General features: G+C 69.6%; 48 protein-coding genes (1 of these 48 running past the window's edge). 27 read left to right on the forward strand and 21 right to left on the reverse strand.

Translation table 11 applies throughout. The features are described from left to right. On the forward strand, positions 1–1,588 hold a 1,588-nt coding region (locus ACSEEN_RS02010), incomplete at its 5' end, for a hypothetical protein (RefSeq protein ID WP_440712157.1). Between the two features lie 163 nt (positions 1,589–1,751). Further along, entirely contained in the window at positions 1,752–2,870 is a 1,119-nt protein-coding gene (locus ACSEEN_RS02015) for an adenosine deaminase (RefSeq protein WP_298441280.1), read from the forward strand. A gap of 26 nt (positions 2,871–2,896) precedes the next feature. Here the strand turns inward: ACSEEN_RS02015 and ACSEEN_RS02020 are convergent, their stop codons facing one another. The 3 genes from ACSEEN_RS02020 to ACSEEN_RS02030 are packed head-to-tail and all read right to left on the reverse strand — an operon-like array spanning position 2,897 to position 5,377. Beyond that, complete coding sequence (locus ACSEEN_RS02020) at positions 2,897–4,162, reverse strand: SatS C-terminal domain-containing protein (protein WP_298441278.1); 1,266 nt, start codon at positions 4,160–4,162, stop codon at positions 2,897–2,899. A 10-nt stretch (positions 4,163–4,172) separates the two neighbouring features. After that, complete coding sequence (locus ACSEEN_RS02025) at positions 4,173–5,081, reverse strand: C40 family peptidase (RefSeq protein WP_440712158.1); 909 nt, start codon at positions 5,079–5,081, stop codon at positions 4,173–4,175. 2 nt (positions 5,082–5,083) lie between these two features. Then, positions 5,084–5,377 (reverse strand): type VII secretion target, encoded by a 294-nt coding sequence (locus tag ACSEEN_RS02030; RefSeq protein ID WP_440712159.1) that lies wholly within the window; start codon positions 5,375–5,377, stop codon positions 5,084–5,086. An 87-nt stretch (positions 5,378–5,464) separates the two neighbouring features. Here ACSEEN_RS02030 and upp point away from each other — a divergent pair, with 87 nt between their 5' ends. After that, positions 5,465–6,109, forward strand: a complete 645-nt coding sequence (gene upp / locus ACSEEN_RS02035) for a uracil phosphoribosyltransferase (RefSeq protein WP_440712268.1) — start codon at positions 5,465–5,467, stop codon at positions 6,107–6,109. A 5-nt stretch (positions 6,110–6,114) separates the two neighbouring features. Here upp and ACSEEN_RS02040 read toward each other — a convergent pair whose 3' ends face one another. Genes ACSEEN_RS02040 through ACSEEN_RS02050 form a run of 3 tightly spaced genes read right to left on the reverse strand, consistent with a single transcriptional unit; the run spans position 6,115 to position 9,208 of the window. Next, on the reverse strand, positions 6,115–6,858 hold the full coding sequence (locus ACSEEN_RS02040; protein ID WP_440712160.1) for a hypothetical protein: 744 nt from the start codon (positions 6,856–6,858) through the stop codon (positions 6,115–6,117). After that, a complete protein-coding gene (locus ACSEEN_RS02045) occupies positions 6,855–8,399 on the reverse strand; it encodes a phospho-sugar mutase (protein WP_440712161.1) in 1,545 nt (514 codons plus the stop codon). Before ACSEEN_RS02045 ends, ACSEEN_RS02040 begins: the two co-directional genes overlap by 4 nt. Beyond that, positions 8,396–9,208, reverse strand: a complete 813-nt coding sequence (locus ACSEEN_RS02050) for a purine-nucleoside phosphorylase (protein WP_298442648.1) — start codon at positions 9,206–9,208, stop codon at positions 8,396–8,398. Before ACSEEN_RS02050 ends, ACSEEN_RS02045 begins: the two co-directional genes overlap by 4 nt. 53 nt (positions 9,209–9,261) lie before the next feature. On the opposite strand from ACSEEN_RS02050, the gene ACSEEN_RS02055 reads away from it, so the two are divergent. Both ACSEEN_RS02055 and ACSEEN_RS02060 read left to right on the forward strand, forming a co-directional pair. Beyond that, on the forward strand, positions 9,262–9,957 hold the full coding sequence (locus ACSEEN_RS02055) for an enoyl-CoA hydratase/isomerase family protein (protein WP_298442645.1): 696 nt from the start codon (positions 9,262–9,264) through the stop codon (positions 9,955–9,957). After that, complete coding sequence (locus ACSEEN_RS02060) at positions 9,957–11,138, forward strand: amidohydrolase (protein ID WP_440712162.1); 1,182 nt, start codon at positions 9,957–9,959, stop codon at positions 11,136–11,138. Before ACSEEN_RS02055 ends, ACSEEN_RS02060 begins: the two co-directional genes overlap by 1 nt. 31 nt (positions 11,139–11,169) lie before the next feature. Here the strand turns inward: ACSEEN_RS02060 and ACSEEN_RS02065 are convergent, their stop codons facing one another. Continuing rightward, positions 11,170–11,661, reverse strand: coding sequence for a gamma-glutamylcyclotransferase family protein (locus tag ACSEEN_RS02065; protein ID WP_247867042.1), 492 nt, complete (start codon positions 11,659–11,661; stop codon positions 11,170–11,172). 106 nt (positions 11,662–11,767) lie between these two features. Between ACSEEN_RS02065 and ACSEEN_RS02070 the strand changes: the two genes are divergently transcribed. Both ACSEEN_RS02070 and ACSEEN_RS02075 read left to right on the forward strand, forming a co-directional pair. After that, a complete protein-coding gene (locus ACSEEN_RS02070; protein WP_440712163.1) occupies positions 11,768–13,171 on the forward strand; it encodes an NAD(P)H-quinone dehydrogenase in 1,404 nt (467 codons plus the stop codon). A 4-nt stretch (positions 13,172–13,175) separates the two neighbouring features. Then, positions 13,176–14,615, forward strand: coding sequence for an MFS transporter (locus ACSEEN_RS02075; RefSeq protein WP_440712164.1), 1,440 nt, complete (start codon positions 13,176–13,178; stop codon positions 14,613–14,615). Positions 14,616–14,626: 11 nt separating this feature from the next. Here ACSEEN_RS02075 and ACSEEN_RS02080 read toward each other — a convergent pair whose 3' ends face one another. Both ACSEEN_RS02080 and ACSEEN_RS02085 read right to left on the reverse strand, forming a co-directional pair. Next, complete coding sequence (locus ACSEEN_RS02080; protein WP_371308386.1) at positions 14,627–15,118, reverse strand: SRPBCC family protein; 492 nt, start codon at positions 15,116–15,118, stop codon at positions 14,627–14,629. 13 nt (positions 15,119–15,131) lie between these two features. Beyond that, complete coding sequence (locus tag ACSEEN_RS02085; RefSeq protein ID WP_440712165.1) at positions 15,132–15,509, reverse strand: ArsR/SmtB family transcription factor; 378 nt, start codon at positions 15,507–15,509, stop codon at positions 15,132–15,134. Between the two features lie 195 nt (positions 15,510–15,704). On the opposite strand from ACSEEN_RS02085, the gene ACSEEN_RS02090 reads away from it, so the two are divergent. Then, positions 15,705–16,355, forward strand: coding sequence for a DUF2306 domain-containing protein (locus ACSEEN_RS02090; protein ID WP_440712166.1), 651 nt, complete (start codon positions 15,705–15,707; stop codon positions 16,353–16,355). Positions 16,356–16,368: 13 nt separating this feature from the next. On the opposite strand, the gene ACSEEN_RS02095 is transcribed toward ACSEEN_RS02090, so the two are convergent. The 3 genes from ACSEEN_RS02095 to glpK all read right to left on the reverse strand — a co-directional run bounded on the left by ACSEEN_RS02095 (position 16,369) and on the right by glpK (position 20,719). Beyond that, entirely contained in the window at positions 16,369–17,577 is a 1,209-nt protein-coding gene (locus ACSEEN_RS02095) for an amidohydrolase (RefSeq protein ID WP_440712167.1), read from the reverse strand. Between the two features lie 29 nt (positions 17,578–17,606). Then, positions 17,607–18,965, reverse strand: a complete 1,359-nt coding sequence (locus ACSEEN_RS02100; RefSeq protein ID WP_247867049.1) for an SLC13 family permease — start codon at positions 18,963–18,965, stop codon at positions 17,607–17,609. Between the two features lie 233 nt (positions 18,966–19,198). Continuing rightward, a complete protein-coding gene (gene glpK, locus ACSEEN_RS02105; RefSeq protein WP_440712269.1) occupies positions 19,199–20,719 on the reverse strand; it encodes a glycerol kinase GlpK in 1,521 nt (506 codons plus the stop codon). A gap of 51 nt (positions 20,720–20,770) precedes the next feature. On the opposite strand from glpK, the gene glpD reads away from it, so the two are divergent. Together glpD and ACSEEN_RS02115 are read left to right on the forward strand one after the other, a co-directional pair. Beyond that, the gene (gene glpD / locus ACSEEN_RS02110; protein WP_247867050.1) at positions 20,771–22,513 is read left to right on the forward strand and encodes a glycerol-3-phosphate dehydrogenase; all 1,743 of its coding nucleotides are present in this window, start codon (positions 20,771–20,773) and stop codon (positions 22,511–22,513) included. 85 nt (positions 22,514–22,598) lie between these two features. Then, on the forward strand, positions 22,599–23,015 hold the full coding sequence (locus ACSEEN_RS02115) for a pyridoxamine 5'-phosphate oxidase family protein (RefSeq protein ID WP_298442626.1): 417 nt from the start codon (positions 22,599–22,601) through the stop codon (positions 23,013–23,015). Positions 23,016–23,030: 15 nt separating this feature from the next. On the opposite strand, the gene ACSEEN_RS02120 is transcribed toward ACSEEN_RS02115, so the two are convergent. Further along, complete coding sequence (locus ACSEEN_RS02120; protein WP_440712168.1) at positions 23,031–23,594, reverse strand: hypothetical protein; 564 nt, start codon at positions 23,592–23,594, stop codon at positions 23,031–23,033. Positions 23,595–23,838: 244 nt separating this feature from the next. Further along, the gene (locus tag ACSEEN_RS02125; RefSeq protein ID WP_298446183.1) at positions 23,839–25,686 is read right to left on the reverse strand and encodes a sigma-54-dependent Fis family transcriptional regulator; all 1,848 of its coding nucleotides are present in this window, start codon (positions 25,684–25,686) and stop codon (positions 23,839–23,841) included. A 218-nt stretch (positions 25,687–25,904) separates the two neighbouring features. On the opposite strand from ACSEEN_RS02125, the gene ACSEEN_RS02130 reads away from it, so the two are divergent. The 8 genes from ACSEEN_RS02130 (at position 25,905) to ACSEEN_RS02165 (ending at position 35,585) form a co-directional block, all read left to right on the forward strand. Further along, entirely contained in the window at positions 25,905–27,812 is a 1,908-nt protein-coding gene (locus ACSEEN_RS02130) for a hydantoinase/oxoprolinase family protein (protein ID WP_440712169.1), read from the forward strand. Between the two features lie 46 nt (positions 27,813–27,858). Next, positions 27,859–28,287, forward strand: a complete 429-nt coding sequence (locus tag ACSEEN_RS02135) for an acetone carboxylase subunit gamma (RefSeq protein WP_247867055.1) — start codon at positions 27,859–27,861, stop codon at positions 28,285–28,287. A gap of 46 nt (positions 28,288–28,333) precedes the next feature. Then, entirely contained in the window at positions 28,334–30,463 is a 2,130-nt protein-coding gene (locus tag ACSEEN_RS02140; protein WP_440712170.1) for a hydantoinase/oxoprolinase family protein, read from the forward strand. Between the two features lie 29 nt (positions 30,464–30,492). Then, a complete protein-coding gene (locus ACSEEN_RS02145; RefSeq protein ID WP_440712171.1) occupies positions 30,493–32,796 on the forward strand; it encodes a hydantoinase B/oxoprolinase family protein in 2,304 nt (767 codons plus the stop codon). 82 nt (positions 32,797–32,878) lie between these two features. Next, a complete protein-coding gene (locus tag ACSEEN_RS02150; RefSeq protein WP_440712172.1) occupies positions 32,879–33,664 on the forward strand; it encodes a hypothetical protein in 786 nt (261 codons plus the stop codon). An 11-nt stretch (positions 33,665–33,675) separates the two neighbouring features. Then, positions 33,676–34,464, forward strand: a complete 789-nt coding sequence (locus tag ACSEEN_RS02155; RefSeq protein ID WP_440712173.1) for a CoA transferase subunit A — start codon at positions 33,676–33,678, stop codon at positions 34,462–34,464. Next, positions 34,464–35,117, forward strand: coding sequence for a 3-oxoacid CoA-transferase subunit B (locus ACSEEN_RS02160; protein ID WP_440712174.1), 654 nt, complete (start codon positions 34,464–34,466; stop codon positions 35,115–35,117). The genes ACSEEN_RS02155 and ACSEEN_RS02160 overlap by 1 nt, the downstream gene beginning before the upstream one ends. Positions 35,118–35,210: 93 nt before the next feature. Next, positions 35,211–35,585 (forward strand): carboxymuconolactone decarboxylase family protein, encoded by a 375-nt coding sequence (locus tag ACSEEN_RS02165; RefSeq protein WP_440712175.1) that lies wholly within the window; start codon positions 35,211–35,213, stop codon positions 35,583–35,585. A 135-nt stretch (positions 35,586–35,720) separates the two neighbouring features. Here ACSEEN_RS02165 and ACSEEN_RS02170 read toward each other — a convergent pair whose 3' ends face one another. Continuing rightward, the gene (locus ACSEEN_RS02170) at positions 35,721–36,497 is read right to left on the reverse strand and encodes a DNA-formamidopyrimidine glycosylase family protein (protein WP_440712176.1); all 777 of its coding nucleotides are present in this window, start codon (positions 36,495–36,497) and stop codon (positions 35,721–35,723) included. Continuing rightward, positions 36,490–41,169 (reverse strand): ATP-dependent helicase, encoded by a 4,680-nt coding sequence (locus ACSEEN_RS02175; protein ID WP_440712177.1) that lies wholly within the window; start codon positions 41,167–41,169, stop codon positions 36,490–36,492. The genes ACSEEN_RS02170 and ACSEEN_RS02175 overlap by 8 nt, the downstream gene beginning before the upstream one ends. 230 nt (positions 41,170–41,399) lie before the next feature. Between ACSEEN_RS02175 and ACSEEN_RS02180 the strand changes: the two genes are divergently transcribed. The 3 genes from ACSEEN_RS02180 to ACSEEN_RS02190 are packed head-to-tail and all read left to right on the forward strand — an operon-like array spanning position 41,400 to position 42,995. Beyond that, positions 41,400–41,636 (forward strand): CbtB domain-containing protein, encoded by a 237-nt coding sequence (locus ACSEEN_RS02180; RefSeq protein ID WP_440712178.1) that lies wholly within the window; start codon positions 41,400–41,402, stop codon positions 41,634–41,636. Positions 41,637–41,662: 26 nt separating this feature from the next. Continuing rightward, positions 41,663–42,490 carry a CbtA family protein gene (locus tag ACSEEN_RS02185; protein WP_440712179.1) on the forward strand — a complete coding sequence of 276 codons (828 nt, stop codon included), beginning with the start codon at positions 41,663–41,665 and terminating at the stop codon, positions 42,488–42,490. A 1-nt stretch (position 42,491) separates the two neighbouring features. Continuing rightward, positions 42,492–42,995 (forward strand): histidine phosphatase family protein, encoded by a 504-nt coding sequence (locus tag ACSEEN_RS02190; protein ID WP_440712180.1) that lies wholly within the window; start codon positions 42,492–42,494, stop codon positions 42,993–42,995. Between the two features lie 14 nt (positions 42,996–43,009). Here ACSEEN_RS02190 and ACSEEN_RS02195 read toward each other — a convergent pair whose 3' ends face one another. Both ACSEEN_RS02195 and ACSEEN_RS02200 read right to left on the reverse strand, forming a co-directional pair. Then, the gene (locus ACSEEN_RS02195) at positions 43,010–43,477 is read right to left on the reverse strand and encodes an SRPBCC domain-containing protein (RefSeq protein WP_440712181.1); all 468 of its coding nucleotides are present in this window, start codon (positions 43,475–43,477) and stop codon (positions 43,010–43,012) included. Between the two features lie 9 nt (positions 43,478–43,486). Then, positions 43,487–44,770: a serine hydrolase gene (locus tag ACSEEN_RS02200; RefSeq protein ID WP_440712182.1), complete on the reverse strand. Its 1,284-nt coding sequence runs from the start codon at positions 44,768–44,770 to the stop codon at positions 43,487–43,489. 59 nt (positions 44,771–44,829) lie between these two features. Here ACSEEN_RS02200 and ACSEEN_RS02205 point away from each other — a divergent pair, with 59 nt between their 5' ends. Further along, positions 44,830–46,053 carry an acyl-CoA dehydrogenase family protein gene (locus ACSEEN_RS02205; RefSeq protein WP_298441702.1) on the forward strand — a complete coding sequence of 408 codons (1,224 nt, stop codon included), beginning with the start codon at positions 44,830–44,832 and terminating at the stop codon, positions 46,051–46,053. On the opposite strand, the gene ACSEEN_RS02210 is transcribed toward ACSEEN_RS02205, so the two are convergent. Beyond that, positions 46,043–47,569, reverse strand: coding sequence for an acyl-CoA synthetase (locus ACSEEN_RS02210; protein ID WP_440712183.1), 1,527 nt, complete (start codon positions 47,567–47,569; stop codon positions 46,043–46,045). The two genes, ACSEEN_RS02205 and ACSEEN_RS02210, sit on opposite strands and share 11 nt — an antisense overlap. Positions 47,570–47,679: 110 nt before the next feature. Further along, a complete protein-coding gene (locus ACSEEN_RS02215; RefSeq protein ID WP_298441698.1) occupies positions 47,680–49,194 on the reverse strand; it encodes a flavin-containing monooxygenase in 1,515 nt (504 codons plus the stop codon). A gap of 139 nt (positions 49,195–49,333) precedes the next feature. Between ACSEEN_RS02215 and ACSEEN_RS02220 the strand changes: the two genes are divergently transcribed. Next, positions 49,334–50,545 (forward strand): PucR family transcriptional regulator, encoded by a 1,212-nt coding sequence (locus ACSEEN_RS02220; RefSeq protein WP_298441696.1) that lies wholly within the window; start codon positions 49,334–49,336, stop codon positions 50,543–50,545. A 339-nt stretch (positions 50,546–50,884) separates the two neighbouring features. Here the strand turns inward: ACSEEN_RS02220 and ACSEEN_RS02225 are convergent, their stop codons facing one another. Further along, the gene (locus tag ACSEEN_RS02225; RefSeq protein ID WP_440712184.1) at positions 50,885–52,336 is read right to left on the reverse strand and encodes a short-chain fatty acyl-CoA regulator family protein; all 1,452 of its coding nucleotides are present in this window, start codon (positions 52,334–52,336) and stop codon (positions 50,885–50,887) included. 119 nt (positions 52,337–52,455) lie between these two features. Between ACSEEN_RS02225 and prpD the strand changes: the two genes are divergently transcribed. The 4 genes from prpD to ACSEEN_RS02245 all read left to right on the forward strand — a co-directional run. Further along, positions 52,456–53,958, forward strand: coding sequence for a 2-methylcitrate dehydratase PrpD (gene prpD, locus ACSEEN_RS02230; protein WP_440712185.1), 1,503 nt, complete (start codon positions 52,456–52,458; stop codon positions 53,956–53,958). A 1-nt stretch (position 53,959) separates the two neighbouring features. Then, on the forward strand, positions 53,960–54,880 hold the full coding sequence (gene prpB, locus ACSEEN_RS02235) for a methylisocitrate lyase (protein ID WP_298441692.1): 921 nt from the start codon (positions 53,960–53,962) through the stop codon (positions 54,878–54,880). Continuing rightward, positions 54,877–56,010 (forward strand): bifunctional 2-methylcitrate synthase/citrate synthase, encoded by a 1,134-nt coding sequence (locus ACSEEN_RS02240; RefSeq protein ID WP_440712186.1) that lies wholly within the window; start codon positions 54,877–54,879, stop codon positions 56,008–56,010. The genes prpB and ACSEEN_RS02240 overlap by 4 nt, the downstream gene beginning before the upstream one ends. Before the next feature lie 145 nt (positions 56,011–56,155). Next, on the forward strand, positions 56,156–57,671 hold the 5' portion of the coding sequence (locus tag ACSEEN_RS02245; protein ID WP_371308401.1) for a pyruvate carboxylase. 1,874 nt of this gene lie beyond the right edge of the window; only the first 1,516 of its 3,390 coding nucleotides appear in the window; the start codon lies at positions 56,156–56,158; its stop codon lies beyond the right edge, outside the window.

Here is a 57,671-nt window from a genome sequence, read left to right on the forward strand (position 1 = left end):
TGACGACCTCGCCACGGCCCTGGCTCGGGCGGGGCATGTCTCGGTGAAGGCGGCCGGGCAGATCGCCGACCGGATCGTCACCACCCATGACGCCGAGGCGAGCCGGAAACGACACGAGAAGGCGCAGTGCCGGAAGAATGTCACCCGGCGCGACTACGCGGAAGGGCTGGGCGGGATTCATGTCACCGCTGACGCCGAGGAGACTCGCCTGGCCTATGAGGCGGTGGAGGCGATGGTCGCCGGGGTCTGCCCGAATGACCCCCGCACCATAGGGGCGCGGCGGTCGGCGGCGGCGATCGCGTGTCTACGGGGATTACCGTTCACCTGTGCCTGCCCGGACAAGACCACCTGCACCGCCACCCTGACCGACGCGCAGATTTCTGAGCGGCAGGCACGGATCATCGTGCACGCGGTGTGCCAGAAGTCCACCCTGACCGGGCAGGACGATCAGCCCGGGTTCCTCGATGGTCACGGCCCGATCAGCGCCGACCATGCCCGCGACCTCACCCACCGCCCCGACGCACTGGTGCGGGACCTCGACCTGGACAAACTCCTGACCCCACACTCGGCGGCAACAGCAACAGCAACAGCAACAGCAACGGCAGCGGGGCCTGACGCGTCTTCCCGCCGATCGAGTGGACTCCATGCTGGTCGAGGTCTCGATACGAAGGCCGGGTCCGTGGCGACCGGCGACAACCCGGCCGGCACCGCGGCCCAGCACGGCGCGGACACCGAGGCCACTGGCAGCCCCGGTCCCGCGGCCGAGATCCGGCCACCCGACGAGCACAACCACGACGACGAGCAGGTTGACGGTCACGACCACGCTGATGGCGCGGGCCGTGCAGGTTCCGGCCGCGCCACCGATTCCGGCGCGGCGGAGTCGAGCAGCACCGCCACCGACGAACAACACCGAGACACCACCAACAGCACCGATAGCACCGATAGCACCGATAGCACCGATAGCACCGGAGACGACAGCGGTGTCCACGGCGCGGCTCCGGCCGCGTTCCTGACCGGCGGCGCCCAGCCCGGCGACCCCTACCGGCCGACCGCGGCCTTGGACGTCTTGGTCCGCGCCCTGTTCGGCACGTGCACGATCCCGGGCTGTCACCAGCCGGCGTGGCGCTGCGAGTTGGATCACTGCGAGGAATACGACCAGGTGTGCCCGGCCTCGGGCGGCCCGACCTGTTTGTGCAATGTCAACCCCAAATGTCAGCGTCATCACCTCCTGAAAACCCACCTCGGCGCGTCGAACCCCGCAGACGGGTGGGTCGATGAGCAGTGGATCGACGACGACGGCACCGTCTGGACCGCGATCACCGTCCACGGCATGACGTTCGAGACCCGCGCACCGAACCAGTGGCTGTTCCCCCAGCTCACCGGGGTGAGGTGTGCCCACCGGTCCCAAGCACCACCCGAACCCGGCTCGCACGTACCGGCAGGCCCCGGGAACGAGGGCGGATACGCACCCAGGGGCGGTCTGCGGGCGGCCACCGCCTACAAACACGCCTGGCGCCGCTCTGAACGCGCCCGCCTGCGCCGAGAACGCGCACGCGCCGCCGAGGCCGCAGGACCACCACCGTTCTGACCGGCCCCGGCCAGAACGAGTGGCCTCGACTCCGCTCGACCGTCACCGTTCGGCGTGGCGGGGAGCGTCGGGCCGGGGAACGGGCGGTGGCGGCCGGGTGGACATCGCCGGACCTGCCGATGCGCGGCGGCCGGGGCCGGTGCGGCGCGGCTACCGTGGGGCCATGGCCATCCCCGAAGCGATCACCCTGGACTCCTGCCGACTCGCACCCAAGGTGCTTCTGCACGACCACCTCGACGGCGGACTGCGGCCCTCGACCGTGCTGGACCTGGCCCGCGAGAACGGCTACGACGCCCTGCCCGCCGACGACTCCGACGCGCTCGCCACCTGGTTCGCCACGGCCGCCGACTCCGGCTCGCTGGAGACCTATCTGGAGACCTTCACGCACACCGTCGCCGTCATGCAGACCCCGCACGCGCTGACCCGGGTGGCCCGCGAATGCGCGGAGGACCTGTCGGCCGACGGGGTGGTGTACGCGGAGATCCGGTTCGCCCCGGAACTGCACACCGAGCGGGGGATGAGCCTCGACGAGGTGGTCGAGGCGGTGCTGCTCGGATTCGCCGAGGGCGAGGAACTGTCCCGCGACGCGGGGCGGCCGATCGTCGTGCGGTGCCTGCTGACCGCGATGCGGCATGCCGCGCGGTCGCGGGAGATCGCCGAGCTGGCGATCCGGTTCCGGGATCGCGGCGTGGTCGGATTCGACATCGCGGGGGCCGAAGCGGGCAACCCGCCGTCGCGGCACCTCGACGCGTTCGAATACCTGCGGGGCGAGAACTCCCACTTCACCATCCACGCGGGTGAGGCGTTCGGGCTGCCGTCGATCCACGAGGCGATCGCCTTCTGCGGTGCCGACCGGCTCGGCCACGGCGTCCGCGTCATCGACGACATCACGCTGCCGCCGGGGTCGTCACCCGACCAGCACGACTACTCCGGTGCGGTGCTCGGACCGATCGCCGACTACGTGCGGGACAAGCGGATCCCGCTCGAACTGTGCCCGAGCAGCAACGTGCAGACCGGCGCGGTGGCGTCGATCGCCGAGCATCCCTTCAACGTGCTGGCCCGACTGCGCTTCCGGGTCACGGTGAACACCGACAACCGGCTGATGAGCAACACCACCATGAGCCGCGAGTTCACGGTGCTGCACGACGCCTTCGGCTACGGCTGGGCCGACTTCGAGCGGTTCACCGTCAACGCGATGAAGTCGGCGTTCCTGCACTTCGACCAGCGGCTCGCGCTGATCGACGACGTGATCAAGCCCGGGTACGCGGTGCTCCTCGGCTAAGCCGGCGTCACTCCGCTCGATCGGGGTCAGCCGCGGCGGACCAGGCGCTCCTCGAAGTCGCCGACCAGGGCGCGCCACGACTCGGACTCGTTGTCGAACGGACCGGACGGAGCGAGCCGGTTCGGGTCCGGCTTGATGGCGTAGTCGACGAACCAGCCGAGCGGCGTGGTGGTGCGCAGCGCCTCGTCGACGGTGTCGATCCCGGCGAAGTCGGCGGCGTCGGTGAGCAGTTCGACGGCCAGATCGAGCTGGCGGCTGTCGACGCGGCGGGGACCTTCGAGCATGTCCTCGTCGATGCCGGGCAGCGCGTACTCGTTCTCCGGCAGCACGTCGTAGGTCAGTTCGCCGGCGTTCGCCATCGACTGGACCTCGTCGTACGTGGACACGCGCGCGAGCTCATGGCTGTTGGATTCGGCCAGGTAGCGGGTGAGGGCGCGCTCGGAGCTGAATCCGTAGATGGTGCCCTTGCTGCCCAGGAAGACCGGCTTGTCGCCCACGTAGCAGCGCAGCGTGAGGAACTCGCCCTCGTCGGTGAAGATCCGGATCGGGTCGATGCCGACCTCGGCCCAGAAGCCCTCGTCCTCGTCTTCCTCGTCGAGGTCGTCCGCGTCGTCCTGCTCGTCGTCGGTGTCCTCGTCGTCGCTGAGCGGATCCACCGGCTCGAACTCCGGCTCGTCCTCGTCCTCGGCGGAGGCGGCGGCATCCAGCTCGTCCTCGGCGACGACGAGGGCCTCGGCATCGACCTCGGGGGTGGTGACGACGTCGTCGAGCGCGTCGATCACGTCGTCCCAGTGCTTGGCGATCAGACGCCCGATGCGCACCCACAAGTCCACGCCCTCGCGGCCGTGGAAGTTGTCGGTGCCGACGGTGACGGCGCCCAGAATCGGGTTGGCGGTGAAGAACTTGGTGACCGGGGTCAGCTCGCAGACCTCACCGATGATGCGGGTGATCTCCAGGGCGTTCTCGAGCTCGGCGATCACCTCGCCGCGCGGATCCTCGGCGGCCAGTTCCGGCACGCCGATCAGGTCGTAGCTGTGCTTGTCGTCCGGGATCAGCTCCTCGGCCTTCAGCTTCCGGACCGTGTCCCACTGGGGATGATCGGCCAGGTCGTTGTCGTCGTCGGTGCGGACGAATGCGGCCAGCGCGGCGACCGAATCGAACCCGTAGAGGTCCTCCTCGAGCCCGAGGAAGGCCTCCCACTCGTCGTCGCCTTCGCGCCAGCGCGGGGCCCACAGGGTGAACAGGTTGCCATCGGTGAGTCCGAGCTCGATGGGGACGATGTCTCCGGCCATGCGCATGAGACTACCGGGGCCGGTAGAAGCCTTCGAACTGCTGGTCCAGATTCGTGGTGCGGATGGCGCTGACCTGCACCGGATCTCCGGCCTCGACCATCTGGCCGTTGCCGACGATCATCGCGACGTGACCGCTCCAGACCGCGAGATCACCCGGCCGCAAGTCCGACTGCGAGACCCGGAAACCGGCGGCGTCCTGGTCCTGCGCGAGCCGGGGGAGCTCGAGCCCGGCCTGCCGGTAGGCCCATTGCGTGAGCCCGCTGCAATCGAAGCCGGCCGGCGTGGTGCCGCCCCACACGTACGGGACGCCACGCTGGCTCAGCGCGGCACGGACCGCCGTCGCCGCCCGCTGATTGGGCGCGTACGCCACCGACCCGTCCGGGAGCCGGATCGGCACCGCGCCCGGGGTGGTCGAGGTGATCGTCGCCGGGGCCTGGTGCCGGGCGAGCCCGGCGGTGTCGCCGGCCAGCTCGGACTGGGTGCGATGGACGACGGCGAGCCCGCGAGCGAGGTAGCTCGCGGCGAGCGGCACCAGGGTGATCAGGGCGGCCGGAGTGAGCGACGGAACCGCGGCGCCGGCGGCCGCGACGAATCCGTCGGCGAGCGCGTTGAGTTCGGTGTTGGCCGCCTTCACCCGCCGCGCCGCGGAGCCGACGAGGGCGGCGATGTCCGCGCCGTCGTCGCCGACGGCCGCATCGGTCTTACCCGTGGCGGTGCTCAAGGTGCCCGCGGCGGTCCCGCCCGTGCCGGTCCAGCCGGCCGCGGTGTCGGCGGCCGCGCGGCCGGCCAGAGCGGCGGCGCGGCCGAGGGCGGGACCCGAGGCGGTCAGGGCGCCGACCGGACCGCCGGCAGGCAGATCACCGGTGCCGAGTGTTGCGATCAGCGTCCGCAGTGGCGCGATGAGGAATTCGAAACTCATGCTCACATCTCCCGTCCACCGGCGGTGTCGGCGGCGGCGTAGGCCGCCGCCCCGGTCAGCGTGTTCGCGGCCTGGCCGGCATGCGCCCGGGCCAGGTCGTCGAGCCGCCCGGTGCGGGCGTGCAGGGCGGCCGACAGCGCGGCCAGGAAGGGCGCGCCGATCAGGCCGAAGGTCGGCGCGAGCGTGGCGGCGTCGAACCGTTCGGCGACGGCGCGATCGGCGATCAGGCCGGCGGCGCTGGAGTGCCGGCCGGCGACGGTGGACAGGACGGGCGGTGAGACTGCGAGATTCTTCATGGTGTTTTGACGCGCCAGCGTCCCGTTCGGTTCCACTTTCTCCCGCGGCGCGTCGCGTTACGCTTGCTCGCCATGGACGACGGAACCCTGGAACTGACCGTGGTGGACCACCCGTTGGTCCGGACACGACTCACCGCGCTGCGCGATGAGCGCACCCCGAATGCGCAGTTCCGGACACTTCTGACGCAGCTGTCGTCGCACCTGATCTACGCGGCGACGGCCGAGCACGACACCGCGCCGGTCATGGTGAACACGCCGATCGGGCCGTTCGAGGGCGCTGAACTCGCCCGGCCGCCGCTGCTGGTGCCCGTCCTGCGCGCCGGTCTGGGCATGCTGGACGCGGCGATGAACCTGCTCCCGGAGGCGCAGGTCGGGTTCGTCGGCGTCGCCCGCGACGAGCAGACCGCCCGGCCGCACGAATACCTGGTGTCCCTCCCGGACAACCTGTCCGGACGTCCCGTCCTGGTGCTCGACCCGATGCTGGCGACCGCCGGATCGATGCGGCACACCCTGAAGGTCCTGGACCGGCGCGGCGCCGACGACGTGACCGCGATCTGCGTGATCGGCGCGCGGGAGGGCGTGGCGGCGCTGCGGGAAGCCGCCGCCACCCGCTCGCCTCGCCGGTTGCGGCTGGTGATCGGCGCGATCGATGACGGCCTCAACGAGCAGTCGTACATCGTGCCGGGCCTCGGCGATGCCGGCGACCGGCTGTTCGGCCCGCGGAACTTCTGACGGGCTCAGTTCACCCAGGAGTCCAGCATCGGCTCGTTCGCCACGGTGCTGCCGCCGTCGGTGATGACCAGCGCGGACGGCGACACGAGGTACTGGGTGGCCCCGTTGGTCGCGGTGAACGACGACCCCGAGCGCGTCGGATACCCGACCTCGATGGTGTTCCCGTCGGCGTAGCCCTTGTAGTAGTAGCGCCCGGTCTGGTCGCCGACCTGGCAGATCACGACGAGGGAGCGGTTGGTGCGGCCGATGAAGACCGCCGGGTCCTCGCCGGCGTTGCAGCGCGGGCCGGAGTAGAAGCCGTGGATGTCCGCGCCGGTCACCGAGACCGGGGAGCCGGTGACCACCGTCGGGGGCGTGGTGGTCACGGTGGTCGTCGCGGGCGGCACGGTGGTCTCCGCGGCGGTGCCGCCCGGCCGGTGCTCGGTCACCGTGGTGACCGCGCCGGGCTGCGCGGCGTCGTCGTTCTTCTGGTGGCCGCCGAATCCGCCGCGCAGGGCGACGACGATCAGCACGATCACCGCGACGGCCGCGACCCCCGCGGCGAGGCCGGCGAGGATCTGCGGCGTCCGGTTCGGGCGCTGCGGGGGATAGCCGCCCGGGTACGCGCCGGGATACCCGGCCGGGTAGGCGTGCGGCTGGGTGTAGTCGCCGCTGTACGGCGGCGGCGCGCTCTGCGGCTGCGTGTACGCGTCGGATGTCGGCCCGATCTGGGTCGGTTCGTACGGATGCGGATGATTCGGGTCGGTCACGGCGTTCCCCTCTCTGACAGCGTCCCGCCCGGAAGCCCGGCCAGGACCGCCGACAGCAGTCCGGCGAGCGCCTCCGCGGGCCGCTGGTCCCCAGGCGGTACGGCCGCCTCCCCGTAGTACTTGAGTTTCGGTTCGGTCCCGCTCGGGCGGGCGACGATCCGCACGGTGATCCCCGACCGATCACGACCGGCCAATTCTACGGCGTCGGTGTGTGGACCGGGGCCGCCGGCGGCCAGATCAGCCACGACGACCGGCACACCCGCGAGTGCGGCAGGCGGGTCGCGGCGCAGCCCGGCCATCAGGGCCGCGAGGTCCGCCTGCCGTTCGACGCGCAGACTCCGCTGCGCGGTGACCCGCCGGCCGTAGGCGGTCATCAGTTCCTCCAGCGCGGCCACCAGATCGCTGCCGGTCCGCGTGCGGGCCGCGGCGAGTCGTGCCAGGGCCACCGCGGCGCTGATGCCGTCCTTGTCGCGGACGGCATCCGGGTCGACGCAGTGCCCGAGCGCCTCCTCGTAGGCGTAGACCAGCGGTTCCCCGGCCCGCACCAGCCATTTGAAACCGGTCAGCGTGCGCACCGAGCGCGCGCCGCGCGCCTCGGCGATCGCACCGGCGAGAGTGCCGGACACGATCGACGACGCCACCACCGGTGCCGGACCGTGCCGGCCGGCGGCCTGCCGCTCGTCGAGGATCGCGGCGGTGAGCAGGGCGCCGGTCTCGTCGCCGGTCAGCATCCGCCATTCGCCGTCGCGGCCGGGTACGCCGACGGCGCACCGGTCGGCGTCCGGGTCGAGGGCGATAGCCAGGTCGGCGCGGCGGTCGGCGGCCAGCGACAGCAGCAGGTCCGTGGCGCCGGGCTCCTCGGGGTTGGGAAAGGCGACGGTGGGGAAGTCGGGATCCGGTTCGGCCTGTGCGGCGACGACGTGGACGTCGCCGAATCCGCTGCGCCGCAGGGCCTCGACGGCGAGCGCGCCGCCCACACCGTGCAGCGGGGTCAGCGCGATCCGCAGCGGGGTGGTCTCCGGCGCGCCGAAGCGCGCGTCGAGCCGGGCCAGGTAGTCGTCGCGGACGGCGCGGGCCCGGGCGTCGGGCTCGACGGGTACGCGTGGAATGTCCGCGGCGGGCGGGGCCGCCGCGATGCACGCCTCGATCTCGCGGTCGGCCGGCTCGATCAGCTGCGCGCCGCCGTCCAGGTACACCTTGTAGCCGTTGTCGCGCGGCGGGTTGTGCGAGGCGGTGATCATCACCCCGGCCACCGCCCCGAGCCGGCGGGTGGCGAAGGCCACGAGCGGGGTGGGGCCGGGTACGGGCAGGGCGACGACGTCGAAGCCGGCGGCGGCGAAGGTCTGCGTCGTCGCCGCGAAGAAGTCCTCGGAACCGTGGCGCGCATCGCGTCCGACGACGACGGCGCCGCCCGCCGCGTGGCGCCGGCGCAGCCAGTCCGCGAGGCCCGCGGTGGCCCGGGTGACGGTCTCGACGTTCATGGCGTCCGGGCCGTCGCCGACCGGTCCGCGCAGGCCGGCGGTGCCGAAGTGGAGCGTCACCGCGAGTCCATCGCGGCCACGACGTCGGCCAGCAGCTCACCCATCCGGCTCGCCGACGCCGCGCCGACCGCCAGCACCTCGGCGTGATTCAGCGGCTCGCCGGTGATGCCCGCGGCGAGGTTGGTCACCAGTGAGATTCCCATGACGTCGATACCGGCGGCCCGTGCCGCGATCGTCTCGTGCACCGTGGACATGCCCACCAGGTCGGCGCCGACGGCGCCGAGCATCCGGATCTCCGCCGGGGTCTCGTACTGCGGGCCGGGCAGTCCCGCGTACACGCCCTCCCGCAGGTCCGGGTCGACGGAGCGGGCCAGTGCGCGCAGGGCGGGCGCGTAGGCGTCGACCATGTTCACGAACTGTGCGCCGGACAGCGGGGAGCGGCCGGTCAGGTTGAGTTGGTCGCTGATGAGGACGGGTTCGCCGACCCGCAGTCCCGGGGCGATCCCGCCGGCGGCGTTGGTCAGCACCACGGTGTGGCAGCCGGCGGCGGCCGCGGTCCGGACCGGGTGGACCACCCGGGCCAGGTGGTGACCCTCGTAGGCGTGGACCCGGCCGAGCAGGACCAGGACCCGCTTGGTGCCGATCCGGACCGAGCGCACGGTGCCGCGGTGACCCTGCGCGGCCGGCGGCGTGAAGCCGGGCAGCCGGGACATCGGGACCTCGGCGACCGGCGGCCCGAGGGCGTCCGCGGCCGGCGCCCATCCGGATCCGAGGACGATCGCGACATCGTGTCTGCCGCAGTCGGTTTCGGCGGAGATGGTGGCCGCCGCCGCGGCGGCCGCGGCGTCTGGATCGACGGTGGGGTCCATGGTGATCACCCTAAAGGGCAAGGGGTGGATCGAGCAGCGATAGAGTCTCTGCCATGCCGTATCTGAACGTGACCGACGACGCCGCCGAGGTCTTCCTGGGCACCGCGGGCGTCGAACTCGATGAGAACAATCCGGAGAATCGCTTCTCGCCGGCGTGGCTCGACGCCGTGGGCGCCACCCTCGACGAGGCCGTCGCCGCGAACAAGCCGATCATCCTCAGCGCGACCGGAAAGTTCTTCAGCAACGGTCTCGATACCGACTACGTCGCCGCGGCACCGGGCGAGCTTCCGGCGTACCTCGATCGCGTCCATGCGCTGTACACCCGGGTGCTGACCCTTCCGGCCCCGACGATCGCCGCCGTCAACGGCCACGCCTTCGGGGCCGGCGCCATGCTGGTCCTCTGCGCCGACCACCGGGTGATGCGGACCGAGCGGGGCTTCTGGTCGTTGCCCGAGGCCGCCCTGACCATGCCGTTCACCCGCGGTATGGCCGCCCTCGTGCGCACCCGGACCCCGGACGCCACGGCCACCGAGGCGATGCTGACCTCGCGCCGCTACGGCGCCGCCGATGCGGTCGCCGCCGGAGCCGTGGACGAGTCCGTCGCGGTGGAGTCGCTGCTGGACCGCGCCCGCGAGGTGGCCCGCGAGCGCGCCGGGCTGGTCGGCCCGAACCAGGCGACCATCAAGCGCGGCCTGCGCGGCCCGCTGCTGGAGGCCCTCGCCGTGCCGACGCCGCCGTCTCTGCTCTGATGACCGCCGGAGGAGTCGACGCCGGAATCAGTGCCTGGCTCGAGGCGAACTTCGGCCGGGTGATCGCCTGGCGCCGCGAGATCCACGCGAACCCGGAGCTCTCGATGGCCGAGTTCGCCACGACGGCGAAGGTCGTCGACGTGCTCACCGGCGCGGGGCTCTCGCCCGTCGTGCTGCCCAAGGGCACCGGCGTGGTGTGCGACTTCGGACCGGCCGACCGGCCGCGCATCGGCCTGCGCGCCGACCTCGACGGGCTGCCGATCCCGGAGCAGACCGGTCTGCCGTTCACCTCGCGCGTCGACGGCGTCTCGCACTCGTGCGGGCACGACGCGCACAGCGCGATCCTGATGGGCGTCGGCTGCCTGCTGGCCGGCCGCACCGACCTGCCGTTCGGGGTGCGCCTGATCTTCCAGGCCGCCGAGGAGGTGATGCCGGGCGGTGCGCTCGACGCGATCGACGCCGGCGTCACCGACGGCCTGGCGCGCATCTTCGCGCTGCACTGCGATCCGCACCTGCAGGTCGGCACCGTCGGGCTGCGGTCCGGGCCGCTCACCTCGGCCGCCGACCGGCTCGAGGTGCACCTGCGCGGTCCGGGCGGCCACACCTCGCGTCCGCACCTGACCAGCGACCTCATCTACGCGATGGGCACGCTCATCACCGGTCTGCCCGGCGTCCTGGCCCGCCGCATCGATCCGCGTTCGGGCACCGTGATGAGCTGGGGCGCGGTGCATTCCGGCGACGCCCCCAACGCGATCCCGCAGGAGGGGCGGCTGCGCGGCACCGTCCGCACCGGCGACCACGCGATCTGGGACGACATGGAGCCGCTGGTGCGCAGCGTCGTCGGCGAACTGGTCGCACCGCTCGGCGTCAGCTACGACCTGACCTACGTGCGGGGCGTCCCGCCGGTGGTGAACGACGAGGGCAGCGTCGGCATGCTGCGGCGATCGGTGGCCGCGATGGACCCCGCGGCCGAGGTCGACACCCCGCAGTCCCCGGGCGGCGAGGACTTCGCCTGGTACCTGGAGCACGTCCCCGGCGCGATGGCGCGGCTGGGTGTCTGGTCGGGGACCGGCCCGCAGTGCGACCTGCATCAGCCGAACTTCGACATCGACGAGCGTGCCCTCGCCGTCGGCATCGCCACGCTCGCGGGCACGGTCCTGCACGGCGGCCCGCTGCCCTGAGCATTCCCGCCGCGCATCCCGCGGCGGTGGGTCAGGACTGGTTGTCGAGCGGGTCGTCGGGACCGGGCCCCACGTTGCGCGCCTCGTGCAGGCGCAGCCGCTCCACGTAGTCGCCCGGGGCTCCGGCGATCTCGGCGGCGTCGGCCATCACGCCGAGATAGCGGGCCGACGGCAGCCCGCCCTCGTAGCCGTCGATCACGTACAGCCAGGCGAGCACCGGGCCGTTCGGGGTGTCGACGCGGGCCCGGATCTTCCGGTGCACACCGAGTTCGGTGCCCTCCCAGCGGTCGAGGTTGGCCTCGTCCTCGGGCGGGACGTCGTAGAGCACCACGAAGACCCGCGCGTCGGGGTCGTCCCGGTCCTCGGTGACGGTGGCCAGCGAGCCCTCCCAGCCGATGTCGTCGCCGGCGAACGTCAGTCGCCAGCCGTGCAGCCAGCCGGTGGACGACATCGGCGAGTGCGGAGCCCGCTGCAACATCTGTGCGGGGTCCATGTTCGACGCATACGCGGCATAGATGGGCACGCGAAAAGCCTAGGTGATCCCCGCGGCGGACGGAACTGCGCGTCCATCCGCGCCACCGGATAAGTTGGACGCGGACATATTGGTGTGGAAGTCGAGGAGTGGTGTCGTGGCGCGGATCGTGATCATCGGAGGCGGGCCCGCCGGCTATGAGGCGGCGCTCGCCGGAGCGGCCTACGGCGCCGACATCACGCTGATCGACTCGGACGGGATCGGCGGCGCCTGCGTGCTGTTCGACTGCGTGCCGAGCAAGACCTTCATCGCGTCGACCGGAGTGCGCACCGAGGTCCGCAAGGCGCATGATCTCGGCATCGACATCGACGCCGGATCCGCGCTGGTCACCCTCCCGCAGATCCACCAGCGGGTGAAGGATCTCGCCTTCGCGCAGTCCGCGGACATCCGGGCGCGCCTGGTCAGCGAGGGCGTGCGCATCATCAACGCGTACGGCGCGCTCTCCGCGACGCAGCCGGGCAACGGCGCTCACGAGGTGATCGCGACGCATGCGGACGGATCCACGGAAACCCTGGAGGGCGACGTGGTGCTCATCGCGACCGGCGCCTCCCCGCGCGAGCTGCCCGATGCGAAGCCGGACGGCGAGCGCATCCTCAGCTGGCGGCAGCTGTACGACCTGGACGAGCTGCCCGAGCACCTGATCGTCGTCGGTTCCGGTGTGACCGGCGCGGAATTCGTCCACGCCTACACCGAGCTCGGCGTGAAGGTGACCCTGGTGTCCAGCCGCGACCGCGTGCTCCCGCACGAGGACGAGGATGCGGCACTGGTCCTGGAAGAGGCGTTCGCCGAGCGCGGCGTCACCCTGATCAAGCACGCCCGCGCCGACCGGGTGACGCGCCGGGGCGACGAGGTGACCGTGGAACTGGCCGACGGCCGGACGGTGACCGGCTCGCACGTGCTGATGACGGTGGGCTCGATCCCGAACACCGCGCCCCTCGGTCTGGCCGGTGCCGGGGTGGCCACCGACCGCGGCGGCTACATCACCGTCGACCGCGTCTCGCGCACCTCGGTGCCGGGGATCTACGCGGCCGGCGACTGCACCGGACTGCTGCCGCTGGCCTCGGTGGCCGCCATGCAGGGCCGCATCGCGATGTACCACTCGCTGGGCGAGGGCGTGAGCCCGCTCCGGCTGAAGACCGTGGCCTCGGCCATCTTCACCCGGCCGGAGATCGCCACCGTCGGCGTCTCGCAGAAGGCGATCGACGCCGGGGAGTACCCCGCGCGCACGGTCATGCTGCCGCTGGCGACCAATCCGCGGGGCAAGATGAGCGGCCTGCGACGCGGCTTCGTCAAGATCTTCTGCCGCCCCGCGACGGGTGTGGTGATCGGCGGCGTCATCGTGTCGCCGAACGCGTCCGAGCTGATCCTGCCGATCGCGCTCGCCGTGGAGAACAAGCTGCAGGTCTCCGACCTGGCACACACCTTCTCGGTGTATCCGTCGCTGACCGGGTCGATCACCGAGGCCGCGCGCCAGCTGGTGCGGCACGACGACCTCGACTGACCCGGTGACTCCGGGCCAGGCGCCCGGGAACGGGCAGGCCGGCACGTGGCGCCGGCTCTTCCACCGCGATCACCGTGCGCCGGTGATCGTGCTGGCCGGCGGCGTCGGCCTGTTCGCGACCAACACCTATGTGACGACGAGTCTGCTGCCGAGTGCCGTCGCCGAGATCGGCGGCGAGAAGCTGTACGCGTGGACGATGACCGTCTTCGTGGTCTCCGCGGTGATCAGCTCGATGCTGGTGAGCCGCTCGCTCGAACGACTGGGCGGCAGGTCGTCGTATCTGCTGGGCTTCGGGGTCTTCGCGGTCGGCACCGTGATCACCGCGGCCGCGCCCACCATGCCCGTCATGCTGGTGGGCCGCTGCGTGCAGGGGCTCGCGGCCGGGTTGCTGGCCGGCCTGGGCTTCGCGGTGCTCCGTCTGGTGCTGCCGGAGCAGTTGTGGCAGCGGGCGGTGGCGCTGATGTCGGCGATGTGGGGCGTCGGCAATCTCCTCGGCCCGGTGATCGGCGGATTCTTCGCGCAGATCGGCTGGTGGCGCGGTGCGTTCGTCTTCCTGGCCGTGGGATCGGTGGCGCTCGCGGTGCTCACTCTCACCTCGCTGCCGGCGGCGGCGTCGTCGCGGGGCGAGTCGCCCGGCGAGGGCGTGCCCTGGCTGGCGCTGGTGCTGCTGGCGAGCGCTGCGCTGCTGGTGAGCGTCGCCTCGATCGAGTCGTCGCCGCTGCTGGTCGCGGTCCTGGTGGTCGCCGCCTCGGGGGTGGCCGCGGCATTCGTGATCCGGGAACGGACGACGTCGGGGCCGCGTGTGCTGCCCGAGTCGACGTATCGCGGGCGTTCGCCGTTGCGCTGGATCTACGCCTCGATCGCCGTGCTCACCCTCGCCTCGACCATCGAGACCTTCATTCCGCTGTTCGGTCAGCGGCTGGGCGGGATGTCGCCGCTGGTCGCCGGCTTCCTCGGGGCGGCGATCTCGTGGGGCTGGACCGTCGGTTCCATCGCCAGCTCGAACGTCGACGGCGATCGCGGGAAGAAGCTGGTGCGGGTGGCCGGGCCGCTGACGGTGTCGGCGGGCTTCCTCGGCTACGGCGCCCTGCAGATCGCGGCGCCGTCGGGCGCGATTCAGGCGAGCTGGTACCTGGCGCTGTTCGTCTCCGGCTGCGGGATCGGCATGGCGATGGCGCACTGGCTCACCGCCGGACTCAAGGTGGCGGCCCAGCCGCGCGAGGCCGCGCGGGTGTCGGCCGGGATGAACACCGCGCAGCTGATCGCGACGGCTTTCGGGTCGGCGCTGGCCGGTCTGCTGGTCGCCCTCGGCGGGCCGTCGCTGCTCGGCTCGGCGCGGGTGCTCAGCTTCGGCTACGCCGTGATCGGTGTGGTGGCCGTCGGCATCGCGGTGCGCGAGTTCACCGTGGCGCGTCGTTTCCGGGCCGCCCCAGACACGGCCTAGCGACGTGCCGCCTACCGTTCGGCGGCGAGAAGCTCGTCGATCTGGTTGATGGCCGACGTCGCGCCCTCGACCATGCCCATGTCGAGCACCTTCTGCAGGCTCTCGGCGTCGGTGTACGTCCCGGTGTAGACCGCGCGCGTGACGCCGTCGTGCTCGGTGAACGTGTAGACGTTCTTCGAGACCGGCATCGAGGCGACCGGGTTCAGGTCGGCGTCGGCGAACCCGTCGTCGAAGGCGAACGAGTTCGGGGCGTCGACCGCGGTGATCCGCCACCAGCCGCCGAACCGCTCGCCGTCCGGGCCGGTCATGTAGTACGTGCAGAGGGTGCCGGGCGTCAGGTCGTGCTCGACGAAGGTCGCGGGGTGACTGGGCGGGCCCCAGATGCGTTCCAGCTGCCGGGCGTCGGCGTAGATCTGCCAGACCCGGTCGCGCGGGGCGGCGAACTCGGCGGTGATGGTCAGGGTGAAGGTGTCGGGGTCGTGGGTGACATCGATGACGGGCATGACGGGCTCCTGGTCAGGGTGATGGGGAAGGGGTGGATTCGGGATGCGGGGGATCGGAGTGTGGGGGATCGGCGGCGAGCAGTTCGTCGACCCGGGTGATCCGGCCGCGCCAGATCTGTTCCAGGTCGCCGAGCATGCGGCGCACCGACCGCACAGCGGCGACGTCGCCCGAGGCCATCTGCTGCCGGCCGCTGCGCCGTTTGGTCAGCAGTCCGGCACGTTCGAGGACGGCGACGTGCTTCTGTACCGCGGCGAAGCTCATGTCGTAGTGCTCCGCCAGCGCGGTGACCGAGTGTTCCCCGGCCAGCACGCGCCGCAGGATGTCGCGGCGGGTCCGGTCGGCCAGGGCGTGGAACAGGGCATCGGCCCGGTCCTCGTCCTCGTCGGTCACCACTTCAATATACAACCATCTGGTTGTATGTCAATGGGTGGCAGCGCCGAGGTTTCGTTTCGCGGCGTGCGTGGCATCCCCGATCTTCGGTGCGGACCACCCTGAACTTCCGCGCGGGCTCTCGACGCCGCACGGGCCGGCCGATTGGCTGAGACCCGAAGCCGAGTCCGGCCGCCCTCGACCGTCAGGAACGTGATGACCACCTCAGCCACTGCCGCCGCGTCCGGCCGGATCGCGTGGACCTGGGTCCTGCTCTCCTCTCTCGCGGTCGCCGCGTTCGCCGTCGCCCCGTACCTGACGGCGAATCTGCGGGAACTCGCCGACTCGTCGTCGGGCAGCGTGGCCGGCAACTACGTGAACGCCGCACCGGCGATCCGGATCGCGTTCTACACGCACATCGGCGGCGGTGGGTGCGCGCTGATCCTGGGTCCGCTGCAGTTCTGGCGCGGGCTTCGCACCCGGTGGCCCGCGGTGCACCGTTGGACAGGCAAGGCCTATCTGACCGCGGTCGGTGCCGGTGGGCTGGCGGGTCTGGTGATCGCGCCGTGTACGGGTGCCGGATTGATCGGAACACTCGGTTTCGGCGTACTGGCACTGCTCTGGCTGACGACCGGCGCGCTGGGCTATCGGGCGATCCGGCGGGGCGACGTCGCGGCGCACCGCGCGGCGATGACGCGGAACTTCGCGCTCACCTACGCGGGCGTGACCCTGCGGCTCTGGCTGCTGCTGTTGACGGCGTCACAGGTGCCGTTCGGCACCGCCTACCTGATCGTGCCGTTCCTCTGCTGGGTGCCCAATCTGGTGGTCGCCGAGTGGCTGATCGTGCGCCGGGGTCTGCCGCGGTGAGCGGGCGCGGCGGTCAGCCGAGCCAGGCCTTCGCGGCCGCGACGAGAGCCTTGGCGCCGACGGTGATCGTCGGCTCGATCACCGGCGCGTACTCGGCCGAGTGATTCGACGGCAACTCGGCCAGTACCTTCATCAGCTCGGCCGGGGGAGCGAACAGCTTCGGATCGGCGCCGCCGAGGAACCAGTACACCGACGGCACGCCGGCCGCGCGGCCGAAGACCCCGAAGTCCTCCGAACCGGTGCCCGGCGGCACCGGCAGGGCGATCGGGCCGAGGCGTTCGGTCCACGAGGCGACCACCTTGGCGGTGGCGTCGTCGTCGTTGACGGTGGCCGGCGCCCCGTAGAGGGTGGTGATCTCCGGCATCCGCTCGGCACCGGCGGCCTGTGCCTCGGCGTTCACGATCCGGGTGATGGAGGCGAGCACGCTGTCCCGGACATCCGGGTCGTAGGTGCGCACCGACATCTTCAGCGTCGCCGTCTCCGGGATGATGTTGTTCTTGGTCCCGGCCTCGACCACACCGATGGTGACCACGGCCTGATCGCCGGCGGCCACCTCGCGCGAGACGATGGTCTGCAGCCGCATGATGGTCGACGCGGCCATCACGACCGGATCGACGGTGGTCTCCGGGCGGGAGCCGTGCCCGCCCTTGCCGAACAGGGTGATCTCCAGGGCATCGCTGGCCGCCAGGATCGGACCCGGCTTGTAGAACACCATCCCGGCGGGGCCGGGGGCCACGTGCTGGCCGAGCACGACGTCCGGCCGCGGTACCCGGTCGAGGAGGTCATCGGCGATCATCGCCCGTGCACCGGAGAGATTCTCCTCGGCCGGCTGGAAGACGGTGACGACGGTGCCCGACCAATCGTCGCGGTTCGCGGCGAGGTCGCGGGCGGCACCGATCAGCGCGGTCACATGCATGTCGTGCCCGCACGCGTGCATGACGGGCACCGTCTCGCCGTCGGCGTCGACCGCGCGCGCGGTGCTGGCATAGTCCAGCCCGGTGTTCTCGGCGACCGGCAGGGCATCCATGTCGGCCCTGAGCCAGACGACCGGGCCATCGTTGTTGCGGAGGATCCCCACCACGCCGTGGCCGCCGATGTGCTCGATCACCTCGTAGCCCGCCTCGGTGAGATCGGCCGCCACGATGCCCGCCGTTCGTTCTTCCTGACCGGCCAGCTCCGGATGCCGGTGCAGGTCGATGTATATGTCTTTCAGGTCAGTCATGTCTCAGGCTTTCGGTTGGTGAGAAGTCGTCAGAAGACGAGGAACTGCATGCCGAGACCGATGGCGACGGCGAACGCGGACGACAGCAGCATGGGGACCAGGAACGAGCCGTTGATCAGGATCGAGCCCTGCTTGGTGGAGCCCGTCTTGTCCGTCATGATGCACGCCTGACCGAGGCCGCCCATCGATGCCAGCAGATTGTTGCCGCCGGCCGCGCCGAGCATGCCGGCCGCGGGACCGACGCCGAGACCGGCGGTCAGGGCGATCGGCAGCAGGACGGACACCGACGCGACCTGGCTCTGGATGAGGGCCGCGAGCACGAACAGAATCACCGCGAACAGTGCCACCGAGACGCCGATCGAACTCTCCACGAAGGAGGTGATCTCCTTCATGTGGTCGTTGATGATGGTGCCGGCGAGCACCGGCACCGCGAGCAACAGCAGCGCGGCGATCACGCCGGTGCCGATCATCGACTCGCTCAGCACCTCCGGTGTCTTGACCTTGCACATGACCATGATCAGACCCGCCGCGGCGAACATGACGATCGGAATCATGAAGCTCATCGAGACGTGCGTCTCGACCACCGAGCCGTCCTCCAGGGACTTCGAATAGGTGGGACGCAACTTCTCGAAGAAGCCGAGGACCACACCCAGGACGACGGCGATCAGGAAGATGTAGGCGCTCCACGAGGCGCGCTCCCGCAGCGGCGGCAGATCGTCGTCGACGAGCGGTGCGGGCGGCTCCACCTCGCCGGCCGCCAGTCGGCGCTGGTACTCCGGATCGTCGTCCAGCTCCTTGCCGTAGCGGGACATGATGAGCGAGGTGAGGACGGTGGCGATCAACGACGCCGGGACCGTCACCGCGAGCAGTTTGCCGAGCCCGACGTGCTCGCCCTGCTTCTCGGCGATGTTGATGAAGACGTAGGTGATCGCGGCGACGGGGCTCGACATCAGCGCCAGCTGGCACACCGCGTTGGCGGTCGCGAGAATGCGTTCGGGCCGGATCTTGGCCGAGTACGACACCCGATACATGATCGGGATCAGGGCGAAGGTGATGTTGCCGGTGCCGGACATCACGGTGAACAGCCAGACGATCAACGGGCCGACCACCGGAATCGCCTTGGGGTGCTTGCCCATCGCCTTCCCCGCGATCCGGACGAGGAAGTCCATCCCGCCGGCGGCACTCATCGCCGCCGAGGCCACGATCACGGCGAGGATGATGAAGATGGCGGTGATGGGCGGCGAGCCGGGCTGCAACCGCAGGGCCTCGACCAGGATGAATACCGAGACACCCGACATGCCGATGAGGGCGAGCGGCCCGTAGCGGGCGCCCACGGCCAGCGGTGCGAGGAACAGCAGGATCTCGATGATGAGCTTGAAGATTTCCACGACGAAGCGCTCCCCGGGGGATGAGGTCAGGGACGGCGAGAGAAGCCGTCGCCGTATTGTGTCCCGCCGGCGCGGTGCGCGGGGTGCGCTTCGGGGGACGCTAGGGACGTACGACCCCTGTCCCGGCCGCACGCGGCACAGAAACCACGTTTCCCTGGCACAGAATGAACGATTCGTGTCCCGCGAGGAGCACGGGGCGCTCCCGGTGAGGGAGAGCTGTGTCGGCCCGTGGACTACGCCAGATCGTACGAGTGGGTGACGGCGCGGTTCCAGCCGTCGTACAGGCGGGCGCGCTCGCCGTCGTCCATGGCCGGAGTCCAGCGTTTGCCCTCGGCCCAGTTGGTGCGGATGTCGTCCGGGCTCTCCCAGAAGCCGACCGCCAGGCCGGCGGCGTACGCCGCGCCCAGCGCGGTGGTCTCGGTGACCTGCGGCCGAACCACCGGAACGCCGAGCAGGTCGGACTGGAACTGCATCAGCAGGTCGTTCCCGACCATGCCGCCGTCCACCTTCAGCGTGGTCAGGGCGACGCCGGAGTCGGCCTCCATCGCCTCGATCACCTCGCGGGTCTGGTAGGCGCTGGCCTCCAGGACCGCACGGGCGATGTGCCGCTTGTCGGCGAACCGGGTGAGTCCGACGATCACGCCGCGCGCATCCGGCCGCCAGCGCGGGGCGAACAGGCCGGAGAAGGCCGGGACGAAGTAGACGCCGCCGTTGTCCGGGACCGCGGCCGCCAGGGATTCGACGTCGGCGGCGGTGGGGATCAGGCCCAGATTGTCGCGCAGCCACTGGACCAGCGAGCCGGTGACCGCGATCGAGCCCTCCAGGGCGTAGCGCGCGGGTTCGTCGCCCAGCCGGTAGCAGACCGTGGTCAGCAGGCCGTGCTCGCTGAAGACCGGCTCGGTACCGGTGTTCAGCAGCAGGAAGTTGCCGGTGCCGTAAGTGTTCTTCGCCTCGCCCGGGGTCAGGCAGGCCTGCCCGAAGGTGGCCGCCTGCTGATCGCCCAGGATGCCGCCGAGCGGAACCTCCGGGAACGACCCGCGGGTGCGCAGCGAGGCCAGGACCGCGGAACTGGAGGTGATCTCCGGGAGCATCGACATCGGGATGGCGAGGTCGGCGCAGATCTGCGGGTCCCAGTCCAGCGCGCGCAGGTCCATCAGCAGGGTGCGGGAGGCATTGGTGACGTCGGTGAGGTGTCGACCGCCGTCGACGCCGCCGGTCATGTTCCACGCCAGCCAGCTGTCGATGGTGCCGAAGCACAGCTCGCCGCGCTCGGCGCGGGCGCGGGCGCCGTCGACGTTGTCCAGGATCCAGCGCACCTTGGGGCCGGCGAAGTAGGTCGACAGCGGGAGGCCGGTCCGGGCGCGGTAGCGGTCGACGCCCTCGTCGCCGGCCAGTTCCTCGCAGAGGGCGGCGGTCCGGGTGTCCTGCCACACGATGGCGTTGTGGACGGGCTCGCCGGTGGTGCGATCCCAGACGACGGTGGTCTCGCGCTGGTTGGTGATGCCGCACGCGGCGATGTCGGAGGTGTTCACCTGGGAGGCCGCCAGGACCGCCGCCGCGACGCGCCGGGTGTTGCGCCAGATCTCCATCGGATCGTGCTCCACCCACCCGGCGCGCGGGAATATCTGCCGGTGTTCCACCTGCTCGGTGGCGATCACCTGACCGCGGCGGTCGAAGATGATCGCGCGCGTGGACGTGGTTCCCTGGTCGATCGCGGCGACGTAGCGGGGAGCGGCGGAGCCGGTGGGCGTCATCACGGGAGTCAGTGTGCCACGCGGGCTATTACTCTCCGGTAGAATTTCGGCGTGTCCAACGAGCATCGCGAGGAACGACCGGCAGACCTGGGACCCGCACAGCGGGCGCAGGCGTGGCAGCGGCTGACCGACGAGGAGTTCGATCTCGTCGTGATCGGCGGCGGCGTGGTCGGCGTCGGCACCGCGCTCGACGCGGCGACGCGCGGACTGCGCGTGGCCCTCGTCGAGGCCCGCGACATCGCCTCCGGAACGTCGAGCCGGTCGTCCAAGATGTTCCACGGCGGCCTGCGCTACCTGGAGCAGCTGGAGTTCGGTCTGGTCCGGGAGGCGCTGCGCGAACGCGAGCTCTCGCTCAGCCTGCTGGCCCCGCATCTGGTGAAGCCGCTGCCCTTCCTGTTCCCGATCACCAAGCGCTTCTGGGAACGGCCCTACATCGCCGCGGGCCTGTTCCTGTACGACCGGATGGGCGGCGCCAAGTCGGTCCCCGGCCAGAAGCACGTCTCCCGGTCCGGCGCGCACCGCATCGCGCCCAGTCTGCGGCGCGGCGCCCTGGTCGGCGGCATCCGCTACTACGACACGGTGGTCGACGACGCCCGGCACAGCCTCACCCTGGCCCGGACGGCCGCGCACTACGGCGCCGTGGTCCGCACCTCCACCCAGGCCGTCGGCTTCCTCACCGAGGGCGACCGCGTCACCGGCGTCAAGCTCCGGGACAGCGAGACCGGGGAGACCACGCAGGTTCGCGCGCACTGCGTGGTGAACGCGGCTGGTGTCTGGACCGACGAGGTGCAGAAACTGTCCGGCCAGCGTGGCCACTTCCGGGTGCGGGCCTCCAAGGGCGTGCACATCGTGGTGCCGCGCGATCGCATCGTCAGCGAGACCGCGATCATCCTGCGCACCGCGAACTCGGTGCTGTTCGTGATCCCGTGGGAGACCCACTGGATCATCGGCACCACCGACACCGACTGGAACCTGGACCTCGCGCACCCGGCGGCGACCCGCGCCGACATCGACTATCTCCTTCAGCGGGTCAACGCCGAACTGGTGACCGAGCTGACCCACGACGACATCGAGGGCGTGTACGCGGGTCTGCGGCCGCTGCTGGCCGGGGAGGACGAGTCGACCTCGGCCCTCTCCCGTGAGCACGCCGTCGCCGCGGTCGCGCCCGGGCTGATCTCCATCGCCGGCGGCAAGTACACCACCTACCGCGTGATGGGCGCCGACGCCGTCGACGCGGCCGCCGAATACATCCCGGACCGGGTCGGCAAGTCGGTCACCGAGCGGGTGCCGCTGATGGGCGCCGACGGCTACTTCGCGCTGGTCAACCAGTGTGAGCACCTCGGCGAACACTACGGCCTGCACCCGTATCGGGTCCGCCGCCTGCTCAACCGCTACGGCTCGATGCTCGACGACGTGCTCGCGCTCGCCGCCGACGACCCGTCGCTGCTGCAGCCGATCGACGCCGCGCCGCAGTATCTGCGCGTCGAGGTGGTGTACGCCGCGCGCTTCGAGGCCGCGCTGCACCTGGAAGACGTACTGGCCCGCCGGACCCGGATCGCCATCGAGTACGCGCATCGCGGTGCCGACTGCGCCCGGGAGGTGGCCGGGCTCATCGCTCCGATCCTCGGGTGGAGCGAGGAGAAGCGGGAGTGGGAGATCGAGAACTACTGCGCGCGGGTGGAGGCGGAGATCGCCTCGCAGCGCCAGCCGGACGACGAGTCGGCGGACGCCCTGCGGGTGGCGGCGCCGGAGGCGCGCCGGGAGATCCTCGAACCGGTGCCGGTGCCGGAGTAGGCCCTAGGGCTCTTGTTCGCGCGACGGCTGCGCGACCAGGATTATCCGCATAGGGTTCTATTGACGAATCGGCGGAAGAGGAGCCATGGAAGCGATCACCGTGCTGGATGCGGATCAGTGCTGGAATCTGTTGAGCGAGAGCGTGTTCGGGCGATTGGCGTTGAGCGTCGACGGTGAGCCGGAGATCTTCCCGGTCAACGCGTACGCCAATGACGGCAAGATCCTCTTCCGCACCGGTGAGGGCACCAAGCTGTCCGAGATCGCGGTGAACGGACGCGTGGCCTTCGAGACCGACGGCTTCACCAGCAAGATCGGCTGGAGCGTCGTCGCCAAGGGCACCGCGCGGATCCTGACCGGCACCAAGGAGATCCAGGAGGCCGACCAGCTGCCGCTGAAGCCCTGGGTGCCGACTCTCAAGATGAACTACGTCGAGATCGACGTCGCCGAGATCACCGGGCGTCGTTTCAAGTTCGGCCCGGAGCCCGACCGCTACCCGGTGTAGCGCACGGCCGCTCGCTCAGCGGTAGTACTTCTCGAACTGTGCGGGCATGACGGTGCCGGGCGGCAGCGGGATACCCGAGGGCGCGCGGAGCGGCCGGACCTTGATCGCCGGCGCGGAGGGCGTCATGCAGCTCATCCTCGGGGTTCCGGTCCGCAACAGCGAATCGATCAGCGACCACATCGACGGGGCGATGTTCAGCGTCGTGTGGACGATCGGGTCGTTCGGGCACAGATCCTGGGTCACGATGTTGCGATAGTCGCCGGGGCCGGTCATCAGGTTGATCCAGAACGGCGCGGCTTCCTCTTCGCGCAGCGTCGTCACGTTGTAGTAGGTGATACCGGGCAACGCCTGCGTGGGAGTGTTCAGCGCGGTGATGTCCGCGCCGCCCATCGCCTGTTCCAGGCAGGCCGGAGTGGGGTTCATTCCGCGGTACCGCGGCGGCAGGTACTGCATCCGGTCCGCGGGCGGGCACTTTCCCTGGCGCAGCCAGTACGACTGGTACGGGGAACCGAGGACCATCCCGGACAGGATGACGGCCTTGCGGACGAGGCGCGCGCCGCCGTAGTCCTTGAACCACATTCTTAGGTGACCCTAAGGTGGCGACTCGGCGGTCGCCGTTCACGCCGGGCCGGACAGGTCGGGATCACCGGGTCGCTTGCACGGTCGTCGTTCCCACTGCCGCTGCAGCGTTGGGTGCCGACGCGCACGATGAACCACGTCGAGATCGCCGTCGCATGGTCTTCGGCCCCCTGGATCGCCGGGCGCCGTCTCACGATCGGCCCGGCGCCCGACCGCCACCCTGTCTAGACCGTCGGGGGTGACCTCAGCCTGCGATCCCGTAGGTGCGGAGCTTGCGGTAGAGGCTCGAACGGGCCATTCCCAACTGTTCGGCCGCAGCCGATCGGTTGCCGTCATTGGTGCGCAGCGCAGAGACGATCAGATCCCGTTCTGCGGATTCGACCGGGGTGAGCATTCGCTGGGAAAACGTTTGGCAATAGCCGGGAAGGTCGCCGGCTTGGATCTCGCCGACCGGTCGTCGGCGTAGTGCGTGAACGAGTGCCTCGCGTAGCTGCGATACGTTCCGTGGCCACGAGTACCGGATGATGACGCGATGCGCCTCCGGGCTGATTCGGACCCTTCGGTCGGGGGCCAGCAAACGCAGTAGTGCCGCCGTCACATCGTCGACATCGTCGGTTCGGAAACGCAGTGGCGGGACGCTCACCGATTTGTCGAAGTGGGCGAGGATCTGCTTGAAGGGCAGGTCGGAGTCGAGGGCCGAATCTGACAGCGTGGCGATACACCAGACGGGCTGCTCCAGCTCGCGGAGCGTGGTCAGGAACTTCTCGGCCTCTTCGGCGGCGTCGGTGGTGCACTGATCGATGTTGCGCAAGATGTACAGCGTCGGTGTGGTATCGGCACTGACAAGTTTCTCGACGACCGTCGGATCGTTCTGAGCGCTGAACTGTTCGGCATCCACACTGATGCTCCGGGCATCGTCGAAAAGGCCGTGGAACAGTTCGGTGACCAAGGTGAACTTGCCGGTGCCGGTTTCGCCGACGACTATCGTCGGGGTTCGTTCGATGAGCGCGGTGCGGAGCTCTCGGCAGACGCTCTGCCAGGCGGGTGACCGGCCGGAGACTATTCGTTCGCGCGGACGTGCGAGGTCGTCGATGAGCGAGGATGTCGTATTTGTGGCCAGCCCGATTTCGGGCAGATGGTGGTCGGCGATCTCCACCCCCGACCCGCGCCGGCCGCCACCCGCGATTTCTGCTGTCACCACGATTCCGGCGACATCAAGACCGGTCATGATCCGAGTTCCCGTGATGTGCACCTGCCGACCGTCGTCGAGTGGAACAGTGTCGTGGATCCGATCTTTGTGAAGCATCAGGAACGCGGCATGCTCCCGCAGCGCCTGTTGCTGGCCTGCGTCGAACCATGCCTGTGCGACGTCGTTGACCATGAAGATCGAGCCACCGAAGGCGAACACGGCATTCTTGGTGGTGCGGGCGGACTCCCGTAGGTAGGTGGAGAAGATCGCCTGCTGTGCCTGGCTGCGATCGAGCAGCAGGTTCTGGGCGATGTCCTTCGCCGCGCTCTTGACGAGCGCGTGCATGATCGGGCTCCAGCTATGGCTGAGCGTCGAGATGTCGAGAACGCCCTCGATACGTCGGGTGACGGGATCGATGATGGGCGCACCGGTGCAGGCGAAGGGCTGGAGGTACTCGGTGAAGTGCTCGGGCCCGACGACGCTCACCGGCTGTCCTGCCTCCAGGACCGTGCCTACGCCGTTGGTGCCCATCGTCGATTCGGCATAGGTGTATCCCGGCGCGAAATCGACACGTTCAAGGAGTCGGCCGACGGCGGGGGAGGCGTCGATCCGCTGCACCACACGAGCGTGGCTGTCGGTCAGTGCGACCACCAGCGGCATGTCGATGGTGTCGCTGGTGAGTTGATTGAGAACCGGCCGTGCGCAGCGGACTAGGAGCGAACCGGTATCGATGTCGTCGGTGAATGTGCTGTGCGCCGCCGAGACGTCGACGCCGGCGGCGTGGCTGCGTTCCCATGACGCGACGACGACATCACCGACACCAGCTGCTCCCTGAGGGCCCGATTCGAGGAAATCGGCCCTCGCGGCCGCTACCCGAAGCAGTCGGTTATCGGTATTCGGCATGTCTGCCCTCCGTATGTCGCCGGATGGATGGCCGGTCGGCGCCCGAGGAGGCGCGCGAATCACATGCACAAGTGTGAACGAGATCTGCGTCACGGTCCATGTGCCGGACTGTCTCATTGTGAGACACGCATGCCCTATGAGACAACCACCACTCTTAGAGGGCGGATGTGGCGGACACCACGTCCACAACGCCCCGACAGTCTCATGAACGGACCGGCATGGAAACTCTTATCAACATCGACAACGGTGGAACGCTCACCGACATCTGCGTGTGGGACGGCACCGAGCTCAGCTTCACCAAGACTCTGACGACCCCCCACGACTTGTCTGAGTGCCTCTTCACCGGAATCGAGAAGGCCTCGGCGAAGCTCTACGGAGACGCCGACCTGACTCGGCTGCTGCACCAAGCACAGCACATCCGGTACTCCACCACCCAGGGAACCAACGCACTGGTGGAGCGCAAGGGCCCGATGATCGGCGTGGTCACCACCGTTGACGGCCTGGCCGCGGACATGGTCTCCAGCAGCGACGAGGAGAAGCTCCGGGACGGCCTGATCGGCGAGCGCCTTCTGTTCGTCGATCCGAACTCGGACGATCTTGAGTTCGAGGTTGTGCAGCTGGTCAACCGGCTCACCACGCTGGGTGCCGCGCGTGTGGTGATCGCCGGCGCGGATGCGGAAGAAGAGCGGAAGCTGCGCAATATCCTGCTGCGCGGGTTCCCGCGGCATCTGCTCGGCTCGGTCCCGCTGATCTACAGCTGGGATCTCTCCGGCGATCGGAACGCTGCACGTCGCACCTGGTCGTGCGTTATCAACGCCTTCTTGCACCCGACAATGGAGCGGTTCCTCTACGGAGCCGAGCGGCGCCTGAAAGAGCACAAGGTCGCCAATCCGCTGCTGGTCTACCGAAATGACGGCGCGTCCTCGCGGGTCGCCAAATCGGTGGCGCTCAAGACCTACTCCTCCGGCCCGCGTGGCGGACTGGAAGGAACCGCCGCCCTCGCCGAGGTGTACGGCATCCGGCACGCACTCATGATGGACATCGGCGGCACCACCACCGATGTCGGAGTGGTCGGCGACCGCGAGGTAGTGGTGCGTGAACACGGTGCGATCGAAGGCGTCGACATCTCTTATGGCATGAGTGACGTCACGTCGACCGGCGTGGGTGGCTCGTCCGTGATCAAGGTCGTGGACGGACAGATCACCGTCGGCCCACAGTCAGTCGGCGCGGCGCCCGGTCCGGCCTGCTTCGGTTTCGGCGGCAAACAGGCCACCATCACCGATGTCAACCTGTTGCTCGGCGTGCTCGACCCCGGCACCTATCTGGATGGAACGTTCACACTCGATCCGGAACGATCGCGGGCGGTCATCAACGAGACGGTCGCGGAGCCGCTCGGAATCAGCCTCGACGAGTCCCTGGTGCAGATGGAGAACGCCTATTTCACGGCACTGGCCGGCTCCTTCTCCGCTCTGGTCGAGCCCGATACGACGCTGCTCGCCTTCGGTGGCGCCGGCCCGATGAGCGCGGCGGGGGCCGCCCGGCTTGCGGGCGTTAAGAATGTGTTGATTCCGCGCACCGCGGCGGTCTTCTCCGCGTTCGGTATCGCGTTCTCCGACATCGGCAAGACCTACCAGGTGATCCTGCCTGAGACGACGCGTCAGGCGGCGGAGGAAGCGTACGAGGGCCTCACCGCGCGCGCCAGCCGGGACATGTTCCAAGAGGGCTACGCCTTCGCCGACTGCCAGGCCGTGTGGCGGCTGGTGCTGGAGAACCTGGACGACGGCTCGATCAGCCGGATCCCCTACGCCGTCGGCGACGAGGTCGAATACCCGGGCAATGCGGTCTCCCTGGAACTCGCGGTTTCCGCGCGTCTGCCTCATCCCGAGCTCGAGACTGACGCTCCCGTCGCGGCGAGCGCGGCTCAAGCTGCCAACACCCGCATGGTCCGTTCTTCGGCCGACCAGGTCGATGAGGTTCCAGTGCACGTTCTCGACGACTTGCTGCCGGGCCAGGGAGGGTCGGGTCCGGCGATCATCGAGGGCCCCTTCTTCACCGCCCGCGTCTTGCCGGGGTGGTCCTTCCGGGTGACCGCGGCCGGTGACCTATACCTGTCCGACGACCTCTGATGTCGATCGACCCGAATTCACACATCTTCCCGAAAGGAGGGCCCTCATGCGAGTGCCCATGACCGAATACCTGCTGATCGATCTCGATACCGAGCGCTGGGTCTGCCGCGTGTGCGCCCAGGACATGGGGTCCGCGCACGGCAACTACAAGCCCGCGACCCTAGCCTACGACCGCGATCCGCGGGAGATCCATCAGCCGATCATCGATCCCGAACAGTACGAGTACACCTTCAGTCCCGACCCGGGCTATTGCCGGATCGTCGAGTACTACTGCCCCGGCTGTGCCACCCAGATCGAGGTCGAGTACCTCCCGCCGGGGCATCCTCCGGCCATCGACATGATCATCGACATTCCCGCCTTGCGGGCGCAGTGGGCCGAGCGTGGAGTGGACGCCGAGGAGGCGCACAACTACGGCCCCGGCGAGGACGCACAGAAGTACACCGCCGAGCTCAAGGCCGCAGGGCACATCCGCTGATCCGGGTCCACCGCGATCCGTCTTCCCCCCCAAGGAGTCAAATCCCATGAAACGTATCTCCGTCGATATCGGTGGAACCTTCACCGACTGCTTCTTCGTCTGGGACGACATCTACGTCGACGCCAAGGCGTTGACCACCCATCACAACCTCGCGCTGGGCTTCAACGACGCCCTCGACCTGGCGTGCAAGCGCGCCGGACTCGACCGGTCGACGGTGCTGTCCGAGGTTGATTCCGTGCGCTACGCCACCACTCTGGGAACCAACGCGCTCATTGAGCGCAATGGGCCCAAGGTGGCGGCGATCGTGACGCACGGATTCGAGGACACCATTCCGCTCTCCCGCGGTCGCGGCTACGGCGAGGGACTGGACTACTCGATGCAGCAGAATCTGCCGGCCGCTGAACGGCCGGAGCCGCTGGTGGCACGGTCGCTGATCCGGTCGGTCAAGGAACGGATCAACTCGGCGGGCAAGATCGTTGCGCGGATCGATCCCGACGACGTGCGCAGCGTCGTCCGCGAACTGGTGGACGCCGGGGCTGAGGCGATCGTCGTCTCACTGACCAACGCGACGGAGAACCCCGAACACGAGCTGGCGATCCAGGAGATCATCCTCGACGAGTTCCCGCCGCATGAGCTCGGCGCCATCCCGGTGCTGCTGGGCCACCAGGTGTCCGGCCGCAAGGGCGAGTACGTCCGTGCCACGTCGACCATCGTCGACGGCTATCTGCACTCGATCATGTTCCATGCGCTCTCGCAGCTGTCGAATAATCTGCGCGACTTCGGCTACGACCGCCCGATGCTGGTGATTCACAATTCCGGCGGAATGGCGCAGATGAACTCGACCGACGCACTCCAGACCATCCACTCCGGGCCGATCGCCGGCGTCGGGGCCGCGGAGCACCTCTCGAACGAGACGGGCATCGGCAACCTGATTTCGACTGATATGGGAGGCACATCGTTCGATATCGGTCTGGTTCCGGAGGGCGGGGTGAAGCACTACGACTTCCTCCCCACGATCGACCGCTGGCTCGTCTCGGTGCCGATGGTCCACCTCGATACGCTCGGGGCCGGCGGTGGTTCGATCGCCAGCTACGACCGCATCCACAACTCGGTGAAGATCGGTCCGCAGTCGGCGGGCTCCAACCCGGGCCCGGCGTGCTACGACCGCGGCGGTCTCAATCCCACGGTCACCGATGCCGATCTGGTGCTGGGCTACTTCGATCCGGACAACTATGCGAACGGCTACATCAAGCTGAATCCGCGCCGCGCGAAGTTCGCGATCGAGGAGAACCTCTGTGACTACCTCGACATGGATGTCGTCGAGGTCGCCCGAGTGATCAAGGACGGTGTCGACGAGCAGATGGCGATCGGCATCGGTAAGGAGCTGCGGGTGCGCGGCTACCTTCCCGAGGACTTCACCATGCTCGCCTACGGCGGCAACGGGCCCCTGCACGCGTGCGGCATCGCCCGTCACGCCGGGATCAAGCGGGTGCTGGCGCCGCCGTTCTCGTCGGTCTTCTCCGCATGCGGTGCCGGGAACATGCGCCAGCTGCACTTCCACGAGCGGGGCGTGCACGTGACCCTGTACAACGCCACCACCCGTGCGCTCTACTCCGACTACGCCGACCTCAACGCGGTGATCACAGAACTTGAGGACCAGGGCCGCGAGGATCTGGTTCGGCAGGGATTCGACGGCGACGAAGTGCAGTTCCGGCTGGAACTGGACATGCGCTACGGCAATCAGCTGCTGACCCAGGCCGTCGCACTACCGGACCTCTCCCGCGTCTCCGGGGTCGGCGACGTACTGGAGATCATCAAGACCTTCGGCGACGTCTACAGTCACCGATTCGGTGCTGCTTCGGCCGCGCCGGAGGCGGGAATCCGCTGCAACACCGTGCGAGTGGCCGCCTTCGTCGACGGCGACGTGGTCAATTTCGACACCCTGGAAAACGGTGGCGAGCGCACCGTTCCGGATCCGATCGGCCATCGCCGCGCGTACTTCATCGGGCACGACAAGCCCATCGACACCCCGTTGTACAACGAGGAGGCGCTCTCTGCGGACCGGGTCATCCCCGGGCCGGCCATCGTCACCACCGAAACCACCACTTTCCTCGTTGAGCCGTCGTGGCGACTGGAGCCGACCGAACAGGGTGCGGTCTGGTTCCTCCAGGACTGACCGACACATCTTCCAACTAAGGACACACAATGACTGCAATCAACGAACGTCCGGCGACTCCGCTCACCTCCGAGGAACAGGAGTGGGTCGACAAGTTCATGGACGAGACCACCCTGTTTCTGGGGCCCGACCCGGAGATCATGCGCGATCACAGCATCGCCGCGCGCAGCGACCACGAAGAGATCGCGATCGCGGCCGGCGTCGACCGGCTCGAGGTGGAGCGCATCCGCAAGCGGATCGCCGGAGCTCTCGATGAAGGCTACGAGATGTGCGAAGCACAGGGTGCCGCTCCTGGCGCGAAGTGGGGCGACCTGACGACCGCGATCTACACGGCCTCCGGTGACGTCTCGTACCTGTCGTGCCATGGCGTGATCGCCTTCAGCGCGATCCTGCACCACCCGATCCGCTACATCATGAAGTACTGGAAGGACGAGCCGACCGTGGGAATCCACGAGGGTGACGGCTTCATCCACAACGATGCGCGATACGGCAATGTCCACAACACCGACCAGTCGATGATCATGCCGGTCATTCGTGAGGGGCAGATCATCGCGTGGGTCGCGGCCACGATCCACGAGGGCGAGAACGGAGCGTGCGAGCCGGGTGGCATGCCCTCGGGCTCGGAGACGCCGTTCGACGATGGTCTGCGGATGAGCCCGTTCAAGATCGTGGAGCGCGGTCACCTGCGCCGAGACCTGCTGACCTTCTTGCAGCACTCGGTGCGCGACCCGAAACTGCAGCTCGCCGACCTCAAGGTCAAGATGACTGCGGTCCGCAAGATCATGGAGCGCGTCGACAACGTGATCGATGAGGTCGGTGTCGACACCTTCGTGGCCGCCCTGCGCACCACGGTGGAAGACGTGGACGTCGAGGTCCGTCGCCGGATCTCGGAGCTGCCCGACGGCACGTACCGATTCGACCAGTTCATGGACAGCACGCTCAAAGAGAATATCCTGATCAAGATCGCGTGCAAGGTGACCATCAAGGGTGACCATATGACCGTCGACCTTCGGGGCACGGGGCCGGAGATCCGCAACAGGGCGATCAACTCGCCGCTGTGTTCGGTGAAGTCGATGATGATGCAGGCGATTCTGGCGTTCTGGTGGCCGGATCTGCCGCGGTGCACGGCCGCGATGAGTTGTATCGAGATCATCTCCGACGAGGGCACCTGGGCCGACGCCTCGTACGACGCCCCCATGGGGCAGTCGCTGCAGGCGTCCTTCCGTGGCTTCTCGGCGATGCAGGCGCTGTATAGCCGCATCTCGTTCTCGACCCCGCACAAATACAGCAATGTGGTCGCGAACTGGTTCAACCAGATCAACACCTTCCTGTGGGGTGGTATCACCCAGCACGGCGATATGGTGGGCAACCTGTGTGCCGACCTGAACGGAATGCCCGGCGGAGCCAAGCCGTTCCGCGACGGCGAGGACGCGGTTTCGCCTCTCTTCTGTGCGATGGCTGACACCGCTGAGCAAGAGGTGATGGAGGAGGAAGTTCCGTTCATGCAGCTGGTCGCCAAGCGGCTGGTGCGTGACAACATGGGCTTCGGCAAGTTCAACGGCGGTATGGGATACGAGATGATCGTCGCCGCCGAAGGCACCCCGGAGTGGGGCTTCATGACGGTCACTTCCGGCTCGAAGTTCTCGTCCATTTACGGGATGTACGGCGGCTACGGATGTGGTACCTATCCGCTGGCCATGGTCAAGGGCACCAACGTCTACGAGCACTTCCGTCGGGACAGTAAAACCTTCGACCTGTCGATCGAGAAGATCATGAACGAGCGGCCCTTCGCCGACGGTCAGTACTCGACTTATCACATGGGGCTGCAGTTCGATCTCGCCAAGGACGGCGAACTGTACATGATCAGCCAGGGCGCCGGCGGTGGCTACGGCGATCCGCTGGAGCGTCTGCCGGAGTCGGTCGTCGCCGACGCCGAACTCGGCCGGATCAGCGCAAAGGTGGCCGCGGACGTCTTCGCCGTACACTACGATCCGGAGACCTTCCGGCTCGATGTCGAGAAGACCGAGCAGGCTCGCGCGGATGCGCGCCGGGCCCGCCTGGAGCGTGGCAAGCCGTTTCCGCAGTTCTGCGAGGAGTTCGTGAAGCCCGAACCGCCGCAGGACCTGCACTACTACGGGTCGTGGGGCTCGGATTCCGAGGAACTGACCGCTACGGTGTTCGGCATCGACGGCCCCGAGCGGGTGACCGCGCCGCTCGCCGAACTGCCGATCATCAACATCCCCGATCGGCGTGAGGTCAAGATCGCTGTGCTCGAGCAGCGCGTCGCTGAACTCGAAGCCAAGCACGGCGAAACCGTTAACCGACTTCGCTGACCCTTTCATGCTCCCGAGACGCCGGTCGCGTCTCGGGAGCATGTCCGCCCGACATCCGTTTCTGCCAGCCAAGGACACACTCATGAGTCTCACTTCGCTCGCGGCCGCACCCCCGACCGGCCGCGGTCGCCCCCTCATCATCGACGACACCGACTACGCGACCGCGGTGATCCGGCAGGGCTCCACCCCGCCGTGGACCGACGTCGCCGCCCTCGCCGGGCATTTCGGGCAGGTCCACTCTCTGCTGAATGCCGATGCCACCTGGATCGACGTCCAGCGCTGGCAGCGTGCCCACCTCCAGATCCGCCGTGAGCTCGTCGCCGGTATGGCCGAGCGCTCACGCACCGGCTACGCCCTGCGTGCTCTTCTCGGGGCACCCGATCTGGTGGAAGAGTTCGTTCTGGCGGCAGGCACGGTCGCGCAGACCACCCGCCGGAATCTCGTACTGCGGGTGCCTTCACCCGCCGCCTGGCTGGCATGGGCGCACGAGGTGGCGGGCACGTCCCCCGACGAGATCGACGCCGACGATGCCGACGGTGCGTCGATGTACATCGCCGAATGGCTCGGACAGCTCGGTGCTCTGCCGGTGGACGCCGTCGTTCTCGATGCCGCCGGCGCGCCTGAGGGACTGGTGGAGTCCCTTTCCGAGTACACGGCCATCACCAACATCGCCGCGCACTTCGACTGGTCGGTGCTGTTGCGCCATCCCGACCGGGTCGAGGTCGGGACCGGGGTCACCGTCGGTGTGCTGTCGGCCGGCTTCTGGTGTGACGGTGCGGAGATGCCCGAAGGCGACGTCGTGCTCACGACGATCCCGGCCGAGGCCAATCCCGAGACCGTGCTCGACAAGCTCAAGCAGATGGTCTGAAGGAAGGACACATGGACAAGTCAGTAGACAATGCCGCAGATGCGGTGGCGGTGGTCGAGGAGTCGATGACCGTCGCGACGGGGGGATTCGGAGTGTGCGGGATCCCGTCAATCCTGCTCGCCGCCCTCGCCGATCAAGGGACCCCGGATCTCACGGTGGTCTCCAACAATTGCGGGATCGAGGGCGTCGGCAATTCACTGCTTCTGGAGAACCGTCAGATTCGCCGCCTGATCGCGTCGTATGTCGGCGAGAACAAGGAGCTCGAACGGCAGTACTTGGCCGGTGAGATCGAGATCGAGCTGAACCCGCAGGGCACCCTCGCCGAGCGGCTCCGGGCCGGCGGTGCCGGCATCGCCGCGTTCTTCACCCAGAGTGGGGTGGGTACCGTCGTCGCGGACGGAGGGCTGCCGATTCGGTACGGTCCGGATGGCACGGTGGCGCTGTCGTCGGAGGCCAAGCGCGTTGAGCAGTTCCAGTGGCGCGGTCAGCCGCGTGACTTCGTGCTCGAACACGCCATTTACCCGGACGTTGCGCTCATTCGGGCGTGGAAGGGGGACCGGCACGGGAACCTGCTGTTCCGCAAGGCCGCGCGCAACTTCAACCCGCTGTGTGCGATGGCGGCGGCGGTCACCATCGCCGAGGTGGAGGAGGTCGTCGAACCCGGTGTCCTCGACCCCGACCAGATCCACCTTTCCGGGGTGTACGTCAACGCCGTTCTGCCGCTGTCCCGCGAGGACGCGTCGGACAAGGGGATCGAACGGCGGACGGTACGTCCGCGTATGCGAGAGGCGGCCGTGTGATGGGCTGGACACGAGAAGAGATGGCCACGCGGGCGGCCGCCGAATTGCACGACGGTGACTACGTCAATCTCGGGATCGGGCTCCCCACACTGGTGCCCGGTTGTGTACCCGATGACATGCACATCGTCCTGCAGTCCGAGAACGGCATTCTGGGGTTGGGCCCATACCCGTTCGACGGTGAGGAAGATGCGGACCTGATCAACGCGGGCAAGGAGACGGTGACCGTCCTGAAGGGGGCGAGCTTTTTCGACTCCGCCGCCAGCTTCGCCATGATCCGGTCGGGCCGCATCGACATCGCGGTACTGGGTGCCATGCAGGTCAGCGAGCACGGGGATCTGAGCAACTGGGTCGTTCCGGGCAAGCTGGTCAAAGGCATGGGCGGTGCCATGGATCTGGTGCACGGTGCGCGGAAGGTGATCGTCGTCATGGAGCACGTGGCGCGGGACGGTTCCCCGAAGATCCTGCGGTCCACCACGCTACCGCTGACCGGCCGGCGGGTGGTGGACCGGATCATCACCGATCTGGGCGTGCTCGACGTGACCGGTGAAGGGTTGCGACTGGTCGAACTCGCTCCGGGAGTGGAGGCGGCCGAGGTCGTTGCCAAGACCGACGCCCCGGTGACGGTGGCCCTGGCAACGAGGGAAGTTCGATGACGGCCGCGGCGTGCCGTGTCGGGTGCCCCCAGGCCGCCGCTTTCCTCTCCGGGGCCGGTAGACGCGGGCCCACCCGCCTCCCGGCGCGCGGCGATGGGTGACCCGGAAGCCGTCGAGGCCGGGTTCGCGGTTCGGCGCGCGGTGATGGGCGACGATTTCGTCGACCGTGCGCTGAACCGGACCGCGGGCACCGAATCGGAGGAACTGCAGCGGTTGGTGACCGAGCATGTGTGGGGTGCGATCTGGACTCGCCCGGGTCTGGACCGGCGCAGCCGGAGCCTGCTGAATCTGGGTATCCTGACCGCCTTGCGGGCACATGAGGAACTCGGCGGGCACGTCCGCGGAGCGCTTGCCAACGGGTTGACCCGCGCTGAGATCGTGGAGGCGATCGTGCATAGCGCGGGCTACTGCGGGGCGCCGGCGGCACTGTCGGCGATCAAGGTGGTGCAGGCGGTGTTCGACGAGTGATCCCGTGGGCCGAGGTTGCGACGCAGGAAGTTCACGGCAGCGGCTTGTGAGCCTTGCGGGGGCGGGCGTCCCGTGCCGGGTGGCATGGGACGCCGGCTTCGCCGGAGGTGGCCGATACCAAGTCGGTGCCGTCGCCTACGGTTGGCATCGGGCGCACGAGTAGATCGCCCGCTCGTTTGCGCGGTCGTCACGTGCCAGTGTGCCGCGCCGGATCGGGGTGCCGCAACGGCGGCAGGGACGGCGCTCCCGGCCGTAGACCCACAGTTCCCGCCCGCGGCGATGGTCGCCCGTCGTGGAGCGCACGGCGCGGCGGGCATTCGCCGTCAGCAGCCGGTGGGCGTCGGCGACGACGGCGTCGAGATCGGCCTCGGCGACGGGCCGCGCGGGGTGCAGCCCGGCGAGGAAGCAGAGTTCGCTGCGGTAGATGTTGCCGATCCCGGCCAGATTCCGCTGGTCGAGGAGGGCCAGGCCGAGTGTCCGGTCCGGCCGCGCCGCGAGGTTGGCCACGGCCGTCGCCGGATCCCAGTTCTCCCCGAGCAGATCGGGGCCGAGGTGCGCGACGGTCGCCGCCGGATCGCCGGTCAGTTCCAGAATGCCCAGGTCGAAGCCGACGGCCTCGGTGCCGTCGCCGGTCCGCAGGACCACGCGCGCCGTGAAGCCGGAGCGGCGCCACTTCTCGCCGGCGCGGTAGACGTGCCAGGCGCCGTCCATCATCAGGTGGGAATGGATGGATGTGGTTCCGGTGTCGATGAAGAGGTGTTTGCCGACGGCGCGGACGCGGTCGATCCGGGCGCCGGACAGGTCCGCGGTGGCCAGCCGCGGGACGCGGAAATCGGTGCGGGACAGGGTCTTTCCGGCCAGCGCCGTGTGGAGGCGGTGGGCGGCGAGGAAGACGGTGTCGCCCTCAGGCATGACGGGGGTCGTAGTTCATCCGGAGTCCCTTCGGGGTCGACGCGAAGCCCTGCTCGGCGAGGATCGCGCCGAGGCCGGTGCGCGCCGCGGCGTCGCCGTCGACCTGATCGATGTGAATGCGGGGTACCCGGCCGCGGCGGACCGCGTCGGTGAGCGCCGCGGCGGCGGCTTCCAGACGGTCGGTCTGGTCGGTGAAGGTGAGGATCCGTTTGCCGCCGCGCTCGACGAAGAGCGTCGCCTCACCGTCGACCAGCACGACGAGGGCGCCCGGCTTGCGGCCGGGCCGGTGCCCCGACTCGGGGCGCGCCGAGGCGGGCCAGCCCAGGGCGGCGCCGTAGGGATCGGCCGGGTCGGTCGCGGCCAGTACGACCGCCCGCAGTGATTCCTCGCGCGGGATCGGGGCGGCGTCGCGCAGGGTGTCGACGGTGGTGCCCGCCGCGAACTGCGCGCCGCCCAGACCGTCGACGAAGTAGCCGCGCCGGGCCTGTCCGGAGTCCTCGAACACACTGAGCGCCTTGTAGATCCGCGCGAATCCGCCGGGCACCTCCTCGGCGACGACGGCGCCCTTGGTGACCACCCCGTACCGGTCGAGCAGAATCTCGCAGGCGGCCGCGGCGGCGGTCGTCGGATCGATCTCGGCGCGGTCGAGCCGCACCCAGCGGCCGCCGAGGAGCGGGGGCACGGGCGCCGCGTCGGTCCCGGCGAGATACCGGGACGACAGCCGCCCGGCGCGCAGGCGCGGGGCCCGGCCGCCGCGGACCCGGTGCGCCGGGGTGCCGCCCGTCGCGCCGGCCCGGGAGCGACCGGGGGTGAGCAGGGCGCGTACCGGGGCGAAGGAGTCGTTCGCGATGCGTCCGGTCCACACCAGATCCCACAGTGCGGCGTGCCGTCGCGGATCGTCGCCGATCGCGAGGCCGGCGTCGTCCAGGGCACCCGCCAGGCTCGTGTACCGGAGGGCGCCGCCGTCGAGCCGGTCGAGGATCGCGGTGTGCACCTCGTCGGCGTCGAGGTCGTCGGCCGGGCGCAGGGTCAGCGGGGCGTCCTGCGCCGGATGCAGGGCGATCCAGCCGTCGGCCGCGCCGATCCGGCCGTGGCCGGACCAGACCACCTCGCCGCCGGCGAGCAGTTCGTCGAGCAACGCCGGCCGGTAGTCGGAGATGCGGGACGGCAGCACGAGAGATTCCCAGGCGGATGCCGGGAGCGGCTGGCCGGCGAGCTGCTGGATCACCGACAGGAGGCCGTGCGCGCCGGAGAGCGGCGTCGTGACGTGCTGCCAGTCCAGGAGGAAGCGGGCGTAGGTGGCGTGGTCCACCGGCTCCACCTCGGCGCGTCCGGCGGCGAGGGATCCGCGCCGCAACTGGCCGAGGACGTCGGCGTGGCACCACTGGCTGCGCTCCGGTGGTTCGCGGACGACGAATTCGCCCTCGATCACCGTCCGCCGTCCGGCCAGTCTGGTGAGCGTGTCGCGCACCACCGCGACGCCCATGCCGAGATCGGCCGCGGCATCGGCGGCGGTGAACGGGCCGTGGGTGCGCGCGTAGCGGTGGATGAGGTCGCCGACCGGATCGTTCGGGCCGGTCAGATAGGCCGCCGGGACACCGAGCGGTGGCGGGATGCCCAGTCCGTCGCGCAGGAGGGCGACGTCGTCGATGGCGGCCAGGTGCGCGGTGCCCGACATCGTCACCGTCACCACCCGGCCGGCGTCGAGCTGTCCGGCGAGCACGGCGTCCAGATCCTCGGCGCCGTCGTACCGCTCGGCGATCTGGTCGCGGGTGAGCGGGCCGAGCCAGCGCAGCAGGTCGGCGACGTCCTGCCCGTCCCGCGCCCGCCGCTCGGGCGCGGTGCGCTGCAGGCGGGCGACGGTGTCGGCGAGCACCACCGGGTCGAGCAGCTCGCGCAGGTCCACCCGGCCGAGCAGCTGCGCGAGCAGGGCGGTGTCGAGGGTGAGGGCGGCGGCGCGGCGTTCGGCGAGGGGTGCGTCGTCGTCGTACATGAAGTTCCCGGCGTAGCCGAGCAGCATCGAGGCGGCGAACGGTGACGGGGTGGCGGTCTCCACCTCGACGATCCGGATCCGGCGCGCGGCGATCCTGGTGAGCACCTCGGTGAGGGCCGGCAGGTCGTACACGTCCTCCAGGCACTCGCGCGCGGTCTCCAGGATGATCGGGAACTCCGGGAAGCGCGCGGCCACGGACAGTAGCTGCGCGGCGCGCTGGCGCTGCTGCCACAGCGGGGCGCGCTTGCCCGGATCCCGCCGCGGCAGCAGCAGCGCACGGGCGGCGCACTCCCGGAAACGCGCGGCGAACAGCGAGGAGTCGGCCAGCGCGCGGGTCGCCAGATCGTCGATCTCGTCGGGCGCGACGTCGAACACCTCCGCGCCGGGCGGCGCGTCGTCGGTATCGGGCAGGCGGACGATGATGCCGTCGTCGGTGGCGGTGGTGACCCCGTCGAGGCCGAGACGCTGGTCGAGCTGCGCGGCGATCGCACTCGCCCACGGTGCGTGCACGCGGAGTCCGTAGGGGGAGTGCAGGATCAGCCGCCAGTCGCCGAGCTCGTCGCGGAAGCGCTCGACCACCAGCGTCCGGTCGGTCGGCAGCGTGCCGGTCGCCTCGCGCTGGTCGGCGATCAGCGCCGCGAGATTACCGCGCGCGTAGTCGGACAGGCCGATCTCCCGCGCGGACTCGTCGAGTTTCGCCGGGTCGCCGACGGTACCGACGAACCGGCCGATCGCCGCGCCCAGCTCGGCGGGCCGCCCGACGGCGTCGCCGATCCAGAACGGCAGCCGGCCCGGCTGGCCCGGGGCCGGGATCACCAGCACGCGGTCGTGGGTGATCTCGACGATGCGCCAGCTGCTCGCGCCCAGCGCGAAGACGTCGCCGACGCGCGATTCGTAGACCATCTCCTCGTCGAGTTCGCCGACGCGGCGGGCACCTCCGGATTCGTCCCCGGCGAGGAACACTCCGAACATGCCGCGGTCCGGGATGGTGCCGCCCGAGGTGACCGCGACCCGCAGGGTGCCGCGCCGCGCGGTGAGGGTCCCGGTGGCCCGGTCGTAGTCGACGCGGGCCGCCAGGCCGGCGAACTCGTCGGACGGGTAGCGGCCGGAGATCAGGTCGATCGCCGCGTCGTAGACATCGCGCGTGAGGTCCCGGTACGGCGCGGCGCGGCGCACCACGTCGTACCAGTCGTCCACGTTCACGTCGTCGACGGCGGTGGCGGCCACGGTCTGCTGGGCCAGGATGTCGAGCGGATTCCGCGGGACGGTCAGTTGCTCGATCTCGCCTTTGCGCATCCGCGACACGGTGACGCAACAGCCGATGAGGTCCATCCGATGCTTCGGGAAGACCACACCCTGGCTGATCTCGCCGACCTGGTGCCCGGCCCGGCCGATCCGCTGCAGGCCCGAGGCCACCGACGGTGGGGTCTCCACCTGGATCACCAGGTCCACCGCGCCCATGTCGATGCCCAGCTCCAGGGAACTGGTGGCGACCACGCAGCGCAGGCGACCGGACTTGAGGGCGTCCTCGATGTCGGCGCGCTGCTCCTTGCTCACCGACCCGTGATGGGCGCGGGCCAGGATCGGCGGGGCTCCGGCCACGTCCAGGGTGCTGATCGACGACGGCTTGCCGCCCGGGACCGCGGGATTGCGGGCCAGGGCGTCGACGTCGATCCCGGCGCGCTCGGCGGCGATCTCGTTGAGGCGCGCGGTGAGTCGTTCGGCGAGACGCCGGGAGTTGGCGAAGACGATGGTCGAGCGGTTGGCCTCGATCAGGTCGACGATCGACGATTCCACGAACGGCCACAGGGAACCGGCGGTCGGGGAGAAGGCGTCGTCGAGTTCGTCGTTCTCGGCGGCCGGCGCGGGGACGTTCGTCATGTCCTCGACGGGCACGTCGACGCTCAGATCGAAGGTCTTCGCCGCGGGCGGGCGCACGATGGTGCACTCGGCGGCGCCGGCCAGGAACCGGGCGACGGTCTCGGGTGGGCGCACCGTCGCGGACAGGCCGATGCGCTGAGCGGGCCGGCCGGTGAGTTCGTCGAGCCGTTCCAGGGAGAGGGCGAGATGGCTGCCGCGTTTGGTGGGCGCGAGGGCGTGGATCTCGTCGACGATCACCGTCTCGACGGTCCGGAGCGTCTCACGGGCCGCCGAGGTCAGCATCAGATACAGCGACTCGGGTGTGGTGATGAGGATGTCCGGCGGATCGGCGACGAGGGCGCGGCGGGCCGCGGCCGGGGTGTCGCCGGAGCGGACCCCGACGCTGATCGTCGGCGCCGGCAACCCCAGCTCGGCCGCCGCGTGACCGATCCCGACCAGCGGCGCCGACAGATTCCGTTCGACGTCGACCGCGAGGGCTTTCAGCGGCGAGACGTAGAGGACGCGGACGCCTCCAGGCCCCTGCCCATCGACCGCGTGTCGTCGCAAGCTCCGCCACGCGAGCTCAGGACCCTCCCCGTCGAAGGGAGAAGGTGGGGGCCCGGCGGTGAGGCGGTCGATGGCCCACAGGAACGCGGCGAGGGTCTTACCCGATCCGGTCGGCGCGATCACCAGCGTGTTCTCGCCCCGGCTGATGGCGGACCAGGCTCGCTCCTGCGCCGGGGTCGGCGCACCGAACGCGCCGTCGAACCAGCGACGTGTCGCGGGACCGAATCCCGCCGGAGTGTCCCTGGCGGCCATGGCGTCCATTGAACCGCAGCCCTCCGACAGTCGAGTGCACCGAGCGGGTGCGTTCGCGATAAGCTGACCGCTGCACCCGACGCGGGAAATGCGGTGAAAGTCCGTAACGGTCGCGCCACTGTGAGGGTCCTGATCGAGGTCCCGAGTCAGAACGCCGCGGCGGGTGTCGTCCGTTCACCCGGCGGATGCCCACGTCAACGGGACGCACGATCCCGGAAGCAGGTTGTCTCATGACCGCATCGACCCACTCGGCCGGGAACGCCGCGCAGCGCGCTCGCAGCCTGGCCGTCCCGCATCTCGACACCGCGTCGGCGGCACTGTTCCTGACCGCCACCGTCCTGGTCGCCGCGCTCGCGTACTACTTCCTCGGCTACGACCAGGGCGCCGTCTCGATCTTCGGCTCGGACACCCACGTCCACGAGTTCATTCACGACTCGCGGCACTTCCTCGGTTTCCCCTGCCACTGATCACCGCGGAACGAGGACAACAGAACATGGAACGCAAATTCGTCGGCGCCGGCCTGCTCTCGGGCCTGATCGCCGGAATCATCACGTTCATCTACGCCCGCATCTTCATCGAGCCGCAGGTCGAGAAGGCGATCGACTACGAGGAGTACCGGTCGCACGCCGAGGAGAAGATGAACGTCGCGCTCGGCGGTGCCCCCGAGCACGGCCACGAGCACGAGGTCTTCACCCGGACCATCCAGGAGAACGTCGGAGCCGGTATCGGCACGGTGATCTTCGCGCTCTGCATGGGCGCCTTCTTCGCGGTGGCCTTCACCTTCCTCTGGGCGTACGTCGGACGGCGCTGGGCGAGCGTCGACCCGCGCCTGGTCGCCGGGGCGCTGGGCGTGCTCGGCTGGGTCGCGGTGATCGGCGTGCCGTTCTTCGTGTACCCCCCGAACCCGCCCGCGGTGGGCGACGAGGACACCATCGGTGCCCGCTCCGGGTCGTACTTGACGATCACCGCGGTGTCGGTGGTCGCGATGATCCTCGCCGTGTGGGTCACCTTCGCGCTGTGGGACCGGTTCGGCGGTCTGATCTCCGGGATCTTCTCGGGCATCGGATTCCTGATCGTGGTGACGATCGCCGCCGCGCTGCTCCCGACCTTCAAGGAGATCCCGGGCCCGGTGGAGCACGACGGCACCATTTTCGGCGCCGGCTTCCCCGGTCAGGTGGTCGCCGACTTCCGCGTCTACGCGATCGCCAACCAGGTGATCCTCTGGTCCGTGCTCGTGCTGGTCTTCTGCCTGATCCTGGGCCGGATGCTGCGCAATCCCGCGGACACGCAGGAGCGGGCCGCCGAGCCGGCCGGCGCCTGACGTGCTGGTCGTCGTCGCCGGGCGTACCGCGCCGAATCGGTCGGTGCGCTTCGGCGGCGAGCACGACCCTCTCGACGCGCGCGGGATCGCGAGCGTCGAGGCCCTGATCGTCGCACCTCCGGGCCGGTCCGCCACGCGGGCCGGCCCGGAGGCATCGGTGCGGCAGAGCGCCGGGCTGCTGGGCCGGTCGTACGACGTCGACCCCGGCCTCGCGACGCTCGACGTCGGATCGTGGCGGGGCCGGACTCCGGAGGAGATCCCGCCCGGCGAGCTGGGGGTGTGGTTCGCCGATCCCGACGCGGTTCCGCACGGTGGGGAGTCCGTGCGCGTCTTCGTCGAACGGATCCGCGATCACGTGGCCGGCCTCGAACCGGAAACGGTTCTCGTGGTGGCGGCCCCGGTCGCGCAAGCGCTGCTGTGCGGCGGTCCGGACGTGTTCTTCGCCGCCGACGTCCGGCCGGCGTCGACGCACTCGGTGGACGGCCTGGGTCGTGGCTCGCGGTGACGCGGGTGCGGTAGTCATTCCTCCGGTTCGAGATACGCCGCGAGGTTCGCCAGCGACGAGGTGAGGCCCGCGGCGTGGTCGCGGGCACTGATCCCGCGCGGGACGTCCCGTGCGGTGAACTCGACCAGCGTCCCGTCCTCGTCGGGGTACAGCGTCCAGTCCATCCGCATGGTGCCGGCGAAGGCCGGGTCGGCGGAGACGAAGTCGACCTCCTGGGTCACGCGCTCGCCGGGCACGACGCCGGTGATGCGCACGTCGGACACGTCGGAGTCCGCGGCCGTCTTGCCGGGGGCGCCGCGGGCGTCGTCGTAGGTGAGGACGAGCCGGTACGACCCGCCCGTCCGCATGTCGAAGTGCTCGAAACGTCCGCTCATGCCCCGCGGCGGCAGCCACCCGGACAGTGCGGTCTCGCTGGTCAGCGCGTCGAAGATCGCGGCGCGATCGGCGTGGACGAGGAGGCTGGCGCGGTCGGTTCTGCCCATGGCCGGACTCTACCCGCGGGGGATCTCCCGGCTGATCGCGTCGAGCAGTTCGCCGTACCGGCCGGACTCCGGGTGGTCGCCGGGCTTGCCGGTGGACACGACCGCGGCCGCCAGCCTCCGCTGCGGGTCGGCCCACATCGCGATCTGCGTGAGACCGGTGTGCCCGAACGCGGCGGGGGCGTCGCGGCCGAACGGCCCGAACCGGGTGGACCCGAGCATGTAGCCGGTACCCCAGCGCAGCGGGACGCCGCCGGTCGCGACGTCGGGGCGCAGTCGTCGTCGCTGCCGGGTGGCCGCGCGCAGGGTCGACGGCCAGAGCACCCGGTGGCCGTCCAGCTCGCCGCCGCGGCGCAGCAACTCGGCGAACCGGGACAGTTCGTGCGCGGTGGAGACGGTGTTCGACGACGGCACCACGCCGGTCAGGAACTCCGGCCGGTTGGCGCGCTCGACGGTCTTCGCCAGCGAGCCGCCGACCACCTTGGTGAACACCGCGTCGGCCAGTCCGGAGGTGGGTGGGCCCGTCGCGTAGCTCGGGGCCACCCGGGCGACGTCGCCGCGGTGGACGCCGAAGTTGGTCCACCGGAAGTCCAGCGGGTCGAGGATCTCGTCGGCCAGGATGTCCCGGATGCCGCGGCCGGTGGCGGCCGCGACGATCTCGCGGACCAGCGGTCCCCAGGTCAACGCGTGATAGACGTGCACGGCGCCCGGCGGATACACCGGCCGCAGCCGGGCCAGCATCTCGCGGGTGTAGGCGCTGTCCTCACTGCGGCGCAGATCCGGACGCGGCCCGGTGGGGATCGGCACGCCGGCGCGGTGGGTGAGGACGTGGTCGATCGTCGTGCGTCCCTTGCCGTGGGCGCGGTAGCCGGGCAGGAGGTCGTAGACCCGGTCGGACAGACGTAGTTCGCCGCGCTCGGCGAGCATGTGCACGACGGTCGCGGCCATCGCCTTGGCGGCGGAGAACACGCAGACGGGAGTGCCGGTGGTGAGCGGTGTGGTGAGGACGGTCTCGCCGTCGGCGCGTCGCGCGGCGTCGTCCGGTCCGTTGCCGGTCGCGTGACCGATCGCCCGGTCGAGGACCACCTCGCCGTCCACCCGCACGCACACCGAGATGCCGGGCTGCACGCCCGCCTGATACCAGTGCCGGGCGGCCGACCAGATCCGTTCCGGCCCCGCGGGATTCGCCGGCAGCCCGGCCTCGTCGCCGACGTCGGTGATCGAGTCGAGGTAGTCGGGCGCCAGACTGTCGGGCGGATGGATGCGGCCCGATTCGAGCGTCGTTGTCGCGGTCACGACGTTCACGCTAGTCTCGACGGGAAACTGAAACGTGTTCTAACTCTGGGAGGCCGGCCTTGTTCGAGTGGTCCGACGAAGACCTTATGGTGCGCGACGCGGTGCGCGGGTTCATCGACAAGGAGGTCCGGCCGCACGTCGACGAGCTGGAATCGGGGACGCTGCCGCCGTACGACATCACCCGGAAGATGCTCGCCGCGTTCGGGATGGACGCGCTCGCGGCGGAGAGCCTGCAGAAGGAACTGGCCGCCGAGGAGGCTGGGGAGCAGCGGAAAGCGGGCGGTTCGACGTCGCTGGCGAACACGATGTTCCTGATCCTGAACATGGAGATGGCCGGGGTCAGTCTCGGCTTGATCGCCTCGCTGGGGGTGTCGATGGGGTTGACGGTCTCGACCATCCGCAGCCGCGGCACCCTCGCGCAGAAGCGGCGCTGGCTGCCGGGTCTGGTCACGATGGAGAAGGTCGGCGCGTGGGCGATCACCGAGCCGGACAGCGGTTCGGATGCGCTCGGTGGCATGAAGACCACGGTGCGGCGTGACGGCGACGACTACATCCTGAACGGCAACAAGACCTTCATCACCAACGGGCCGTACGCCGACACCCTGGTCGTCTTCGCCAAGCTCGACGAGGGTGACGGCACTCCGATACGTGAGCGCAAGGTGCTGACCTTCGTGCTGGACAGCGGCATGGACGGGCTGACCCAGGGTCCGCCCTTCAAGAAGATGGGCATGATGAGCTCGCCCACCGGGGAACTGTTCTTCGACGACGTCCGCGTGTCCAGGGACCGGCTGCTCGGCGAGACCGAGGACACCGGCGCGGATCGCCGCGGCGGTGAGGGCGCGAAGGCGGGCTTCACCGCCGAACGCATCGGAATCGCGGCGCTCAGTCTGGGCATCATCAACGAGTGTCTGCGACTGTGCGTGGACTACGCGCGGAGCCGCACGCTGTGGGGGAGCGAGATCGGCAGGTTCCAGCTGATCCAGCTCAAACTCGCCGAGATGGAGATCGCCCGGATGAACGTGCAGAACATGCTGTTCACCGCGATCGAGGCGTCCGGAGCGGGGAAGCCGCCGACGCTCGCGCAGGCGTCGGCGATGAAGCTGTACTCCTCGCGCGCCGCCACCGAGGTGGCGATGGAGGCGGTGCAGCTGTTCGGCGGCAACGGCTACATGGCCGAGTACCGCGTCGAACAGCTGGCCCGCGACGCGAAGTCGCTGATGATCTACGCCGGTTCCAACGAGATCCAGGTGACCCACGTCGCCAAGGGGCTGCTCAACGACTGACCGCGGAGCCCGTGGTGCCGAACTCCTCGCGGAGGGCGCGCTTGAGCAGCTTGCCGGTGGCGTTGCGCGGGAGGACGTCGACGAACTCCACCCGCCGGGGAGCCTTGAACGCGGCGATCCGCGCCCGGCAGTGGGCGATCAGGTCGTCGGCGGAGGTGCTCGCTCCTTCGTGCAGGGTGACGATGGCGGTCACCGCCTCACCCCAGGTCTCGTCGGGGACACCGATCACGGCGACGTCGTCGACGTCGCCGTGCGCGAACAGCACCTGCTCCACCTCGATCGGGTAGACGTTCTCGCCGCCGGTGACGATCATGTCCTTCTTGCGGTCGACGAGGGTGACGAAGCCGTCGGCGTCACGGCGGGCGAGATCGCCGGTGTGGAACCAGCCGCCGCGCTTCTCATGGGCGGTGACCGCCGGCAGTCCCCAGTAGCCGGCGAAGACGTTCGGCCCGGCGACCAGGAGTTCGCCGACCTCGCCGACGGGCACGTCGTGGTCGGCGTCGTCGACGATCCGGATGTCGACGTGCAGCACGGGCCGCCCGACGGATCCGGCGTGACTGCGGACGTACCGGGATTCCAGGACCGTCGCCGTCGGGGCGAGTTCGGTCATGCCGAAGCCCTCCATGAAGGTCAGGCCCCGGCTCTGATAGAAGTCGATGACCGGGAGAGGGCAGGGCGCACCGCCGCACAGCAGGCAGCGGAGGGCGGACAGGTCGTAGTCGCCGAAATCGGGGACCTTGGCCATCGCCGCCCACATGGCCGGAACCATGAAATGCACCGTCACCCGGTACTCGGCGAGGAGCCGAAGGGTCTGGCCCGGATCGAACGCCGGCGCGACCACGACGGTGCCACCGGCGTACAGCAGCGAGAGCACGAACAGCCCGAGTCCGCCGATGTGGAAATTCGGGGCGACGGCCAGCGATCGGTCCTTCGGGGTGACGCCCTCACCCGCGGTGATCATGTTGATGGCGTTCCACTCGAAATCGCCGTGCGTGAGCATGGCGCCCTTGGGCTTGCCGGTGGTGCCCGAGGTGTACATGATCATGGCGACGTCGTCGGGCCCCACCGGTTCCTCGTCGGCGAAGACCTCCTCGGGCCCGTCCAGCGCGTCCAGATGTGCGACCTCGACCGCCGGTGACGACGCCGCGGCGGCGTCGGCGGAATCGGCGGCGAGTTCGGCGAACATGTCGTCGTGCAGGAGCAGGGCGGGTGCCGCGTCGGAGATCAGGTAGCCGATCTCCGCCGGGCTCAGCCGGAAGTTGACCGGCACGGTGATCGCTCCCAGGCGCGCGACCGCGAAGATCGTCTCCAGCTGGGCCACCGAGTTCAGGCTGATGATCATCACCCGGTCGCCGCGGCGCACCCCGCGGGCCCGGAGCGCGGCGGCCCGCCGGGCACTCCGCGCGGCCAGCTCCGCGTAGGTGATCTCGCTGCCGTCGCCGGAGTCGATCAGGGCCAGTGCCGCGGGGGTCCGCTCGGCACGTCGGGTGATCCAGCTGGACAGTCCGGACATCATTCCGCCTCGCGTCTCGACACGCGACGCCAGACGGCGCCACCGATGCCGAATCTAACGAACCCCGCACCGGAGTGGTGCGGGGTTCGTGGGATCACTGCGGTGGTGCGGGGTCAGACCGCGGCGGGCTCCCCGTCCAGGATCTCCGCAGGCACGACCCGCTCGTAGGCGAGGAACTCGTCGTCGACGGCGCCGCGATCGAGCTGGCTGCGGTCGGCGTAGACGCTCATCGACATGGTCCACGGCTTGTCGACGCCCTGCCGGGGCAGGCCGGAGAGGGCGCGCTGGACGTAGCCGGCGCCGAAGTCGAGCAGCGGACGGGTCTCCATATCCGGCTTCGGGACCGCGCGGACGCTCGTGTAGCCGTGGGCGTCCATGTAGGTGAGCATCCGGCACCAGTACTGGCACAGCATGTCGACCTTCAGGGTCCACGAGGAGTTGGTGTAGCCGATCGCGAAAGCGAGATTCGGCAGACCGGACAGCATGACGCCGCGGTAGGCGACGCAGTCGTTCAGTTCGACCGGCTCGCCGTCGACCGCGAGGTCCATGCCGCCGAACATCTGCAGATTCAGGCCGGTGGCGGTGACGATGATGTCGGCCTCCAGCTCGCGGCCGCTCTCCAGCAGGATGCCCTTCTCGGTGAAGGTGGCGATCCGGTCGGTCACGATCGACGCGTCGCCGCGCTTGAGAGCGGAGAACATGTCGCCGTCGGGCACCACGCACAGCCGCTGATCCCACGGGTTGTACGGCGGGTTGAAGTGCGGATCCAGCGGGAAGTCCTTGCCGAGCATGGCCTTGTTGGTGCCGCGGATCACGGCGCGCATCGGCTTCGGGAAGCGCTGGCAGAGTTCGTACATCACGCGCTGCTGCAGGATGTTCTTCTCCCGCGACAGGCGGTACCCGCGCTCGGCGCCGAGGACCTTCTTGAAGGCGTTGGCGATGACGTCCTCGCGCGGCAGCGGGATCACGTAGGTGGGCGTGCGCTGGAGCATGGTGACGTGCTCGGCGTCGTCGGTCATCGACGGGATCAGGGTGACGGCGGTGGCGCCGGAGCCGATCACGACCACGCGCTTGCCGCGGTAGTCCAGGTCCTCGGGCCAGTGCTGCGGGTGGACGATCTGGCCGGTGAAGCGCTCGGCGCCCGGGAAGTCCGGGGTGAAGCCCTCGTCGTAGTTGTAGTAGCCGGTGCCGGCGAAGATCCACCGCGCCTTGATCAGCTCGGTGGCACCGTCCTCGCCCTTATCGGTATCGGCGACGGCGACGTGCCACGCCTGATCCTCGGTGCTCCAGTCGGCGCCGATCGCCCGGCGGTGCAGGCGGATCTTCCCGGTCAGGTCGTCGTCGTTGACGGCTTCCCGCAGGTAATCGAGGATGCGGTCGGCGTCGGCGATCGACTGGTTGTCGGTCCACGGCTTGAAGCCGAAGCCGAAGGTGTGCAGGTCGGAGTCGGACCGGATGCCCGGGTACTTGAACAGGTCCCAGGTGCCGCCGATGGTGTGTCGCGATTCCAGGATCTCGAACGAGCGCTCCGGATGCTCGGTGGTCAGGTAGTGCGCGGCGCCGATGCCGGAGATGCCGGCGCCGATGATCAGTACATCGAGGATTCCGGCGTTGGTGTCGGTGGTCATGCGAGTCCGTTCGCTAGGGCGGGCGGCTGGGCGACGCCGGGTGCGTCACCGTTATGTATCAATGATCGTTGGTAACAATGCCGCCTGGCAAGAGTGAATCGCACCAAATTGTGCTCCAGATTGGTGCACAATCAATCACGTGCTCGATGAACCGGTGGAACCCGAGATCGCCGAACTGATCCGGCGGGGCGTTCAGGTGGTCCTCGCCGCACCGCCGGAATGGGCGCAGGCGCTCGACGAGAGCGTGCTCCAGGGCACCGGGATGGACGTGGTCGCCGAAGATCCCGAGCTCCTCGGCATCGCGATGGCCACCTCCACGGCGAACATCGAGCACTGGGCGGCGGCGAATCTCGCCGCGCCCGGCCTGCGCGTCAGCGTCCGGGCCAGCGACGACACGGAGATCTTCGTCCGCGATCTGGTGCGCCGGGGCATGGATGCGACCGCGCTCGACGCGTTCCGGACCTCGCAGAACGTCGCGTGGCAGCTGTGGATGCAGATCTGCTTCGCCCTCACCGACGACCGGGACCTCCTGCGGCGGCTACTCGAGGTCACCTCGACGTCGATCGCCACCTACATCGACGACACCGTGCGTTCGCTGGCCGAGATGATCGACGTCGCCCGCGCCGAACTCGCCGGTGACACCCACGCGCAACGACGCGCCGCGGTGGCGCTGATCCTCGAGGGGGCGCCCGTCTCCGACGCGCGGGCCCATGCGCAGCTCGGCTACCGGCTCGACGGCCCGCAGCTGGCCGCGGTGATCTCCGGCGGCCCGCGGGTCTCGGCCGATCACCTGGAGTCGGCGTGCGAGGCGATCATGCAGGCCGGCGGCATCGCGCGGCGCCTGGTGGTTCTCGCCGGCGTCTCGCAGCTGTGGGTGTGGTTCCCCGCCGTCGACGTCGATCCGGGCCCGGCGGTGCGCAGCCACGGTGACGTGCACATCGCGCTGGGTGCCCCCGGGGAGGGGCGGGAAGGCTTCCGGCGCAGCCACTTTCAGGCACTGACCGCGCACCGCATTCTGCAGCGGGCGGGCGGGGACCGGCGTACCGCGCGGTATGACGAGGTCCGGATGATCGACGCGCTGAGCGACGACGAGGAGAAGGTGACCGACTTCGTCACCGCCACCCTCGGCGATCTGCTCGACGCCGACCCGGAGGTCGCCGAGTGTCTGCGGGTCTGGTTCACCCAGCAGTGCAACGCGAGCGCGACCGCCGCGCGCCTGTACACGCACCGCAACACGGTCGTGCGCCGGCTGGCCCGGGCCGAAGAACTCCTCCCGATCCCGCTGGCCGACAACGCGATCGCCGTCGCCGCGGCGCTGGAGGTGCGCCACTGGCGGGGTTCGCCGGGGTGAGTCCGCGTCGGGCGGTCCACGGTGCCCCGGGGGGGCTTCGGGGAGTGCAGGCTTGACCGTACCGTGGCGTATCCGGCTCGATTCCTCGGAGTGATACCGATTCGCGCAGGTCGGGGTGACTTCCAGCGGAGGCTACGTCACGGTCAGGTCAGCGAGTCAGGCGTCCTTGTCGCGGCTGTGTCCGGACGTCTGGTCCACCGTTGATGAAGTGACGCCCGGGCCGCTACCGAGAGTCGTTGTTCTTCACCATCTGCTGCGGACAACGGGGATCCATACGTTCCGTCGGTGGGAACCTCGCCCGGCGGTGGCCGATTCGCAGTGGTGGGCACGGGTACGACATCAGGGGGCGGGGCGGTAGGGGAGGGCGTCGCTGATGTGTTCGTCGACGTCGATGGCGCGGCCCAGGAGGGGGAAGGCGCGCTGCGGACAGGTCGGGCGTGGGCAGACCTTGCAGCCGGCGCCGATCGGGACCACCGTCCGTTCCTCGCGCAGGTCCACCCCGGTGGCGTAGACCAGTTCGTCGGCGTGGGAGAGGTCGCAGCCCAGGCCGACGGCGAAATTCGAGGGTGTCGCCAGGTGGCCGCGCTGCATCGGGTCGGTGGTGCGCGCGAGCCAGAAGTAGGTACGGCCGTCGGGCATCTCGGACACCTGGGTGTGGACGCGGCCGGGCATCGAGAAGGCGTCGTGCACCACCCACAGCGGGCAGCTGCCGCCGACCCGGGAGAAGTGGAAGGCGGTGGCGGACTGGCGTTTCGAGATGTTCCCGGCCTTGTCGACCCGGACGAAGATGAACGGGATTCCGCGATCACCCGGCCGTTGCAGCGTCGACAGGCGGTGGCAGACGGTCTCGAAGCCGACCTCGAAGTCGCGGCTGAGCAGGTCGACGTCGTAGCGCACCCGGCGGGCGGCGGCGGCGAACTGGGTGTACGGGAGCAGCAGGGCGCCGGCGAAGTAGTTGGCGAGGCCGGTGCGCGCGACCGGGACCGAGCCGGGGTCGAGCTGATCTCCGGCGTCGTCGATCAGCCGGTCGATCAGGTCCCGCTGGCTGAGCAGGGCGAGCTGGGTGGCGAGTTGGAAGGCGCGCTGGCCCGGGGTGAGGCGCCGGGCGAGGGTCACCGTGGCCGTCACCGGGTCGTACCGGCGCTTGGGCACCGCGCCGTTCGGACCGGTCTCCGCGGTGGGATCGGTCGGTGCGGCGCGGCTGATCCGGACACTGATCCCGTAGTCGGCATCCAGGACCCGGGCCAGCTGCAGATCGAGCCCGCCGACATGCAGACCGGCGCTCTCGAAGAGCGCCTCGGCCGCGTCGTCGAGTTCCGCGATGTGGTTGCGGCGGTCGTAGAAGTAGTCGCGGACCTGCTCGAACGGGGTGCCGGCGGCGGCCAGATCGTCGTACGGAACATCGGTGACGTTCCCGCGCTGGCTCTCCAGTTCGCCGGTCGCGGCGGTGAGCCGCCGGTGCAGGGTGACCAGGGTGCGGCCGACGCCGGGCATCCGGGACACGAGTTCGGTGATCTCGGCCGGTGGCAACGACCCGTCGCCGTGGGCGAGCAGCACGTCGGCGAGGTCCGCGGTGAGCCGCGCGTCGGGGTCGGCGGCGAAGAAGTCGGGGGCGAGGTCGAACTCGCGGGTGAGTCGCAGGAGGACCGGGACGGTGATCGGACGGGCGTCGTTCTCCAGCTGATTCACGTAGCTGGTCGACAGATCGAGCCGGCGGGCCAGGGCGGCCTGCGAGATGCCGCGGTCGTCGCGGAGTCGCCGCAACCGCGCGCCCACGTACGTCTTCGCCATGACGGTCAGTCTACCCGCCGGAGCGTCCGCAAAGTTCGCAGAATCGGTCTTTGACGTTCGCAGAAATACGCATTTGCCAGGTCTTTTCATCGCATGGACGGTCTGCGTACGGTGCGAACATGATCAATCACGAGGTGTACACGCGTCGCAGTTCCGAGGTCTTCCCCAAGGAGGACCACCTGGCCTACAAGGTCGCCCAGATCGCCGTCGATCCGGTGGAGGTCCCGGCCGAGACGGCCGAGATGATCGTCAACCGGATCATCGACAACGCCGCGGTGAGCGCGGCCTCGGTGGCCCGCCGCCCGGTCACCAGCGCCCGTCGCCAGGCCCAGACCCGGCCGATCACCGGCGGTTCCGGCGTCTTCGGTATCGACGGTGAGTACGCGCCGGAGTGGGCCGCCTGGGCCAACGGCGTCGCGGTCCGCGAGCTCGACTTCCACGACACCTTCCTGGCCGCCGAGTACAGCCACCCGGGTGACAACATCCCCGCGCTCGTCGCCGTCGGCCAGCGCGTCGGCGCCAGCGGCCACGACCTGATCCGCGGCCTGGCCACCGCGTACGAGGTCCAGGTGGACCTGGTGAAGGGCATCTGCCTGCACGAGCACAAGATCGACCACGTGGCGCACCTCGGCCCGTCGGTCGCCGCCGGTCTGGGCACCATGCTCGGCCTCGAGATCGACACCATCTACCAGGCCGTCGGCCAGGCGCTGCACCTCACCACCGCCACCCGCCAGTCGCGCAAGGGCGAGATCTCCAGCTGGAAGGCCTACGCCCCGGCGCACGCCGGCAAGATCGCCGTCGAGGCCGTCGACCGAGCCATGCGCGGCGAGGGTGCGCCGTCGCCCATCTGGGAGGGCGAGGACGGCGTGATCGCGTGGCTGCTCGGCGGCCCGGACGCCCGCTACACCGTGCCGCTGCCCGGCCCGGGCGAGGCCAAGCGCGGCATCCTGGACACCTACACCAAGGAGCACTCGGCCGAGTACCAGAGCCAGGCGCCGATCGACCTCGCGCGCCGGATGCGCGAGCGGGTCGGCAACACCGACGACGTCGAGTCGATCGTGCTGCACACCAGCCACCACACCCACTACGTGATCGGCACCGGCTCGGGCGACCCGCAGAAGTTCGACCCGAAGGCCAGCCGCGAGACCCTCGATCACTCGGTCATGTACATCTTCGCCGTCGCGCTGCAGGACGGCGACTGGGATCACGAGCGCTCGTACGCGCCGGAGCGGGCGGCCCGCCCGGACACCGTCGAACTGTGGAAGAAGATCTCCACCGTCGAGGACCCGGAGTGGACTCGCCGCTACCACTCGACCGACCCGAACGAGAAGGCCTTCGGCGCCCGCGCCGTGATCACCATGAAGAACGGCGACGTGATCGTCGACGAGCTGGCCGTCGCCGACGCCCACCCGCTCGGTGCCCGGCCGTTCGCCCGGCCGCAGTACCTGAACAAGTTCGCGCGGATGGCGCAGGGCGTCGTCGACGCGGCCGAGCAGGAGCGCTTCACCGCGGCGGCCGAGGGCCTGGCCGGTATCCCGGCCGGCGGCCTGGGTGCGCTGAACGTGCGTGTGCTCGACGAGGTGCTGGCTTCGGCGCCGGCCACCGGGGAAGGAATCCTCTGACATGAGCGCACTGTTCTCGTCGGGCGTCACCGACACCGAGAAGCGCCGGGCGCTGCGCGCCGGACTCGCCTCCGGCGAGTTGCAGCGCTGGCCCGGGGCGTTCTCGCCGCTGGTCGCGAAGATCGTCGCCGACGCCGGATTCGAGGGCGTCTACGTCTCCGGCGCGGCCCTCTCGGCCGATCTCGGGCTGCCCGACATCGGACTGACCACCCTCACCGAGGTGGCCGCCCGGGGCGGGGCGATCGCCCGGGCCACCGACCTGCCGACGCTGATCGACGCCGACACCGGGTTCGGCGAGCCGATGAGCGCCGCCCGCACCGTCGCCGTCCTGGAAGACGCCGGGCTGGCCGGATGTCACCTCGAGGACCAGGTGAACCCGAAGCGGTGCGGTCACCTCGACGGCAAGGAGGTGGTCCCGGTCGCGGACATGGTCCGGCGCCTGGGGGCCGCTGTCGGCGGTCGCCGCGACGAGAACTTCGTGATCTGCGCGCGGACCGATGCGCGCGGTGTGGAGGGACTCGATGCCGCGATCGCGCGGGCCAAGGAGTACGCCGCGGCCGGTGCCGACCTGATCTTCACCGAGGCGCTCGCCGACCTCGACGAGTTCAAGCGGTTCCGGGACGCGGTGGACGTGCCGCTGCTGGCGAACATGACCGAGTTCGGCAAGTCCGACCTGTTCACCGCCGATCAGTTCCGCGCCATCGGCTACAACGTGGTGATCTACCCGGTCACCACGCTGCGGCTGGCGATGGGCGCAGTCGAGGCCGGGCTGAAGCGGATCGCCGAGGACGGCACGCAGGAAGGCGTCCTCGACGGCATGCAGCACCGTGCCCGCCTGTACGAGTTCCTGCAGTACTCCGACTACAACGACTTCGATTCCTCCATCTTCACCTATCGCGCACCCGCGGGAGACCCGTCATGACCGAGCAGCAGAACACCGAGCCGATCGAGATCCGCAAGGGCCTGGCCGGCGTCGTCGTCGACACCACCGCCGTCTCGAAGGTGGTCCCGGAGACCAACAGCCTCACCTACCGCGGCTACGCGGTCCAGGATCTGGCCGCCACCAAGAGCTTCGAGGAGGTGGCGTACCTCCTCTGGTACGGCGAACTCCCGAACGTCCAGCAGCTCGCGCTCTTCACCCAGCGGGAGCGGGCCAACCGGCGCCTCGACCGGTCGGCGCAGGCGGTGCTGGCGCGGATCCCGGAGAACTGCCATCCGATGGACACCGTCCGCACGATGATCAGCTACCTCGGCAGCGAGGATCCGTACGAGGACGTGCCGACCCCGGAGGCCAACCTCGACAAGGGGCTGCGGATGCTCGCGGTGCTGCCGACGATCGTCGCCGCCGACTTCCGCCGTCGTCGTGGGCAGGAGCCGATCGGCCCGCACCACGGGCTGGGCTACGCGGAGAACTTCCTGAACATGTGCTTCGGCAAGGTGCCGGACAAGGAGATCGTCGACGCGTTCAACGTCTCGATGATCCTGTACGCCGAGCACAGCTTCAACGCGTCGACCTTCGCCGCCCGCGTGGTGACGTCCACTCAGTCGGACATCTACAGTGCCGTGACCGCGGCGATCGGTGCGCTCAAGGGGTCGCTGCACGGCGGCGCCAACGAGGCCGTCATGTACGACATGATCGAGATCGACCGGCCCGAACGCGCCAAGGACTGGCTGAACGCCAAGCTCGACGCCAAGGAGAAGGTGATGGGCTTCGGGCACCGCGTCTACAAGAACGGCGACTCCCGCGTCCCGACCATGTACCAGGCGCTGGAGAAGGTCTCGGCGCACGTCGGCGAGGACAAGTGGCTGAAGATCTACCACGAACTCGCCGCGACGATGGACGCCCGGACCGGGATCAAGCCGAACCTGGATTTCCCGACCGGCCCGGCGTACTTCCTGATGGGCTTCGACATTCCGATGTTCACGCCCATGTTCGTGATGAGCCGGATCACCGGCTGGACCGCGCACATCGTCGAGCAGACCCGGTCCAACGCGCTGATCCGTCCGCTCTCCGCGTACGACGGCCCGGTGCAACGTCCGATTCCGGCGTGAACCACGCGGTCAGCGTGTAAATATAGAATATTGCAAACGACGGAGAGGGCGGTCGGCGGATCCCGGGACGCCCTCCCCGTCGTTTGTGCGCCGACACCGAACACCCGGTGCGGCACCGCTCATCCGACCCGACATTGAGGCAGTGATGTTCAGAAAAGTCCTGGTGGCCAACCGCGGCGAGATCGCGGTGCGCGCCTTCCGCGCCGCGTACGAATTGGGCGCGGGCACCGTCGCGGTGTACCCGGTGGAGGACCGCAACTGCGTCCACCGCGGGAAGGCCGATGAGTCGTATCAGATCGGCGAGCCCGGCCGTCCCGTCCAGGCGTACCTGTCGGTCAGTGAACTGATCGGCGCGGCCAAACACGCGGGCGCCGACGCGATCTATCCCGGCTACGGCTTCGCCTCGGAGAACCCCGAGCTGGCCGCGGCGTGCGCGGCCGAGGGCATCACCTTCGTCGGACCCAGCGCCCGCGTGCTGGAGCTGACCGGTGACAAGAAGCAGTCGGTGCAGGCGGCGCGCGAATCCGGTCTGCCGGTGCTCGCCGGCAGCGAGCCGTCGTCGGACGTCGACGCGCTGGTCGCCGCGTCGAAGGACATGACCTTCCCGATCTTCGTCAAGGCGGTCGCCGGTGGCGGTGGCCGCGGGATGCGCCGGGTGGACGACCCGGCCGCGCTGGCCGACGCGATCGGCGCCGCCTCGCGTGAGGCGGAGGCCGCGTTCGGCAACCCGACGGTGTTCCTGGAGCAGGCGGTCGTGAATCCGCGGCACATCGAGGTGCAGATCCTCGCCGACACCCAGGGCGACGTGATCCACCTCTACGAGCGCGACTGCTCGCTGCAGCGCCGTCACCAGAAGGTGGTGGAGTTGGCGCCGGCACCGAACCTGGACCCTGATCTGCGGCGTCGCATCTGCGACGACGCCGTGAAGTTCGCCCGGCACATCGGTTACAGCTGCGCGGGCACCGTGGAGTTCCTGGTCGACGAGCGCGGCCAGCACTTCTTCATCGAGATGAACCCGCGCATCCAGGTGGAGCACACGGTCACCGAGGAGGTGACCGACGTCGACCTGGTCTCCTCGCAGCTGCGCATCGCGGCGGGCGAGTCGTTGGCCGATCTGGGGCTGTCGCAGGACGCGATCGCCGTGCACGGCGCCGCCCTGCAGTGCCGCATCACCACCGAGAACCCGGCGGACGGGTTCCGCCCGGACACCGGCCGCATCATCGTCTACCGCGCGCCGGGCGGCACCGGTGTCCGGCTCGACGGCGCCGCGGCGCTCGGCTCCGAGATCACCGGCCACTTCGATTCGATGCTGGTCAAGCTGACCTGCCGCGGCCGCGACTTCACCACCGCGGTACGACGCGCCCAGCGCGCGCTCGCCGAGTTCAAGATCCGCGGCGTGCACACCAACATCGACTACCTCAAGGCCGTGCTCGCCGACCCGGACTTCCAGGCCGGCGCCATCACGACGTCGTTCATCGACGACCGTCCGGAGCTGCTGACCGCGGTGCGCTCGCCCGAGCGCGGGTCGCGCCTGCTCAACTACCTGGCCGACGTGACCGTGCACCGGCCGCACGGGCTGGTTCCGACCGCGGTGCACCCGCACAAGAAGCTGCCGGATCTCAGCCCGGCGGTGCTCGCCGACCCGCCGGCCGGGTCCAAGC

This window comes from Gordonia marina (genome assembly GCF_052036135.1).
Taxonomy (GTDB): Bacteria; Actinomycetota; Actinomycetes; order Mycobacteriales; family Mycobacteriaceae; genus Gordonia.

Excerpts from the sequence above, each read along its gene's own strand:
- ACSEEN_RS02015 (WP_298441280.1), top strand. The coding sequence starts at position 1,752 with ATGGCCATCCCCGAAGCGATCACCCTGGACTCCTGCCGACTCGCACCC.
- ACSEEN_RS02020 (WP_298441278.1), bottom strand. The coding sequence starts at position 4,162 with ATGGCCGGAGACATCGTCCCCATCGAGCTCGGACTCACCGATGGCAAC.
- ACSEEN_RS02025 (WP_440712158.1), bottom strand. The coding sequence starts at position 5,081 with ATGAGTTTCGAATTCCTCATCGCGCCACTGCGGACGCTGATCGCAACA.
- ACSEEN_RS02030 (WP_440712159.1), bottom strand. The coding sequence starts at position 5,377 with ATGAAGAATCTCGCAGTCTCACCGCCCGTCCTGTCCACCGTCGCCGGC.
- ACSEEN_RS02050 (WP_298442648.1), bottom strand. The coding sequence starts at position 9,208 with ATGGACCCCACCGTCGATCCAGACGCCGCGGCCGCCGCGGCGGCGGCC.
- ACSEEN_RS02055 (WP_298442645.1), top strand. The coding sequence starts at position 9,262 with ATGCCGTATCTGAACGTGACCGACGACGCCGCCGAGGTCTTCCTGGGC.
- ACSEEN_RS02060 (WP_440712162.1), top strand. The coding sequence starts at position 9,957 with ATGACCGCCGGAGGAGTCGACGCCGGAATCAGTGCCTGGCTCGAGGCG.
- ACSEEN_RS02080 (WP_371308386.1), bottom strand. The coding sequence starts at position 15,118 with ATGCCCGTCATCGATGTCACCCACGACCCCGACACCTTCACCCTGACC.
- ACSEEN_RS02090 (WP_440712166.1), top strand. The coding sequence starts at position 15,705 with ATGACCACCTCAGCCACTGCCGCCGCGTCCGGCCGGATCGCGTGGACC.
- ACSEEN_RS02095 (WP_440712167.1), bottom strand. The coding sequence starts at position 17,577 with ATGACTGACCTGAAAGACATATACATCGACCTGCACCGGCATCCGGAG.
- glpK (WP_440712269.1), bottom strand. The coding sequence starts at position 20,719 with ATGACGCCCACCGGCTCCGCCGCTCCCCGCTACGTCGCCGCGATCGAC.
- ACSEEN_RS02115 (WP_298442626.1), top strand. The coding sequence starts at position 22,599 with ATGGAAGCGATCACCGTGCTGGATGCGGATCAGTGCTGGAATCTGTTG.
- ACSEEN_RS02120 (WP_440712168.1), bottom strand. The coding sequence starts at position 23,594 with ATGTGGTTCAAGGACTACGGCGGCGCGCGCCTCGTCCGCAAGGCCGTC.
- ACSEEN_RS02125 (WP_298446183.1), bottom strand. The coding sequence starts at position 25,686 with ATGCCGAATACCGATAACCGACTGCTTCGGGTAGCGGCCGCGAGGGCC.
- ACSEEN_RS02130 (WP_440712169.1), top strand. The coding sequence starts at position 25,905 with ATGGAAACTCTTATCAACATCGACAACGGTGGAACGCTCACCGACATC.
- ACSEEN_RS02135 (WP_247867055.1), top strand. The coding sequence starts at position 27,859 with ATGCGAGTGCCCATGACCGAATACCTGCTGATCGATCTCGATACCGAG.
- ACSEEN_RS02140 (WP_440712170.1), top strand. The coding sequence starts at position 28,334 with ATGAAACGTATCTCCGTCGATATCGGTGGAACCTTCACCGACTGCTTC.
- ACSEEN_RS02145 (WP_440712171.1), top strand. The coding sequence starts at position 30,493 with ATGACTGCAATCAACGAACGTCCGGCGACTCCGCTCACCTCCGAGGAA.
- ACSEEN_RS02150 (WP_440712172.1), top strand. The coding sequence starts at position 32,879 with ATGAGTCTCACTTCGCTCGCGGCCGCACCCCCGACCGGCCGCGGTCGC.
- ACSEEN_RS02155 (WP_440712173.1), top strand. The coding sequence starts at position 33,676 with ATGGACAAGTCAGTAGACAATGCCGCAGATGCGGTGGCGGTGGTCGAG.
- ACSEEN_RS02160 (WP_440712174.1), top strand. The coding sequence starts at position 34,464 with ATGGGCTGGACACGAGAAGAGATGGCCACGCGGGCGGCCGCCGAATTG.
- ACSEEN_RS02165 (WP_440712175.1), top strand. The coding sequence starts at position 35,211 with ATGGGTGACCCGGAAGCCGTCGAGGCCGGGTTCGCGGTTCGGCGCGCG.
- ACSEEN_RS02170 (WP_440712176.1), bottom strand. The coding sequence starts at position 36,497 with ATGCCTGAGGGCGACACCGTCTTCCTCGCCGCCCACCGCCTCCACACG.
- ACSEEN_RS02175 (WP_440712177.1), bottom strand. The coding sequence starts at position 41,169 with ATGGCCGCCAGGGACACTCCGGCGGGATTCGGTCCCGCGACACGTCGC.
- ACSEEN_RS02180 (WP_440712178.1), top strand. The coding sequence starts at position 41,400 with ATGACCGCATCGACCCACTCGGCCGGGAACGCCGCGCAGCGCGCTCGC.
- ACSEEN_RS02185 (WP_440712179.1), top strand. The coding sequence starts at position 41,663 with ATGGAACGCAAATTCGTCGGCGCCGGCCTGCTCTCGGGCCTGATCGCC.
- ACSEEN_RS02195 (WP_440712181.1), bottom strand. The coding sequence starts at position 43,477 with ATGGGCAGAACCGACCGCGCCAGCCTCCTCGTCCACGCCGATCGCGCC.
- ACSEEN_RS02210 (WP_440712183.1), bottom strand. The coding sequence starts at position 47,569 with ATGATGTCCGGACTGTCCAGCTGGATCACCCGACGTGCCGAGCGGACC.
- ACSEEN_RS02215 (WP_298441698.1), bottom strand. The coding sequence starts at position 49,194 with ATGACCACCGACACCAACGCCGGAATCCTCGATGTACTGATCATCGGC.
- ACSEEN_RS02225 (WP_440712184.1), bottom strand. The coding sequence starts at position 52,336 with ATGGCGAAGACGTACGTGGGCGCGCGGTTGCGGCGACTCCGCGACGAC.
- prpD (WP_440712185.1), top strand. The coding sequence starts at position 52,456 with ATGATCAATCACGAGGTGTACACGCGTCGCAGTTCCGAGGTCTTCCCC.
- prpB (WP_298441692.1), top strand. The coding sequence starts at position 53,960 with ATGAGCGCACTGTTCTCGTCGGGCGTCACCGACACCGAGAAGCGCCGG.
- ACSEEN_RS02240 (WP_440712186.1), top strand. The coding sequence starts at position 54,877 with ATGACCGAGCAGCAGAACACCGAGCCGATCGAGATCCGCAAGGGCCTG.